General features: G+C 69.8%; 53 protein-coding genes (1 of these 53 only partly in view). 32 read left to right on the top strand and 21 right to left on the bottom strand.

What is annotated here, in order from left to right:
• The 6 genes in view from argC to ACFRAQ_RS33125 are tightly spaced (at most 32 nt apart) and all read left to right on the top strand, a layout consistent with a single transcriptional unit that may run on beyond the window.
• Positions 1 to 249, top strand: the 3' end of a protein-coding gene (gene argC / locus ACFRAQ_RS33150; RefSeq protein ID WP_379106773.1) for an N-acetyl-gamma-glutamyl-phosphate reductase. Its footprint begins 825 nt before the window's first position; the window shows 249 of its 1,074 coding nt (coding positions 826-1,074); the start codon falls outside the window, past its left edge; the stop codon is at positions 247 to 249.
• A gap of 32 nt (positions 250 to 281) precedes the next feature.
• On the top strand, positions 282 to 1,484 hold the full coding sequence (gene argJ / locus ACFRAQ_RS33145) for a bifunctional glutamate N-acetyltransferase/amino-acid acetyltransferase ArgJ (protein ID WP_379106970.1): 1,203 nt from the start codon (positions 282 to 284) through the stop codon (positions 1,482 to 1,484).
• Entirely contained in the window at positions 1,481 to 2,380 is a 900-nt protein-coding gene (argB, locus tag ACFRAQ_RS33140; protein WP_357288456.1) for an acetylglutamate kinase, read from the top strand. The genes argJ and argB overlap by 4 nt, the downstream gene beginning before the upstream one ends.
• Positions 2,377 to 3,570 carry an acetylornithine transaminase gene (locus ACFRAQ_RS33135; RefSeq protein WP_379106771.1) on the top strand — a complete coding sequence of 398 codons (1,194 nt, stop codon included), beginning with the start codon at positions 2,377 to 2,379 and terminating at the stop codon, positions 3,568 to 3,570. Before argB ends, ACFRAQ_RS33135 begins: the two co-directional genes overlap by 4 nt.
• Positions 3,567 to 4,511: an ornithine carbamoyltransferase gene (argF, locus tag ACFRAQ_RS33130; RefSeq protein ID WP_379106769.1), complete on the top strand. Its 945-nt coding sequence runs from the start codon at positions 3,567 to 3,569 to the stop codon at positions 4,509 to 4,511. Before ACFRAQ_RS33135 ends, argF begins: the two co-directional genes overlap by 4 nt.
• The gene (locus ACFRAQ_RS33125; protein ID WP_379106767.1) at positions 4,508 to 5,038 is read left to right on the top strand and encodes an arginine repressor; all 531 of its coding nucleotides are present in this window, start codon (positions 4,508 to 4,510) and stop codon (positions 5,036 to 5,038) included. Before argF ends, ACFRAQ_RS33125 begins: the two co-directional genes overlap by 4 nt.
• 37 nt (positions 5,039 to 5,075) lie before the next feature.
• Here ACFRAQ_RS33125 and ACFRAQ_RS33120 read toward each other — a convergent pair whose 3' ends face one another.
• Entirely contained in the window at positions 5,076 to 5,843 is a 768-nt protein-coding gene (locus ACFRAQ_RS33120; RefSeq protein WP_379106764.1) for a trans-aconitate 2-methyltransferase, read from the bottom strand.
• 248 nt (positions 5,844 to 6,091) lie between these two features.
• On the opposite strand from ACFRAQ_RS33120, the gene ACFRAQ_RS33115 reads away from it, so the two are divergent.
• Genes ACFRAQ_RS33115 through argH form a run of 3 tightly spaced genes read left to right on the top strand, consistent with a single transcriptional unit; the run spans position 6,092 to position 9,687 of the window.
• Positions 6,092 to 7,294: an argininosuccinate synthase gene (locus tag ACFRAQ_RS33115; protein ID WP_357097064.1), complete on the top strand. Its 1,203-nt coding sequence runs from the start codon at positions 6,092 to 6,094 to the stop codon at positions 7,292 to 7,294.
• Positions 7,295 to 7,342: 48 nt separating this feature from the next.
• The gene (locus ACFRAQ_RS33110) at positions 7,343 to 8,269 is read left to right on the top strand and encodes an SAM-dependent methyltransferase (protein ID WP_379106761.1); all 927 of its coding nucleotides are present in this window, start codon (positions 7,343 to 7,345) and stop codon (positions 8,267 to 8,269) included.
• Positions 8,266 to 9,687, top strand: coding sequence for an argininosuccinate lyase (gene argH / locus ACFRAQ_RS33105; RefSeq protein ID WP_379106759.1), 1,422 nt, complete (start codon positions 8,266 to 8,268; stop codon positions 9,685 to 9,687). Before ACFRAQ_RS33110 ends, argH begins: the two co-directional genes overlap by 4 nt.
• A 507-nt stretch (positions 9,688 to 10,194) precedes the next feature.
• Here argH and ACFRAQ_RS33100 read toward each other — a convergent pair.
• The 4 genes from ACFRAQ_RS33100 to ACFRAQ_RS33085 form a co-directional block, all read right to left on the bottom strand.
• The gene (locus ACFRAQ_RS33100; protein WP_379106757.1) at positions 10,195 to 10,665 is read right to left on the bottom strand and encodes a peroxiredoxin family protein; all 471 of its coding nucleotides are present in this window, start codon (positions 10,663 to 10,665) and stop codon (positions 10,195 to 10,197) included.
• Positions 10,666 to 10,744: 79 nt separating this feature from the next.
• Positions 10,745 to 11,293, bottom strand: a complete 549-nt coding sequence (locus ACFRAQ_RS33095) for an RNA polymerase sigma factor (protein WP_379106755.1) — start codon at positions 11,291 to 11,293, stop codon at positions 10,745 to 10,747.
• Between the two features lie 101 nt (positions 11,294 to 11,394).
• Positions 11,395 to 11,853, bottom strand: coding sequence for an iron chaperone (locus ACFRAQ_RS33090; RefSeq protein WP_379106753.1), 459 nt, complete (start codon positions 11,851 to 11,853; stop codon positions 11,395 to 11,397).
• A gap of 56 nt (positions 11,854 to 11,909) precedes the next feature.
• Positions 11,910 to 12,257, bottom strand: coding sequence for a VOC family protein (locus ACFRAQ_RS33085; RefSeq protein ID WP_379106751.1), 348 nt, complete (start codon positions 12,255 to 12,257; stop codon positions 11,910 to 11,912).
• A 156-nt stretch (positions 12,258 to 12,413) separates the two neighbouring features.
• Between ACFRAQ_RS33085 and ACFRAQ_RS33080 the strand changes: the two genes are divergently transcribed.
• The gene (locus tag ACFRAQ_RS33080; protein ID WP_379106749.1) at positions 12,414 to 15,404 is read left to right on the top strand and encodes an ATP-binding protein; all 2,991 of its coding nucleotides are present in this window, start codon (positions 12,414 to 12,416) and stop codon (positions 15,402 to 15,404) included.
• Between the two features lie 101 nt (positions 15,405 to 15,505).
• A complete protein-coding gene (locus tag ACFRAQ_RS33075) occupies positions 15,506 to 15,829 on the top strand; it encodes a DMT family transporter (protein ID WP_379106747.1) in 324 nt (107 codons plus the stop codon).
• A gap of 15 nt (positions 15,830 to 15,844) precedes the next feature.
• Here the strand turns inward: ACFRAQ_RS33075 and ilvA are convergent, their stop codons facing one another.
• Positions 15,845 to 17,068 (bottom strand): threonine ammonia-lyase, encoded by a 1,224-nt coding sequence (gene ilvA / locus ACFRAQ_RS33070; protein ID WP_379106745.1) that lies wholly within the window; start codon positions 17,066 to 17,068, stop codon positions 15,845 to 15,847.
• Between the two features lie 217 nt (positions 17,069 to 17,285).
• On the opposite strand from ilvA, the gene ACFRAQ_RS33065 reads away from it, so the two are divergent.
• The 3 genes from ACFRAQ_RS33065 to ACFRAQ_RS33055 all read left to right on the top strand — a co-directional run bounded on the left by ACFRAQ_RS33065 (position 17,286) and on the right by ACFRAQ_RS33055 (position 20,678).
• Entirely contained in the window at positions 17,286 to 18,776 is a 1,491-nt protein-coding gene (locus tag ACFRAQ_RS33065) for an NCS1 family nucleobase:cation symporter-1 (protein ID WP_379106743.1), read from the top strand.
• 187 nt (positions 18,777 to 18,963) lie between these two features.
• Positions 18,964 to 19,422, top strand: a complete 459-nt coding sequence (locus ACFRAQ_RS33060; RefSeq protein ID WP_357288504.1) for an Rrf2 family transcriptional regulator — start codon at positions 18,964 to 18,966, stop codon at positions 19,420 to 19,422.
• 8 nt (positions 19,423 to 19,430) lie between these two features.
• Positions 19,431 to 20,678, top strand: a complete 1,248-nt coding sequence (locus ACFRAQ_RS33055) for a globin domain-containing protein (protein ID WP_379106741.1) — start codon at positions 19,431 to 19,433, stop codon at positions 20,676 to 20,678.
• A 143-nt stretch (positions 20,679 to 20,821) separates the two neighbouring features.
• On the opposite strand, the gene idi is transcribed toward ACFRAQ_RS33055, so the two are convergent.
• The 4 genes from idi to ACFRAQ_RS33035 all read right to left on the bottom strand — a co-directional run bounded on the left by idi (position 20,822) and on the right by ACFRAQ_RS33035 (position 25,333).
• Positions 20,822 to 21,412, bottom strand: coding sequence for an isopentenyl-diphosphate Delta-isomerase (gene idi, locus ACFRAQ_RS33050; protein ID WP_379106739.1), 591 nt, complete (start codon positions 21,410 to 21,412; stop codon positions 20,822 to 20,824).
• A complete protein-coding gene (locus ACFRAQ_RS33045; RefSeq protein ID WP_379106737.1) occupies positions 21,409 to 22,281 on the bottom strand; it encodes a geranyl diphosphate 2-C-methyltransferase in 873 nt (290 codons plus the stop codon). Before ACFRAQ_RS33045 ends, idi begins: the two co-directional genes overlap by 4 nt.
• Before the next feature lie 106 nt (positions 22,282 to 22,387).
• Positions 22,388 to 23,911, bottom strand: a complete 1,524-nt coding sequence (locus ACFRAQ_RS33040; RefSeq protein ID WP_379106735.1) for a family 2 encapsulin nanocompartment cargo protein terpene cyclase — start codon at positions 23,909 to 23,911, stop codon at positions 22,388 to 22,390.
• Between the two features lie 15 nt (positions 23,912 to 23,926).
• The gene (locus ACFRAQ_RS33035) at positions 23,927 to 25,333 is read right to left on the bottom strand and encodes a family 2B encapsulin nanocompartment shell protein (RefSeq protein WP_357097030.1); all 1,407 of its coding nucleotides are present in this window, start codon (positions 25,331 to 25,333) and stop codon (positions 23,927 to 23,929) included.
• Between the two features lie 345 nt (positions 25,334 to 25,678).
• Between ACFRAQ_RS33035 and ACFRAQ_RS33030 the strand changes: the two genes are divergently transcribed.
• Positions 25,679 to 28,642, top strand: a complete 2,964-nt coding sequence (locus ACFRAQ_RS33030) for an AMP-binding protein (protein WP_379106732.1) — start codon at positions 25,679 to 25,681, stop codon at positions 28,640 to 28,642.
• A 119-nt stretch (positions 28,643 to 28,761) separates the two neighbouring features.
• Here the strand turns inward: ACFRAQ_RS33030 and ACFRAQ_RS33025 are convergent, their stop codons facing one another.
• From ACFRAQ_RS33025 to ACFRAQ_RS33015, 3 genes are all read right to left on the bottom strand, one after another.
• The gene (locus ACFRAQ_RS33025; protein ID WP_379106730.1) at positions 28,762 to 29,181 is read right to left on the bottom strand and encodes a hypothetical protein; all 420 of its coding nucleotides are present in this window, start codon (positions 29,179 to 29,181) and stop codon (positions 28,762 to 28,764) included.
• A 185-nt stretch (positions 29,182 to 29,366) separates the two neighbouring features.
• Entirely contained in the window at positions 29,367 to 30,506 is a 1,140-nt protein-coding gene (gene rffA / locus ACFRAQ_RS33020; protein WP_379106728.1) for a dTDP-4-amino-4,6-dideoxygalactose transaminase, read from the bottom strand.
• Positions 30,503 to 31,534 (bottom strand): glycosyltransferase, encoded by a 1,032-nt coding sequence (locus ACFRAQ_RS33015; RefSeq protein ID WP_379106968.1) that lies wholly within the window; start codon positions 31,532 to 31,534, stop codon positions 30,503 to 30,505. Before ACFRAQ_RS33015 ends, rffA begins: the two co-directional genes overlap by 4 nt.
• Positions 31,535 to 31,968: 434 nt before the next feature.
• On the opposite strand from ACFRAQ_RS33015, the gene ACFRAQ_RS33010 reads away from it, so the two are divergent.
• Genes ACFRAQ_RS33010 through ACFRAQ_RS33000 form a run of 3 tightly spaced genes read left to right on the top strand, consistent with a single transcriptional unit; the run spans position 31,969 to position 34,977 of the window.
• The gene (locus ACFRAQ_RS33010; RefSeq protein WP_379106965.1) at positions 31,969 to 34,203 is read left to right on the top strand and encodes a hypothetical protein; all 2,235 of its coding nucleotides are present in this window, start codon (positions 31,969 to 31,971) and stop codon (positions 34,201 to 34,203) included.
• The gene (locus tag ACFRAQ_RS33005; RefSeq protein ID WP_379106726.1) at positions 34,200 to 34,745 is read left to right on the top strand and encodes a GtrA family protein; all 546 of its coding nucleotides are present in this window, start codon (positions 34,200 to 34,202) and stop codon (positions 34,743 to 34,745) included. The genes ACFRAQ_RS33010 and ACFRAQ_RS33005 overlap by 4 nt, the downstream gene beginning before the upstream one ends.
• A 10-nt stretch (positions 34,746 to 34,755) precedes the next feature.
• Positions 34,756 to 34,977: a Trm112 family protein gene (locus ACFRAQ_RS33000; RefSeq protein ID WP_379106724.1), complete on the top strand. Its 222-nt coding sequence runs from the start codon at positions 34,756 to 34,758 to the stop codon at positions 34,975 to 34,977.
• Positions 34,978 to 34,999: 22 nt separating this feature from the next.
• Here the strand turns inward: ACFRAQ_RS33000 and ACFRAQ_RS32995 are convergent, their stop codons facing one another.
• Genes ACFRAQ_RS32995 through ACFRAQ_RS32985 form a run of 3 tightly spaced genes read right to left on the bottom strand, consistent with a single transcriptional unit; the run spans position 35,000 to position 37,133 of the window.
• On the bottom strand, positions 35,000 to 35,617 hold the full coding sequence (locus ACFRAQ_RS32995; protein ID WP_379106722.1) for a TetR family transcriptional regulator: 618 nt from the start codon (positions 35,615 to 35,617) through the stop codon (positions 35,000 to 35,002).
• Positions 35,614 to 36,402, bottom strand: coding sequence for an ABC transporter permease (locus ACFRAQ_RS32990; RefSeq protein WP_379106720.1), 789 nt, complete (start codon positions 36,400 to 36,402; stop codon positions 35,614 to 35,616). Before ACFRAQ_RS32990 ends, ACFRAQ_RS32995 begins: the two co-directional genes overlap by 4 nt.
• Positions 36,399 to 37,133: an ABC transporter ATP-binding protein gene (locus ACFRAQ_RS32985; protein ID WP_379106718.1), complete on the bottom strand. Its 735-nt coding sequence runs from the start codon at positions 37,131 to 37,133 to the stop codon at positions 36,399 to 36,401. Before ACFRAQ_RS32985 ends, ACFRAQ_RS32990 begins: the two co-directional genes overlap by 4 nt.
• Positions 37,134 to 37,308: 175 nt before the next feature.
• On the opposite strand from ACFRAQ_RS32985, the gene ACFRAQ_RS32980 reads away from it, so the two are divergent.
• A complete protein-coding gene (locus ACFRAQ_RS32980) occupies positions 37,309 to 38,367 on the top strand; it encodes an NAD-dependent epimerase/dehydratase family protein (RefSeq protein WP_379106716.1) in 1,059 nt (352 codons plus the stop codon).
• Positions 38,368 to 38,382: 15 nt separating this feature from the next.
• Here ACFRAQ_RS32980 and ACFRAQ_RS32975 read toward each other — a convergent pair whose 3' ends face one another.
• Positions 38,383 to 39,768 (bottom strand): hypothetical protein, encoded by a 1,386-nt coding sequence (locus tag ACFRAQ_RS32975; RefSeq protein WP_379106714.1) that lies wholly within the window; start codon positions 39,766 to 39,768, stop codon positions 38,383 to 38,385.
• 125 nt (positions 39,769 to 39,893) lie between these two features.
• Between ACFRAQ_RS32975 and ACFRAQ_RS32970 the strand changes: the two genes are divergently transcribed.
• From ACFRAQ_RS32970 to ACFRAQ_RS32955, 4 genes are read left to right on the top strand one after another with little or no spacing between them, the layout of a single operon-like run.
• Positions 39,894 to 40,556, top strand: coding sequence for a glycosyltransferase family 2 protein (locus ACFRAQ_RS32970; RefSeq protein WP_379106712.1), 663 nt, complete (start codon positions 39,894 to 39,896; stop codon positions 40,554 to 40,556).
• Positions 40,553 to 41,266: a DUF2064 domain-containing protein gene (locus tag ACFRAQ_RS32965; RefSeq protein WP_379106710.1), complete on the top strand. Its 714-nt coding sequence runs from the start codon at positions 40,553 to 40,555 to the stop codon at positions 41,264 to 41,266. Before ACFRAQ_RS32970 ends, ACFRAQ_RS32965 begins: the two co-directional genes overlap by 4 nt.
• Before the next feature lie 26 nt (positions 41,267 to 41,292).
• A complete protein-coding gene (locus ACFRAQ_RS32960; RefSeq protein WP_379106707.1) occupies positions 41,293 to 42,492 on the top strand; it encodes a molybdopterin-dependent oxidoreductase in 1,200 nt (399 codons plus the stop codon).
• Complete coding sequence (locus ACFRAQ_RS32955) at positions 42,489 to 42,944, top strand: hypothetical protein (protein WP_379106705.1); 456 nt, start codon at positions 42,489 to 42,491, stop codon at positions 42,942 to 42,944. Before ACFRAQ_RS32960 ends, ACFRAQ_RS32955 begins: the two co-directional genes overlap by 4 nt.
• Here the strand turns inward: ACFRAQ_RS32955 and ACFRAQ_RS32950 are convergent.
• Both ACFRAQ_RS32950 and ACFRAQ_RS32945 read right to left on the bottom strand, forming a co-directional pair.
• Positions 42,868 to 43,902 carry a sensor histidine kinase gene (locus ACFRAQ_RS32950; protein ID WP_379106703.1) on the bottom strand — a complete coding sequence of 345 codons (1,035 nt, stop codon included), beginning with the start codon at positions 43,900 to 43,902 and terminating at the stop codon, positions 42,868 to 42,870. The two genes, ACFRAQ_RS32955 and ACFRAQ_RS32950, sit on opposite strands and share 77 nt — an antisense overlap.
• Positions 43,892 to 44,590 carry a response regulator transcription factor gene (locus ACFRAQ_RS32945; protein ID WP_379106700.1) on the bottom strand — a complete coding sequence of 233 codons (699 nt, stop codon included), beginning with the start codon at positions 44,588 to 44,590 and terminating at the stop codon, positions 43,892 to 43,894. The genes ACFRAQ_RS32950 and ACFRAQ_RS32945 overlap by 11 nt, the downstream gene beginning before the upstream one ends.
• Positions 44,591 to 44,874: 284 nt before the next feature.
• On the opposite strand from ACFRAQ_RS32945, the gene ACFRAQ_RS32940 reads away from it, so the two are divergent.
• Complete coding sequence (locus tag ACFRAQ_RS32940; protein ID WP_379106698.1) at positions 44,875 to 46,083, top strand: low temperature requirement protein A; 1,209 nt, start codon at positions 44,875 to 44,877, stop codon at positions 46,081 to 46,083.
• 23 nt (positions 46,084 to 46,106) lie between these two features.
• Here ACFRAQ_RS32940 and ACFRAQ_RS32935 read toward each other — a convergent pair whose 3' ends face one another.
• Positions 46,107 to 46,826, bottom strand: a complete 720-nt coding sequence (locus ACFRAQ_RS32935) for a DsbA family oxidoreductase (RefSeq protein ID WP_379106696.1) — start codon at positions 46,824 to 46,826, stop codon at positions 46,107 to 46,109.
• Positions 46,827 to 47,002: 176 nt separating this feature from the next.
• Between ACFRAQ_RS32935 and ACFRAQ_RS32930 the strand changes: the two genes are divergently transcribed.
• The 5 genes from ACFRAQ_RS32930 to ACFRAQ_RS32910 all read left to right on the top strand — a co-directional run bounded on the left by ACFRAQ_RS32930 (position 47,003) and on the right by ACFRAQ_RS32910 (position 50,845).
• Entirely contained in the window at positions 47,003 to 48,187 is a 1,185-nt protein-coding gene (locus ACFRAQ_RS32930; protein WP_379106694.1) for an NAD(P)/FAD-dependent oxidoreductase, read from the top strand.
• A gap of 15 nt (positions 48,188 to 48,202) precedes the next feature.
• The gene (locus ACFRAQ_RS32925) at positions 48,203 to 49,114 is read left to right on the top strand and encodes an RNA polymerase sigma-70 factor (protein ID WP_379106692.1); all 912 of its coding nucleotides are present in this window, start codon (positions 48,203 to 48,205) and stop codon (positions 49,112 to 49,114) included.
• A 123-nt stretch (positions 49,115 to 49,237) separates the two neighbouring features.
• Positions 49,238 to 49,507 carry a DUF3761 domain-containing protein gene (locus ACFRAQ_RS32920; protein WP_379106690.1) on the top strand — a complete coding sequence of 90 codons (270 nt, stop codon included), beginning with the start codon at positions 49,238 to 49,240 and terminating at the stop codon, positions 49,505 to 49,507.
• An 80-nt stretch (positions 49,508 to 49,587) separates the two neighbouring features.
• Positions 49,588 to 50,211 (top strand): DNA-3-methyladenine glycosylase, encoded by a 624-nt coding sequence (locus ACFRAQ_RS32915; protein WP_379106688.1) that lies wholly within the window; start codon positions 49,588 to 49,590, stop codon positions 50,209 to 50,211.
• Between the two features lie 88 nt (positions 50,212 to 50,299).
• The gene (locus ACFRAQ_RS32910) at positions 50,300 to 50,845 is read left to right on the top strand and encodes a Clp protease N-terminal domain-containing protein (RefSeq protein WP_379106686.1); all 546 of its coding nucleotides are present in this window, start codon (positions 50,300 to 50,302) and stop codon (positions 50,843 to 50,845) included.
• Between the two features lie 12 nt (positions 50,846 to 50,857).
• On the opposite strand, the gene ACFRAQ_RS32905 is transcribed toward ACFRAQ_RS32910, so the two are convergent.
• On the bottom strand, positions 50,858 to 52,462 hold the full coding sequence (locus tag ACFRAQ_RS32905; RefSeq protein WP_379106963.1) for a 2-isopropylmalate synthase: 1,605 nt from the start codon (positions 52,460 to 52,462) through the stop codon (positions 50,858 to 50,860).
• A gap of 217 nt (positions 52,463 to 52,679) precedes the next feature.
• Here ACFRAQ_RS32905 and ACFRAQ_RS32900 point away from each other — a divergent pair, with 217 nt between their 5' ends.
• The 3 genes from ACFRAQ_RS32900 to tyrS all read left to right on the top strand — a co-directional run bounded on the left by ACFRAQ_RS32900 (position 52,680) and on the right by tyrS (position 55,337).
• On the top strand, positions 52,680 to 53,351 hold the full coding sequence (locus ACFRAQ_RS32900; RefSeq protein WP_379106684.1) for a FadR/GntR family transcriptional regulator: 672 nt from the start codon (positions 52,680 to 52,682) through the stop codon (positions 53,349 to 53,351).
• Between the two features lie 115 nt (positions 53,352 to 53,466).
• Complete coding sequence (locus ACFRAQ_RS32895) at positions 53,467 to 53,889, top strand: DoxX family protein (protein WP_379106682.1); 423 nt, start codon at positions 53,467 to 53,469, stop codon at positions 53,887 to 53,889.
• 164 nt (positions 53,890 to 54,053) lie between these two features.
• Positions 54,054 to 55,337: a tyrosine--tRNA ligase gene (gene tyrS / locus ACFRAQ_RS32890; RefSeq protein ID WP_379106680.1), complete on the top strand. Its 1,284-nt coding sequence runs from the start codon at positions 54,054 to 54,056 to the stop codon at positions 55,335 to 55,337.
• Positions 55,338 to 55,884 lie beyond the last annotated feature (547 nt).

The following is a 55,884-nucleotide window of genomic DNA, read 5'->3' as shown; positions in this document are numbered from 1 at the left end:
AAGGCGTACGCCGACGAGCCTTTCGTGCATCTGCTGCCCGAAGGCGTGCTCCCGCAGACCGGTTCGGTGCTCGGCTCCAATGCCGTCACCCTCCAGGTCACCGTGGACACCGACGCCGGACTGCTGGTGGTCATCGGCGCGATCGACAACCTGACCAAGGGCACCGCCGGGGCCGCGGTGCAATCGATGAACCTGGCCCTCGGAATCGACGAGACCGCAGGACTTTCCACCGTAGGAGTGGCACCGTGAGCAACGACATCGTCAGCAACGACAGCGCGGCTGTGGGGAACGGCAAGCTGGTGCGGTCCCAGGGCGTCACCGCGCCGCTGGGCTTCCGGGCGGCCGGTATCACGGCGGGCATCAAGCAGAGCGGCAAGCCCGACCTGGCGCTGGTGTTCAACGAGGGCCCCGATTACGCGGCCGCGGGCGTGTTCACCCGCAACAAGGTCAAGGCCGCACCGGTGCTGTGGTCGCAGCAGGTGCTGACCGGCGGCCACCTGCGCGCCGTCATCCTGAACTCCGGCGGCGCCAACGCCTGCACCGGCCCCGGGGGCTTCCAGGACACCCACGCCACCGCCGAGGAACTCGCGAAGGCGTTGAGCAACTGGGGAACCGAGACCGGCGCCGGCGAGATCGCCGTCTGCTCCACCGGTCTGATCGGTGACCGGCTGCCCATGGACAAGCTGATCCCCGCCGTCACCGAGATCGTGCACGAGATGGGCGGCGGCCTGTCCGGCGGCGCCGAGGCCGCGCGCGCCATCATGACCACCGACACGGTGCCGAAGGAGACCGCCTTCCACCACCGGGACAAGTGGAACGTCGGTGGTATGGCCAAGGGCGCGGGCATGCTCGCCCCGTCGCTGGCCACGATGCTGGTGGTGCTCACCACCGACGCGGCCGCCACCCCGGCCCAGCTGGACGAGGCGCTGCGCAACGCCACCCGCTACACCTTCGACCGCCTCGACGTGGACGGCTCCTGCTCCACCAACGACACCGTGCTGCTGCTGGCCAACGGCGCGTCCGGGGTCACCCCGAGCCAGGCCGACCTGAACGCGGCCGTGCTCGCGGTCTGCGACGACCTCGCCGAGCAGCTCATGTCCGACGCCGAGGGCGTCACCAAGCGCGTGCACATCACCGTGAAGGGTGCGGTCACCGAGGAAGAGGCGCTGATCGGCGCGCGGGCCCTGGCTCGCGACAGCCTGGTCAAGACCGCCTTCTTCGGCTCCGACCCGAACTGGGGCCGGGTGCTGGCCTCGATCGGCATCGCGCCCATCGAACTGGATCCGAACCGGGTCTCGGTGTCGTTCAACGGATCCCCGGTGTGCATCGACGGCGCGGGCGCGCCCGGCGCGCGCGAGGTGGACCTGTCCGGCCCCGACATCCAGGTGCTGGTGGAACTGAACCTCGGCGACGGCGAGGCCACGATCCGCACCACCGACCTGTCGCACGGTTACGTCGAAGAGAACTCGGCCTACAGCTCATGAGCGATGTGGTGAAACAGCTTTCGGCCCTCGACAAGGCGCACGTCCTCGCCGACGCGCTGCCGTGGCTGCAGAAGTTCCGCGACAAGATCGTGGTCGTGAAGTACGGCGGCAACGCCATGATCGACGACGACCTCAAGCGCGCCTTCGCCGCCGACATGGCGTTCCTGCGCACGGTCGGCGTGCACCCGGTGGTGGTGCACGGCGGCGGCCCGCAGATCAGCGCCATGCTGAAGAAGCTCGGCATGACGGGCGAATTCCGCGGCGGCTTCCGGGTCACCACGCCCGAGGTCATGGACGTGGTCCGGATGGTGCTGTTCGGACAGGTGGGCCGGGAACTGGTGGGGCTCATCAACGCCCACGGCCCGTACGCGGTCGGCATCTCCGGTGAGGACGCGCACCTGTTCACCGCCACCCGCCGCACCGTGCAGGTCGACGGCGAGGCCACCGATATCGGACTGGTCGGCGACGTCACGTCCGTGGAACCCTCGGCCGTGCTGGATCTGATCGCGGCGGGCCGGATTCCGGTGGTGTCCACCATCGCCCCCGACGCCGACGGCGTGGTGCACAACATCAACGCCGACACCGCCGCGGCCGCGCTCGCCGAGGGCATCGGCGCGGAGAAGCTCGTCATCCTCACCGATGTCGAGGGCCTGTACACGAATTGGCCCGACCGGTCCTCGCTGACCAGCCGCATCGACACCGACGAACTGGCCAAACTGCTGCCGTCGCTGGACGAGGGCATGGTGCCCAAAATGGAAGCCTGCCTGCGCGCCGTCGAGGGCGGCGTCCCGACCGCGCACGTGATCGACGGGCGTGTCGCGCACTCGGTCCTGCTGGAACTGTTCACCGGGGAGGGCATCGGCACGATGGTCACCCCCGCACAGGAGATCTCATGAGTACAGCCGACATTCAGCAGCGGTGGCAGACCGCCCTGATGAACAACTACGGCACCCCGAAGGTCGCGCTGGTGCGCGGCGCGGGCGCGGTGGTGTACGACGCCGACGGCAAGCGCTACCTCGATTTCCTGGGCGGCATCGCGGTCAACAGCCTCGGCCACGCGCACCCGGCCATCCTGTCGGCCGTCACCCAGCAGCTGGGCACCCTCGGCCACGTGTCGAATCTCTATGCGTCCGAACCGGTCATCGAACTCGCCGAGCGGTTGCTTGCGCACTTCGGCGACGGCCACGGCAAGGCGTTCTTCTGCAACTCGGGCACCGAGGCCAACGAGGCCGCGTTCAAGATGGCGCGACTGACCGGACGCACCAAGATCGTCGCCTGCGAGGAGGCGTTCCACGGCCGCACCATGGGCGCGCTCGCGCTCACCGGCCAGCCGTCCAAGCGGGAGCCGTTCGAGCCCATGCCCGCCGGCGTCGTGCATGTGCCCTACGGTGACGCGCTCGCGCTGGCCGCCGCCGTCGACCAGGACACCGCCGCGGTGTTCATCGAACCCATCATGGGTGAGAGCGGCGTCGTCGTGCCCCCGGCCGACTACCTGGCCAAGGCCCGCGCCATCACCAAGGACCAAGGCGCGCTACTGATCCTGGACGAGGTGCAGACCGGCATCGGCCGCACCGGCGCGTTCTACGCCCACCAGGCCGCGGGCATCGTGCCCGACGTCATCACCCTGGCCAAGGGTCTCGGCGGCGGCCTGCCGATCGGCGCGGTGCTGGCCCAGGGCCCGGCCGCGGATCTGCTGCAGCCGGGCATGCACGGCACCACCTTCGGCGGCAACCCGGTGTGCGCGGCGGCCGCGCTGGCCGTGTTGCGGACCATCGACGAAGAGGGTTTGCTCTCGCACGTGGAGAAGGTCGGCAAGATCCTCGTCGACGGCATCGAGCACCTCGGGCACCCGCTGGTCGATCATGTGCGCGGCGCGGGCCTGCTCATCGGCATCCAGCTGACCGACGACGTCTCCGCCGAGGTCGATCTCGCCGCCCGCGAGGCCGGATACCTGCTGAATCCCGCCAAGCCCAATGTGATCCGGCTCGCCCCGCCCCTGGTGCTCACCGAGACCCAGGCCGAGAACTTCCTGTCCGACCTGCCCGGCATCCTCGATGCCGCCCAGGCCCAGAAGGAGTCCAAGTGACCATCCGGCATTTCCTGCGCGACGACGACGTCACCCCCGCCGAACAGGCCGAGATCCTCGCCCTGGCCGCGGAATTGAAGGCCGCGCCGCTGGCCCGCAAGCCCCTGGAAGGCCCGCGCGGCGTCGCGGTCATGTTCGAGAAGAACTCCACCCGCACCCGCTTCTCCTTCGAGATGGGCATCGCCCAGCTCGGCGGCCACGCCGTCGTGGTGGACGGCCGCGACACCCAGTTGGGCCGCGAGGAGACCTTGGCCGACACCGGCCGCGTGCTCTCCCGCTACGTCGACGCCATCGTGTGGCGCACCTTCGAACAGGCCCGTCTGGACGAGATGGCCGGAGCCGCAACGGTTCCCGTCGTCAACGCGCTGTCCAACGAGTTCCATCCGTGCCAGGTGCTGGCCGACCTGCAGACCCTGCGCGAGCGCAAGGGCGACGATCTGACCGGCCGCAACCTCACCTTCCTGGGCGACGGCGCGAACAATATGGCGCACTCGCTCATGCTGGGCGGCGTCACCGCGGGCATGAACGTCACCATCGCCGCCCCCGAGGGTTTCGAACCCTTCGGCTGGATCGTCGACGCCGCCCAGAAGCGGGCCGCCGAGACCGGCGCGACCATCACCCTCACCCACGACCCGCTCGCCGCCGTCGACGGCGCCGACGCCCTGGTCGCCGACACCTGGACCTCCATGGGCCAGGAGAACGACGGCCGCGACCGCGTCGCCCCGTTCCGTCCGTTCCAGGTCAACGCCGAGCTGCTGGCCCGCGCGGCCGCGGACGTGACGGTCCTGCACTGTCTTCCGGCCCACCGCGGCGAGGAGATCACCGACGAGGTCCTCGACGGCCCGCACAGCGCGGTCTGGGACGAGGCCGAGAACCGCCTGCACGCCCAGAAGGCCCTGCTGGTCTGGCTGCTGGAACGATTCGCGCGAGGCGACAGGTGAGCAGCGGCGAACGACGCACGGCCGCACCGGCTTCGGGTAGGTCCGGTGCGGCCATCGCACGCACGCGCGCGGGCCGGCAGGCCCGCATCGTCGCCATCCTGGCCCAGCACGAGGTCCGCAGCCAGTCCGAACTGGCCGCCCTGCTCTCCGGCGAGGGCATCGACACCACCCAGGCCACCCTCTCCCGCGACCTCGACGAGCTGGGCGCGGTGAAGCTGCGCGCCGCCGACGGCGGCGCAGGCGTGTACGTGGTCCCCGAGGACGGCAGCCCCGTCCGCGGCGTCACCGGCGGCACCGAACGGCTCTCGAAACTCCTCGGCGACCTACTGGTCTCCACCGATGCCAGCGGCAATATCGCTGTCCTCCGCACCCCACCGGGCGCGGCCCACTTCCTGGCGAGTGCGCTGGATCGTGCCGCCCTCCCGGAGGTCGTCGGCACCATCGCCGGCGACGACACCATCGCCGTCATCGCCCGCGAACCCATGACCGGCGCCGAACTGGCCGCCAAGATCGAACAGCTGGCCTGAGCGTTCACCCAGCCCAGCGTTCACCCGGCCCGAGTGTTCACTCGGCCTTGTGCGCCACCGCGAAGACGCGGCGGAACGGCAGCCACGTCGTGCCGTCGGGGTGGCGGGGATAGGCCTCGCGCAGGATCGGGGCGAGGTCGCCGCGGAACCGCTCCCACTCGTGGTCGTCGAGGGTGTCGCGGACCGGGCGCAGGGCGGTGCCCGTAATCCAGTGCAGGACCGGGTCTTCGCCGGTCAGGGGCTGGAGGTAGGTGGTTTCCCAGGCGTCGACCGCGCATCCGGCGGCGGCCAGGACGGAGGCGTATCCGGCGGGGTCGGGGACGGCCTGGTGGTCGAGAATGCCCGCGGCCGAAAGACGCTCGCGCCAGCGCGGTGACGATGCGACGTCGCGGATCGCGACATGCGAAGGGGCGTCGAAGTTTCCGGGGACCTGGAGGGCCAGCCACGCGCCGCCGGGGAGCGCGTCGATCCATGTCGGCAGCAGGGCAAGGTGATCGGGGACCCATTGCAGGACCGCGTTGGTGACCACCACGTCGGTGTCGGGGGCGGGGTGCCAGTCGCGGACGTCGGCGACGGTGGCGTCGATGCCGTGTTCGCGTGCGGCGGAGACCATTTCGGGGGAGGAGTCGAAGGCTTCGATGGTGGCGTCGGGCCAGCGCTCGGTGAGGGTCGCGGTGAGATTGCCGGGGCCGCAGCCCACGTCGGCCACGCGCCGGGGCCGGTCGGCGCGCACACGGTTGACCAGATCGAAGAACGGTCGCGCGCGCAGATCGTCGAAGGCGAGGTAGGTCTCCGGGTCCCACATGGGGTCCTCCGATCGTCGAATTTCCCAAACCGTACGTACGTACTGTATTCCTGTTCCGGTGTCGAGGCAAGGCTCTCGAGGGTGATGGGCGCGGCGATCGGCGCAGGCGGGGACCCCGGTTATGAATGGGATTGCATCGTCATGCATAATCATTTGCAGGACGACGGAGCGCACCACGGGACCGGGAAGGGACCGCGGGCAGCGCACCGGTCGAGGGCCTAAACGGACTACTGAGGAGCACACGGACTATGACCAAGCGCGTCGTACTCGCCTACTCCGGCGGACTGGACACATCGGTCGCCATCAGCTGGATCGGTAAGGAGACCGGCGCCGAGGTCGTCGCCGTCGCCATCGATCTCGGCCAGGGTGGCGAGGACATGAACGACGTGCGCCAGCGCGCGCTGGACTGCGGCGCGGTCGAGTCCATCGTCGTGGACGCCCGCGACGAGTTCGCCAACGAGTACTGCCTGCCCACCGTGCAGGCCAACGCCCTCTACATGGGCCGCTACCCGCTGGTCTCGGCCATCTCCCGGCCGCTGATCGTCAAGCACCTCGTCGAGGCCGCCGAGTACCACGGCGCCGACACCGTCTCGCACGGCTGCACCGGCAAGGGCAACGACCAGGTCCGCTTCGAGGTCGGCATCGGCGCGCTCGCCCCCGACCTGAAGGTCATCGCCCCGGTCCGCGACTACGCCTGGACCCGCGAGAAAGCCATCGAGTTCGCCGGCGAGAACAAGCTCCCGATCAACGTGAGCAAGAAGTCGCCGTTCTCCATCGACCAGAACCTGTGGGGCCGCGCGGTCGAGACCGGCTTCCTCGAGGACCTGTGGAACGCCCCGACCAAGGACGTCTACGACTACACCGTGGATCCGACCGTCAACTTCGAGGCGCCCGACGAGCTCATCATCACCTTCGACAAGGGTGTCCCGGTCGCCATCGACGGCCGCCCGGTCACCATGCTCGAGGCCATCACCGAGCTGAACCAGCGCGCCGGCCGTCAGGGCGTGGGCCGTCTGGACATGGTCGAGGACCGTCTCGTCGGCATCAAGAGCCGTGAGATCTACGAGGCCCCCGGCGCCATCGCGCTGATCGCGGCCCACCAGGAGATGGAAGCCGTCACCATCGAGCGCGAGCTGGGCCGCTACAAGCGCCAGGTCGAGCAGCGCTGGGGCGAGCTGGTGTACGACGGCCTGTGGTACTCCCCGCTCAAGCGCGCCCTCGACGCGTTCGTGCAGGACACCCAGCAGCACGTCTCCGGTGAGATCCGCATGGTGCTGCACGGCGGCAGCGTGGTCGTCAACGGCCGTCGCTCCGACGAGTCGCTCTACGACTTCAACCTGGCCACCTACGACGAGGGCGACACCTTCGACCAGTCGCTGGCCAAGGGCTTCGTCCAGATCCACGGCCTGTCCTCCAAGGTCGCGGCCCGACGGGATCTCAACAGCAAGTAGTAGCGTCGATCCGGGCAGTGCACGCACCCGGCCGAAGGAGACGCGCCCATGCGAACCGATGACGACAGTTGGGACATCACGGAGAGCGTGGGCGCGACCGCCCTCGGCGTCGCGGCCCTGCGCGCCCACGAGAGCGGACGCGAGGACGCGCTGTTCCAGGATCCGTACGCCGCGAAACTGGTGAGCGCCGTCGGCTCCGACGGCTGGAACAACCTCATGGCCGGGATGCGCAACCTCGGCGACAGTGAGCAGGGTGGCGCGGACACCGACCTGAGCAACTGGTCGATGGGCAGTGTCCTGATCGCTCGCACGATCTACTTCGACGAGTACTTCGCCGCCGTCCAGCGTGCCGGGATCCGGCAGATCGTGATCCTGGCCGCCGGGCTCGACGCCCGCGCCTACCGGCTCGAATGGCCCGAGGGCACCCGCATCTTCGAACTGGATCAGCCGAAGGTGCTGGCGTTCAAGGCCCGAGCCCTCGCCGACGACGAACCCGCCGCCGACCGCCGCGAAGTGGCGATCGACCTGCGGCAGGACTGGCCGAAAGCCCTGCTGGACAAGGGTTTCGAACCCGGCGAGCCGACCGCCTGGCTGGCGGAGGGGCTGCTGCGGTACCTGCCCGGCCACGCCCAGGACAAACTGCTCCAGCAGGTGGCCGAACTCAGCGCGCCCGGCAGCCGGGTGGCGTTGAACCTCGGCACCGACAAGGACATGGCCGACCAGTTCCGGGAACGCCGCGCCAAGGTGATGGCCGACGCCGGCGTGAAGATCGACCTGGAAAACCTGTTCTACCCGTGGGAGGACCGCAAGGACCCCCGCACCTGGTTCGCCATGCACCAGTGGCTGGTGACCGAGGGCGACCCGGTCACCCTGCTCGAGGACCGCGGCCGTACCGTCCCGGAGACGGCCAAGGCCGGTATGGGCCACCACATTCTGATGACCGCACTCCGACCCCGAGGAGACGACACGCTATGAGCCAGGGCGGCAGCACCAATGAAGGCGCGCTGTGGGGTGGACGCTTCGCGTCCGGTCCCGCCGCGGCGATGGCGGCGCTGAGCAAGTCGACCCACTTCGACTGGGCGCTCGCGCCGTACGACATCCGCGCCTCCCAGGCGCACGCGCGCGTGCTGCACAAGGCCGGGCTGCTCTCGGCGCCGGATCTGGAGGGCATGCTGGCCGGGCTGGATCAGCTGGCGGCCGATGTGGCCTCGGGCGCGTTCGGGCCGCTGGAATCGGATGAGGACGTGCACGGCGCGCTCGAGCGCGGCCTGATCGACCGGGTCGGCACCGAGCTCGGCGGGCGGTTGCGCGCGGGCCGCTCCCGCAACGACCAGGTGGCCACGCTGTTCCGCATGTGGCTGCGGGACGCGGTGCGGCACATCGCCGCCGGCGTGCTCGACGTGGTCGACGCCATCGTCGCGCAGGCCGCCGCGCACCCCGACGCGGTCATGCCCGGCAAGACCCACCTGCAGGCCGCCCAGCCGGTGCTGCTGGCCCATCACCTGCTCGCGCACGCGCATCCGCTGCTGCGCGACATCGACCGGATCCGCGATTTCGACAAGCGGGCCGCGGTGTCGCCCTACGGTTCCGGCGCGCTGGCCGGCTCCTCGCTGGGCCTGGACCCGGAAGCCATCGCCGCCGAACTGAACTTCGACTCCTCGGCCGCGAACTCCATCGACGCCACCTCCTCGCGCGACTTCGCCGCCGAGGCCGCGTTCGTGCTGTCCATGATCGCGGTCGACCTGAGCCGCATGGCCGAAGAGGTGATCATCTGGAGCACACCGGAATTCGGCTACATCACCCTGGCCGACGCCTGGTCCACGGGCTCGTCGATCATGCCGCAGAAGAAGAACCCGGACGTCTCGGAGCTGACCCGCGGCAAGGCCGGTCGCCTCATCGGCAATCTGACCGGTTTGCTGGCCACCCTGAAGGCGCAGCCGCTGGCCTACAACCGTGACCTGCAGGAAGACAAGGAACCGGTCTTCGACTCGGTCGCCCAGCTGGAGCTGCTGCTGCCCGCCATCGCGGGCCTGGTCTCCACCCTGACCTTCCACACCGACCACATGGCCGAGCTGGCCCCGGCGGGCTTCACCCTCGCCACCGACATCGCCGAATGGCTGGTCCGCCAGGGCGTTCCGTTCCGCGTCGCGCACGAGGCCGCGGGCGGCTGCGTCCGCGCCGCGGAGGCGCGCGGCGTCGGACTGGACGAGCTGACCGACGCGGAGTTCGCGGCCGTCGACCCGGCGCTCACCCCCGCCGTGCGTGAGGTGCTGACGGTGCAGGGCTCCATCGCCTCCCGCAACGCGCGCGGCGGCACCGCCGGAACCCAGGTCGCCAAGCAGCTCGAAGAGGTGCGCGGCACGGCCGCCACCCAGCGCGCCTGGCTGGGCTGACTCACCGTCGACAACGGCCCGTGCGGGTTCCTGCTCCGGAACCCCCACGGGCCGTTCGTCATCCGCGACGGTAATTCATGTGTTTCGCGGCGGGCACGGACGCGCGACCGGAGTCGTGCACCTTGCCGTCGCGATTGTTTTGTTTCCGCGCGCCTTTGCCGCGCCGTTCGGCCCGCGAGAGCCGAGGCTCCTCGGGAGCGTCGACAGGGATGTCGGGCGACGCGGGGACAGCGGGCGACGCCGGACTTGCAAGCGACGCGGGAATTGCCGGCGCCGCGGGAGTTGCATGCGACGCGGGAGTTGCAGGCAGCGAGAAGTGCTCGGGCACAAGTCCTCCTAGAAATATGCGTGACCGACTAACCGGATCGGATGCCGGTCGGAATCGGGAAAGCCACGGGCGGTCGAGACGACAGACCGCCGGGCGTCAGACGCGAATCGCGCTCAGGAGAACAGGAACAGCCACATGCCGAGCACTGTAACCACAGGCCCGCACCCACCGCATCCCATTTAATTCCGCGTGTCCCGCAGGGCGAGGACGGCCGCGGTGATGCCCTTCCGGTCGTAGCTGCTGACCGGCATGGTCGCGCCGTGGGCGTGGCGGACGGTGCCGTCGGCGTCGACGAGCACCGTCCCCGACTGCTGCATCGAACCGAACATCCGGCGGGTCAGGCCGACCGACTCGTGCGGGTCGCCGGTCGAGCCGGTCAGGACGGCGAACGGTATGGCGTGCTTGGTCTTCCAGGCCAGAGCGGCGTCGCGATCCTCGGGGACCACGATCACCACCCGGATGTTCTCGTCGTCGAAGAAGTCGCGCCGCGCGATCAGATCACGGACGTGCCGGTTGCAGATCGGGCACGAGGTCGAGCGCATGAAATACAGCAGGGTGCCGCGCGCGTCGCGGCTGTCCGACAGCCGCCAGGGCTGTCCGGCGGTATCGATCAGATCCAGGTTCGGCGCGGAGTGTTCGGTGGTGAGCATGGCGGGGCGTCCCTTCGCATGGGGTGGTACGACATGGCCGGATGGCGTGAGATGACCGGTGGCGCGACCGGTCCGGTGGTCAGCGACGGTCGTCGAGACCTTGGCGAACCGCGGCGCGGGCGCGGTGCAGCTGCGATTTCATTGCCGCGGTGCTCAATCCGAGCGCGTCGGCGGTCGCGCGGCCGGGATAGCCCAGTACATCGCGCATGATCAGCACCCGGCGCTGCACCTCGGGCAGGGCCGTGATCGCCTCGGCCAGCTGGTCGGCGTCCAGCCGCCGCAGCACCTCGTCCTCGGCGGAGCGGACGACATCGCCGGTCTCGGTCCGCGGCGCGTGGTCCAGGACTCGGCGCGCCCGGCGCAGGCACTCGTTGCGGACGATGCGGAACATCCACGACGCCAGCGCGGTGGTCGCGCGCAGCGTGCCGATCTTGCGGTACAGGATGATCAGCGCTTCCTGCGTGGCGTCCTCGGCATCGGTGTCGGAGGCGCACAGATGCTGCGCGAATCTGCGCACATGCGGATGCGCGCCGTACACGACGGCGGCGATCGCCTCGCGGTCACCGTTCTGGGCCGCCGTCACCAGCTGCTCACCGGCCCAGCCGCGTTCCACGCCCTGCTCTCTCACTTCGATTCGTACAGTCACCACCATAAGAGCGTCCCCGGCCGGAAAAGGATTCGAATCCGGCCGGGGAAAGTTCGCCCGTGGGTGTTTCCGAGCTCCGGGGACTAGCTCAGGGCCTGCCGCACGAGTTCGGTGATGCGGGCCTCGGTGGCGGGCGTCATGCTCCGCAGCGCGTAGTTGACCGGCCACATCTCGCCGTCGTCCAGGTTGGCGGCGTCGTTGAAGCCCAGGATGGCGTAGCGGTACTTGAACTTGGCGGCGGGCTGGAAGAAGAACACGATCTTGCCGTCGCGGGTGTAGGACGGCATGCCGTACCAGGTCTTCGCGCCGAGTTCGGGGGCGATGGACTTGACCAGGGCGTGCAGGCGTTCGGCGATCGCGCGGTCGGCGTCGTCCATCTCGGCGATCTTGGCCAGTACGTCCTGCTCGCCGTCGGCCTTGGCGGAGCGGGAGTTGCGGCGGCGGGCGGCGGTCTTCAGTTCCTCGGCGTGGGCTTTCATGGCGGCGCGCTCGTCGGCGCTGAAACCGACGGTGGTCTTCTGGGCGGGGTTCTCGGTGGCCATGGCTGGATTCCTTTGCGGGAGTGGGGGAGAAGAGGATCGGGCGAGGGGGAGGGTGGTCAGCGGTCCTGGATGAGGCCCAGGACATTGCCGTCGGGGTCGGTCACGGTGGCGACCAGGCGGCCGCCGCCGACCTCGCGGGCGGCCTGCTGCACCGCCGCGCCGGCAGCGGTGAGCGCCGTGATCTTGGCCTCGATGTCGGCGACGTGCCAGTAGGAGACGGGGGATTCCGGGCTCTGCGGGCTGCCCGCCGGGACCAGGCCGATGTGCTGGCCCTCGACCTCGAAGCCCACGTAGTAGGGGGAGTCGGTCTGCGGCTCGAGGCCCAGCAGAGCGGCGTACACGGTCTTGGCGGCGGCCAGGTCGGCGACGGGGTGCAGCACGGTCTTGATGCCCTGGGTGGTCATTGTTTCTCCTGGTGAGAGGGTGTTCGTTCGGTGTGCTTCCAGCTTCGCCGCCGGGACCCCTCGGTCACATCCGTGGCGACCACGGAATCCACCACGGAGAGCGACACCGAGCCCGTCCGTACCGCCGCGGCCGATCCCATACGGCAGACTGGGTTCATGGCTGTGACGTTGGAAATCTCCACCCGCGAAGCCGAGGTGCTGGCCCTGGTGGGCGAGCACCTCAGCAATGCCGAGATCGGTGCGCGACTGTTCATCTCGGTGCGCACGGTGGAGAGCCACGTCTCCTCGCTGCTGCGCAAACTCGACGTGCCCGACCGCCGGGCCCTTGCCCAGCACGCGGCCGCCACTCGCACCGCGAGCCCGCAGGCCGCGCCCGTGCTCCCGAAACCGTTGACCTCGTTCATCGGACGCACCAGCGAACGCGCCGAACTCGCCGAACTGCTGCGGACACAACGTCAGGTGACCGCGGTCGGACCGGGTGGCGTCGGCAAGACCCGGCTGGCTCTCGCCGTCGCCGCCGAGGTGGCCGCCGATTTCGCCGACGGCGTGTGGTTCGTCGACCTGGTGCCGCTCGCCAGCCCCGACACCTGCGTGGTCGCCGGCACCGTCGCCATGGCCCTCGGCATCGGCGAACAGCCCGGCCGCCCCTTCGACCGCGCCGTGCTGGCCGCGCTCGCCGACCGCAATGCCCTACTGGTCCTGGACAATTGCGAACACGTCCGCGACGGCGTGGCCCCCTTCATCGAAGAGCTGCTGGCCACCTGCCCCGGCATGCGCGTGCTCGCCACCAGCCGCGCCCGCCTGCTGGTGCCGTTCGAACACGCCTACACCGTGCCGCCGATGTCGCTTGCCGGAGACGGCGATTCGGACGCCGTCGCCCTGTTCATGGATCGCGCGGCCGCCGGCGGCTGGCCGCCCAACCACGCGCTGCGCGACCAGGTCGCCGCGTTCTGCGGGCGCCTCGACGGCGTGGCCCTGGCCATCGAACTGGCCGCCGCCCGCTGGACCTCCCTCGGATTGGACGGCCTCACCGCCGGTTTGGACGACCAGCTACGCATGCTGTCGGGCGGCGCCCGCGCCGACGACCGGCATCGCTCGGTCCGCGCCGCCCTCGACTGGAGCCACGCCCTGCTCGAACCCGAGGACCGCACCCTGCTGCGCCGGATCTCGGTGTTCATGGCAGCCTTCCCCGTCGAGGCGGCCGCCGCGGCCGCGGACGTCGACAAGGGCACGGTCGCGGCCGGATTGGCGCGGCTCGCCGAGCAGAGCCTGCTCGTCGTCACCGACACCCCGACCGGCACCCGGTTCCGCGCCCTGGAGACCATCCGCCAGTACGGCCTCGAACAGCTCGACACCGCCGGTGAGATCGACGACGCCCGCGCCGCCCACCTGCGCTGGTGCGCGGCGGAGGCCACCGAGCTCGGGTCCGTCCGCGACGGCTGGCGGCCCCGATTCGATATCGCCGCGGACGATTTCCGCGCCGCCCTCGGCTGGGCCTTCGAACGCCCGGATCAGCGGGCCGACGCGTTCGAACTGGCCCGCGGCTTCGCCCGCCTGCTGTTCGCCCGCCACCACACCGGCGAATCCCAATGGCGCCACGAACAAGCCGCCTACCTCTGCGACGATCCCGCCGTCGCCGCCGACCTGCTCCGCCAGTCGGCCGCCGCGGCGGGCTGCGGCGGCAACGGCGACGACATGTACCGCCTGCACCGCTCCGCCGCCGAATTCGCCCAGCGCGCCGGTGATCCCGCCGCCGCGGCCATCGACCTGGCCACGGCCGCATCCTGCGCCTATCGCTTCTGGGGCAAGTTCGAGCACCTCCCTGACCGGCGTGACGCGGAAACGCTCATCACCGCGGCACGAGCGCTGATCGACCCGGCCTCGCCCGCCGAGAACGACGATGCGCCGACCGCTGTCGCCGCCTCGGATATCGCTGTGGCCGAAGGCATCCCGGTGGGAGATGCCGACGCGTCGGCGGGTCCCTCCTGTGCCGCGCGGACGACAGTCGCGCTGTCGGCGCGAGGCCCGCGAGCCGGCTCTGTTCGCGCGGGTGCCGGTGGCGCGGTGCGGGCCGAGGCTGCCCGGGCGGCGGTCGAATTGGCCGAGACCATCGTCTTCGCCAATCCGTTCACCGCGCCACAGGGCGGTTCGGACATCGCTGCGCCGGAAGCGCTGTCGCGGGCGGAACGCGCCGTCGAGCTCGCGCACGGCACCCGGGATCCGTTCGCCGAATCGGCCGCCCTCGACGCGCTCGCCGCCGCACAGAGTCGCGCCGGGGATCTGCGGGCCGCCGCGGCGACCGCCCGGCGGCGCATCCGGCTGCTGTCCACCACGCCGGACAACCCGGTCGGCACCCACGAACTGGTCGACGCGCTCGGCCAAGCCACCGAATTCGGGCTCGGGGCAGGCGATCTCGCCGGGGCCCGGAGGTGGGGGCGGCAACTGGCCGAGCACCCGATGCTGGCCGAGGTCGGCCACACCGCCACCAGCCGCCTCCTGGTCGCGGACGCCCTGGCCGGCAACGTCGACGACGTCCTCACCCACGGGGCGCGCTTCCTCGAAGCCTGGCATCGCGAGGACCGGCCCGCCCGCTCGGCCCTCGGCGCGGCGGTGGCCGGGGTCCGCATGATCCACGGCCTGCGCGACGACTTCGACGCCGAACGCGAATGGACCGGCGTCCTCCAGCAACTCGGCACCCCGGCCGCCGACGCCGACGGTTACCAGGCGGTCTTCGACGCCCTCCTGATGCTCCACCACGGCCAGCCCGAGGATGCCCTGGAACGCACGGAACTCACCGTCACCGAGGCGGCCGAGCGCGTGCCGGGCGCCTGGCTGCCCTGGTACCTCGCCCTGCACGCCGAGGCGGCGGCGATCGCCGGGAATCCCGAGACCTCAGGTGAATTCGACCAGGCTCGGACCGCGGTCGCCGGAAACCCGGTGGCCGCGGCCATCGTCGACCGCGCCGAGGCCCTGGTGGCGAAGGACCGCGACCGGCTGCTGTCCACCGCAACCACTTTCGATGCCGCGGGCTGCCGCTATCAGGCGGCGCGAACCAGGATTCTCGCCGGTGGCGCGGAGGCGGCCGACGGGGTCGCCGTGCTCACGACGCTGGGGGTCGCCCCGATGACCGCGCTGGTGCACCTCTAGCGGGTCAGCAGTGCGGGGTCGCCGCCTCCGACAGCGAGGTGATCCTGCACTGCCTTCCTCGCCGCCTGCCCGAGCGTCGTTCGGGCAGTTATCCTTCGGCTATGACCTTGGTGTTTCTGGCGTTGGCGATCGCGTGTGAGGTGACGGCGACGGTGTCGCTGAAGATCTCCGACGGGTTCAGCAAGGTGGTGCCGTCGGTGATCGTGGGGATCGGGTATGGGGCGGCGTTCTACTTTCTTTCGCAGGCGTTGAAGCGGGGGATGGCCATCGGGGTGGCGTATGGGATCTGGTCGGCGGTGGGGGTGGTGGCGGTGGCGACCATCGGGGCGCTGTTCTTGGACGAGCGGATCACGGCGGTGCAGATCGGGGGGATCGTGTTGGTCATCGCGGGGGTGCTGGCATTGGAACTCGGTGGGGCGCACTGAGGTTCGGCGACTACCTCAGTCCTGAACCCGGACCTCGTAGCCCGCGTCGGCGAGGGTGGTGAGGACCTCGTCGCGGTGGGCGGGGCCGCGGGTCTCCAGGGTGAGGAGGACCTCGACCTCGTCGATGCCGAGCCAGGCGCCGGTGCGGGAGTGGGCGACGTCGAGGACGCTCGCGCCGGTGCGGCTCAGCTCGGACAGCAGACGCGACAGGCTGCCGGGGCGGTCGGAGATGGTGATGCGGGCCGCCAGGTAGCGGCCCGCGGCGCTGAGGCCGTGGCCGATGACGCGGGTCAGCAGCAGGGGGTCGATATTGCCGCCCGAGAGGATGGCGCAGACCGGGCCCTCGAGGGCGAGTTCGTCTGCGGTGCAGGCCATCAGAGCGGCGACACCGGCCGCGCCCGCGGGCTCGACGATCAGCTTGGCCCGTTCCATGCACAGCAGCAGGGCCCTGGACAGGGCGTCCTCGTCGACGGTGACGATGGTGGGCGCGGAGTCGAGGACGTGCTCGAAGGGAACCTCGCCGGGCAGGCCGACCGCGATGCCGTCGGCCATGGTGGACATCTGTTCCAGGGCAATCGGTTTCCCCGCGGCCAGAGAGGCCGGCCAGGCGGCCGCCTCGGCGGCCTGAACCCCGATCACCCGGACCTCCGGACGCAGTCGTTGCAGGGCCGCCGCCACACCGGCCAGGAGGCCGCCGCCACCGGTGGGGACCAGTACGGTGCCGACATCCGGGAGCTGGTCGAGGATTTCGAGCCCCACCGTCGCCTGCCCGGCCACGATATCGAGATGATCGAACGGGTGCACCAGCGTCGCCCCGGTGCGATCGGCGAATTCCTTTGCCGCGAAAAGGCATTGGTCGACGGTGTCGCCCACCTGGTACACGGTCGCGCCGTACGCACGGGTGGCCACCAGCTTCGGCAGGGCCGCGCCGACCGGCATGAACACCGTGGACTCGAGGCCCAGCGAGGTCGCCGCCCAGGCCACCCCCTGCGCGTGATTGCCCGCGCTGGCCGCCACCACACCGCGCTCCCGCTCGGCGGGCGACAGATTCGCGATCCGGTTGTAGGCGCCGCGCGGCTTGAACGAGCCGGTGCGCTGCAGGTTCTCGCACTTCAGCCACACCGGGTGCCCGACCCGCTCCGCCAGCACCCGCGAACCGACCACGGGCGTCCGGCGGATCACCGGTTCGAGCAGGGTCGCCGCCGCCTCGATCCGCGCCATGAGCTCCATGCGCGCCATGTTGCCAGGAATTCACCTCACCCGCGGGGTGGCGCGACGCGGTGGACAATGGCGAATTCCGCACCCTGCGCCCGAGAAATGTGAAGCACGTGTGAACGGGCTGGTCGGAAAAGATATACGGATCACGCAATGACCCGGAAACCGAAAAGCAATCCATGGGGAACGGCTCGTTCCTACCTTGAGCACACTCATCGGCTTTCGGATCGGATGCAACCCCATGACCGACATCGTCACTCCCGCATCGGCGGGTGCGGAATCAGCGGCGCCGCCGCCCGCTCCAGACTACGACCTCAGGCTCACCAATGACGATCTCGCCCCCCTGAAGAAACAGACCTGGGGCTCGTACCACATCTTCGCCTTCTGGATGTCGGATGTGCACAGCGTCGGCGGATACGTCACCGCCGGTAGCCTTTTCGCGCTCGGCCTGGCGGGTTGGCAGGTGCTGGTCGCCCTGCTCATCGGCATCACGATCGTATATTTCCTGTGCAACCTCGTGGCCGCGCCCAGCCAGCGCGCGGGCGTCCCGTACCCGGTCGTGTGCCGCAGCGCCTTCGGGGTGAAGGGCGCCAATATCCCGGCCATCATTCGCGGCCTGATCGCGGTGGCCTGGTACGGGATTCAGACCTACCTGGCCTCGGCCGCGCTGATCGTGGTGGCGGTCAAGCTCTTTCCGAGCCTGGCCCCCTACGCCAAGTCCGGCGACTACGGCTTCCTCGGCCTGTCGCTGCTCGGCTGGGGCGCCTACCTGGTGCTGTGGATCGTGCAGGCCGCGGTGTTCTGGCAGGGCATGGAGTCCATCCGCAAGTTCATCGACTTCTGCGGTCCCGCCGTGTATGTCGTCATGTTCTTCCTGTGCGGCTATCTGATCTACAAGGCCGGCTGGGGCGCGATCGACCTGCAGCTGGGCGCGGTGAAGTACCACGGCTGGGACGCCCTGCCGGTGCTGCTGGGCGCGATCGCGCTGGTGGTGTCCTACTTCTGCGGGCCCATGCTGAACTTCGGCGACTTCTCCCGCTACAGCAAGTCCATGGCGGCGGTGAAACGCGGCAACCTGCTCGGGCTGCCGGTCAACTTCCTGGCCTTCTCACTGCTCGTGGTGATCACCGCCTCGCTGACCATCCCGGTGTACGGCGAGCTCATCACCGATCCGGTCGAGACCGTCTCGCGCATCGACTCCACCTTCGCGATCGTGCTCGGCGCGCTGACCTTCACCATCGCCACGGTCGGTATCAATATCGTCGCGAACTTCATCTCGCCCGCCTTCGACTTCTCGCACGTGAGCCCGCAGAAGATCTCCTGGCGGATGGGCGGCATGATCGCGGCGGTCGGGTCGGTGCTGATCACGCCGTGGAACCTGTACAACAACCCCGACGTCATCCACTACACCCTGGAAGTGCTGGGCGCGTTCATCGGGCCGCTGTTCGGCGTGCTCATCGCCGACTACTACCTGGTGCGCCAGAAGACCATCGTGGTCGACGAGCTGTTCACCATGGCCGAGACCGGGAAGTACTGGTACCGCAAGGGATTCAACCCGGTCGCGGTGATCGCCACCGTGATCGGCGCCATCGCGGCGGTGTTCCCGGTGCTGGCCAAGAACGTGTACGGCATGCACACCGCGGCCCAGTACAGCTGGTTCATCGGCTGCGGGTTGGCGCTGGTCATCTACTACGGGCTGGCCACGCGCACGAAGTTGATGGTCGCGGCCTGAGGGAAACGCTTCTCCCTCACCGAAATCCCTGGCAGCGGCGCCGGTCGCTGCCAGGGATTTGCTGTATTGGTCATAAAGAGTGGTGTATTGGTGTGGCGCAGGTTACATAATCCGCACGGATTCACGTATTAAAGCGCACACCAAGATAATCTGCTTTTCGGAATCGGAATTAGCTACGGTGGATCTCATGCAGCTCTCCCGGTTCACCGATCTCGGCCTGCGGTCGCTCATGCGGCTGGCGGTCAGTAGTGGGGCCGAGGAACGCGTCACCGTCAAACTCATTGCGCGACAGGTGAACGCCTCCGAGAACTACGTTGCCAAGGCCGTCTCCAAACTCGCTGAACTCGGTTACGTCGAGTCGCAGCGGGGGCGCACCGGCGGGATCTTCCTGACCGAGGCCGGCCGAACCACCACCATCGGCACCATTGTCCGTCACCTCGAAGGCGACGACGAAGTCATCGACTGCGTCGGTGACAATCCGTGCCCGCTCGCGAATGCCTGCCGATTGCGGGGTGTCCTCCGGGCCGCGCAGAACGCATTCTATGCCGAGCTCGATCGGTACCTGCTGTCCGATCTGGTGGATCAGCGCACCGTGGAGTTGCTGCATATGCCGGTATTCCCGGCAGTCGCACTCATCGATACCTAGGAGACCTCATGAGGCTCGCGCCGGATTCCACACTGCACAACGCCGTCGACCTGGAACCCGAGCATGCCGAGGTGATCCGCGCGACCCTGCCGCTGGTGGCCGCGCACATCGACCGGATCACCGCGCTGTTCTACACCAAGATGTTCGCCGCCCATCCAGAACTGCTGCGCGACCGCTTCAATCGCGGCAATCAGCACGACGGCGCGCAGCAGAAGGCTCTCGCCGCCTCCATCGCCACCTTCGCCACCCACCTCGTGGACCCGAATCTGCCGCATCCACGGGAACTGCTGGCCCGCATCGGCCACAAGCACGCTTCGCTCGGCGTCACCGAACCCGAGTACGGCATCGTGCACGAGCACCTGTTCGCCGCCATCGTCGACGTGCTGGGCGCGGACGTGGTGACCGCTCAGATCGCCGCGGCCTGGGATCGCGTGTACTGGCTGATGGCGCGGACCCTCATCGATTTCGAACGCGAGCTCTACGACGCGGCCGGGGTCGAGCCCGGCGACGTGTTCCGCGCAACCCGCGTGGTGCAGCGCATCGACGACCCCTCGGGTGTGGCCACCTTCGTGGTCGAGTCCGCCGACCCGGCGGCCCCGCTGCCCGGATTCGCACCGGGACAGTACATCTCGGTCGGTGCACGGCTGGCCGACGGTGCGCGTCAGCTGCGCCAGTACAGCCTGGTCAACCGCGGGGGCGACGGCCGGCTCGCGTTCACGGTGCGCAAGGTGCTCGCCGAGGCGGGCACGCCCGCCGGCGAGGTCTCGACCTGGCTGCACGACACCGTCGTGGTGGGCGATGCCCTCGAGATCACGCTGCCCTTCGGCGATCTCACGATCGACACCGAGGCCACCACGCCGGTCGTGCTGATCTCCGCGGGCATCGGCGTGACTCCGATGGCCGGAATTCTGGAATACCTGGCGGCCGAAGCTCCTACCCGCCGAACCGTCATCCTGCACGCCGACCGCTCCACCACCGCGCACCCGCTGCGCGAGACGGTCGCCGATCTGGCTACCCGGCTGGCGGACGTGTATCTCCGCGCCTGGTACGAGGCGGACGGCCACGGCCTGCTCGACGTGACCCGGATCGATCTCCCTCAGGACGCGGACTACTACCTGTGTGGCGGCACCGGCTTCCTGCACTACGTCCGCGCCCAGCTCGAATCCATCGGAATCCCTTCCGACCGAGTGCATTTCGAGCTCTTCGCGCCCAACGACTGGCTGCTGGACGCGGAGCGCGAGCCCGCCCTCGCCTGATATCCACCGGCCCGGGCGCTGCTCGGGTCGCATCGCACCGTGGTGGTGCGGCCCGGCGGCGGGATGCCGCCGGGCGCCAGGCGGCGGGATGTCGCCGGGCGGCGCCGACGGTCGGCGGTGGCGCTGACGGTCGGCGGTGGCGGTCAGCCGCGTGCGGCGATGACCTTCAGTACTCCGCTCAGCCAGGGTGTGTAGCGGGCGGGCTCGTTCGCCACATCCTCGGCCAGGGCGTCCGGCCGGATCCACGCGGTATCGGCCACCTCGTCCGGATTCGGGTGCGGGACGGCCTCGTCCAGCCGCCCGATCACGACGTGGTCGTACTCGAATTCGACGCGGCCGGTGTTCGGATCGGTGGCCTGGTAGGTGAACGCGCCCACCTCGGACAGTTCCGCGGTGACACCGAGCTCCTCGTGCAGCCGCTTGGCCGCCGCCTCCAGCACCGGCTGCCCGGGTTCGGGATGCCCGCAGCAGGTATTGGTCCACAGCAGCGGGAAGCGGGTCTTCACCGCGGCCCGCTGCTGCAACAGCACCCGCCCACCGGCGTCGAACAGCAGCACCGAGAACGCTCGGTGCAGCTGTCCGGGCGCGGTGTGCGCCGCCGCCACCGACAGTGCTCCGCGCGCGTCGCCCTGCTCGTCGACGAGTTCGACGAGCAGGGTCTCACGGTCGGCCACCGGGGTGGCGTCGGATGCCGCCACCGGGGTGGTGCCGGATGCGTCAAGGGTGCCGGTCACCTGCCCACCTTATCGGCGACGATCATCAGGTACTGGAAGCTGCCCTCCTTGTACGAGGTCAGGAAGGGTTTTTCGACTCCGGTCGCGAGCTCGGAGTGGGTGCGCAGCTCCCAGTACGGGATGGTGTCCGGGGTGAGGTCCCTGACCGCGACCGGGACCAGGTTGTTGGCCGCCAGCGCCTTGAAGTACTGGCTGCGCGGGTGGATGTTGCAGCCGTAGTGGGCGTCGATCCAGCTCACCGAGGAGGACCGGGCGCCGAACACGTCATTGGAGCAGCCGGTGATGCAGACGTAGCGCCCGCCCGGTTCGAGCAGCCGGGAGAACTCGGCGAACAACTCGAACAGGTCCACGTACATGGTGGTCTCGTTGGTCCAGATGCCGCGCTTGGAGCCGGACTCGAACCCGGTGTCGAGCATGTTCTTGAAGTGGAACCCGACCTTGTCCGAGACGCCGCGCTCGCGGGCCTGGTCATTGGCGAAGCCCACCTGGTACTCGGAGATGGTGACGCCGTCCATCCGGCAGCCGAAACGCTGGTTGGCCATGAAGCTGGTGCCGCCGCGGCCGGATCCGCCGTCCATCAGCGCGTCGCCGGGGCGGACGTCGCCGAGCTGGTCGAGCAGTAAGTCGGCCTGGGCCGTCTCGAGCCGGTGCAGTTCCTTGACCAGGCGTTCCTGACGGGTCTCCTCCGGACCCTCGAGGACCGACAGATCGGGTTCGCCGATGCCGTAGTGGTGGTGATAGAGCCCGTCCACCTCGCCGAGTTTGGTGTTGACCCGGTCGTCGTTGGGGTTGTTGTTCCAGTACGACGCGACCGATTTCTGATACTCGGTCTTCAGCACGGCGTCGGTCTGGGGGTGGAGCGCGGTCATGGCAGGTCATCCTCTCGAATGGGTGATATGACACTGGAAGTACTGCGCGAACGAACACATCGGGATGCGGGACGGGAAGACCGGATCACTCGGAATGTGGAGCGGCTCAGGGGTTGTCGTTGTAGCGGCGGCTGTCCGCGTGCCAGGCGCGGTTGCCGCCCATCCAGGACCACAACCCGGTCAGGAAGCGGCGCAGTTCCGGGGATCCGGTGGCGGCGAGCGCGCCCGCCTCGGCCTCGAAGCGGTGCACCAGTTCGTCGTGGACCTCGGCGGTGCGCCGCACGGCCTCGCGCCGGGAACAGTTCTCCTCGGCGGCCAGCACGGTCGGGAGGTTGAATTCCCGTCCGCCCGAGAGGTCCTCGCGGGCCATCGAGTAGAGGTCGTTGACCATCTGGCTGGCCAGCGCGGCGGTGGTGACCACCCGCCGGACCCGCGGATCGGAGTACTCCGCGGCGGGTAGCTCGTAGCCGCCGACCGCGTCCAGCGGGGCCATACAGGGCAGGAAGCTGTGCGGTTGCCGGTTCAGCAGGTATTCCCACACCGGCGGCATCCGGCCGGCCGTCCGCCAGCCCGCCTCGGCGCCGAGCGCGATGAACCAGCCCGCGATCTCGGTGCGCAACCGGGCCACCTGGGCCGGGGTCGCGAACCGCGACAGGTGCTCGAAGGAGGTGCGGAAGGCGCGCAGGATGGGATCGGCGCGCATCGCCTCCTCCACCTTGACCTGGTAGCGGGGTGGCAGGTGCACCGGATCCATGGCGGCGGCGGCCAATTCGAGCCGGGGGCCCAGCTCGGCCTCCGCGCTGGACCTGGTGCCGTCCGGCGCGATGTCGCTGGCGTCCTCCTCACAGTAGTAGTCGTCGACCGACCACTCCGAGACCGCGCATTTGGCGGCGGCCAGCAATCGGTCCGCATCGTCGCAGTCCGGATGCGCGAGCATGATCAACCGGCCGAAGTCGGCCTTGCGGAGATCGTCGAGCCGGCCCTCGTAGAGCCCGATCTCCTCGGCCCACGCGATGATTCCGACATTCACCGCCGCCGCGAGCGCGGGGTTGTCCCGGACCGGCGGCGGACAGTAGAGCGTGGGAATCATCGACCCGCGCGGCCGGCCCCGATGGGTGGAGGCAGTCCCGATACCGGTCGGTCCGTGCGAGAACGGGCGGGGGTCAACCGAACTCGGAACCGCACCGGAGACCGGGGTGACCGGTACGGCGGGCGGAGTGGCCGGGGGTGCGGGAATCCGCCCGGAACCCAGGGACCGGGGGATGGGACCCCGCGGCCGGGCCGGGGAGATCGGCGGCCGCGGCGTCGGCACCGCGCCGCCGGCAGGCGACGGCGGACGCGATGCCTGTCCCGCGAGCTCCGTGATCACCCCGGGGGTGGGTAGGTTCACGCGGAGACTCGGGGCCCCGAGGCCTGAGGGGCCGAGCAGCCGTCGGGGGGAGAGCTCCTCGGGCGCGCCGAGGCGGGGATCGGCGAGGCCGAGGGATCGATCACCCTGGGCCGCCGCGGCTTCGGCGGCGGCGAACAGGGTCTCGGGTGCGGTGGTGTCGAGATTGGTCAGCAGAGCGGCGACGGCCGCCGCCACCTCATGGGTGGCAGGCGGGGCCGCGGCGCGGGAGAGCACCGACATGGGTGGACACCTCGCTCAGTCGGACTGACGGGCGACCAGCACATTGTCGAGAATGCCGAGCGCGTCGGGGACCAGGACGGCGGCCGAGTAGTAGCAGCTGACCAGGTAGGAGATGATCGACTGATCGTCGATGCCCTTGAATCGCACGTTCAGGCTGGGCTCGTACTCGTCCGGGATTCCGGTCTGGTGCAAGCCGATCACGCCCTGATCCTTCTCGCCGGTCCGCATGGCGAGGATGGACGTGGTCTGGGTGTCGGAGACCGGGATCTTGCCGCACGGGAAGATCGGCACCCCGCGCCAGGCCGGCACGCGATGGCCGTCGACCTCCACCGGGTCCGGATACAGTCCGCGCTTGGAACATTCGCGGCCGAACGCGGCGATCGCCTTGGGGTGGGCCAGGAACAGCTTGGTGCTGCGGCGCATGGACAGCAGGTCGTCCATATCGTCCGGGGTGGGCGCACCGGATTCGGTGTAGATGCGCTGCTTGAGGTCACAGTTGTTGAGCAGACCGAAGTCCGGGTTGTTGACCAGGTCGTATTCGCGGCGCTCGTAGAGGGCTTCGATGGTCAGGCGCAACTGCTGTTCGATCTGATCCATCGGATCGTTGAACAGGTCGGCGACGCGGGTGTGCACGCGCAGCACCGACTGACCCAGGCTCAGCTCGTACTGGCGGGGCTGGTCGTCGTAGTCGACGTAGGTGCCCTCGAGCATCGGCTCCCCGGAATGGCCGGAGGAGATGAGGATCTCGGCCTCGCCGTACTTGTTCTGCGGCAGCGCGGGCGCGGTGGCCACCGCGGAAAGATGTTCCGCCAGTGCGGGAATGTTCTCGGTGAGCTGCTCCACGGTGGAGCGGGCCAGCACCAGCATGGTGGTCGGGGTGACCGTCTTGATGGTGACCGGCCAGATGGCGTCGCCGCTGGTGAGGGTCTCGTCGCCGAAGAAGTCGCCGCCGCCGAGCATGCCGAGCTTGGTGGTCTCGCCGTACTCGCCGGCGCCGATCTTGGAGAGTTTGCCGTGCACGATAAGCAGCACCTGGTCCATGGGGTTGCCGAATTCGGCGACCACGGTGCCGGCGGGCAGGTCCCGCTGCTCGAAGCGCCCGGCCACGGCGGCCAGCACCTCTTCGTCGTCGAAGCCGCGCAGCTGCGGCAGCTCCTGCAGCTCGAGCGGGATGACCCGGGCGTGCGGGCCGTTGATGATGTACTCCACCTCGCCGTTGCCGACGGTGTGGGTGAGGCGGCGGTTGACCCGGTAGACACCACCCTTCACCTGGGTCCACGGCAGGGAGCGGGTCAGCCAGCGGGAGCTGATGCCCTGCATCTGCGGTTCGGATTTGGTGGTGTGGGCCAGCTGGCTGGCCGCCGCGGTGCTGAGGGACTTGCGTTGGCCGTTTGTGAGCTCGATGGGCAATTCGATGGTCATGCTGCGGTCCTCACCTAGAAGGGCCACCGCGGTCAGAGGGCGGTGGAGTCCACGGCAGAGCAGCAGGCCCGGACGGGGCCTGCGGAAATGAGACAAGTGAGTGAATTGACAAGCGCGACACTGCGTTCCAGCGATACCGATGGTAGAGCTCCGTCCGGTGCGGCGGACCCAAAAGGCAAAACATGATGCCTGGAATGTTGCTGTATCCCGTAAACCCCGAACGCCCGGTTTGGTTAGCCACGAATAGCTCGCATGGTGCTGGTCACAGCGCCAGCGCAGTAGGCTGGGGGTATGGCAAGCTCATCGGGACGCGTCGGGGCGGGTGACGCTGGTCAAGGCCAGGAAATGTCTGGGAGAGAAGCCGTGAAATTCAATACGAGGTCCGTCGTGGGTCCGATCGAGCGACTGGTCGCGACCGCGCAGAACGGGCTGGAGGTGATCCGGTTCGGGGGGCTGGTTCACGACATCGAATCGTCACCGTACGAAGTGGTGGAGCGGAAGCGGATGTACCGCCTGCGGCACTACTTCCCCGATGACACCGGGGCCGAGCGCCCCGTGGTGGTGCTGGTGCCGCCCATCATGGTGACCGCCGAGATCTGGGACGTGAATGCCGCCGATGGGGCGGTCGGCATTCTGCACCAGGGCGGAATCGATTGCTGGGTGGTCGATTTCGGCTCGCCCGCCACCGAGGAGGGCGGCTGGGACCGCGACCTCGCCGACCACGTGCTGGCGGTCTCGAGCGCCATCGACACCGTCACCGAGATCACCGGGCGAGCCGTCCATCTCATGGGCTACTCGCAGGGCGGCATGTTCGCGTATCAGACCGCGGCCTACCGCTACGGCAAGGGCATCGAGTCCATCGTGACCTTCGGCAGCCCGGTCGACGCCGTGGCCGGCATGCCGTTCGGTCTGCCGCACGGGCTGGCCGCCGACGCCGCGGATTTCCTCACCGACCACGTGCTGAACCGGCTGCCCATCACCGATTCCATGGTGCGCCTGGGCTTCCAGGCTCTGGACCCGGTCAAGACGGTGCGCTCCCGGCTGGACTTCCTGCGCCAGCTGCACAATCGTGAGGCGCTGCTGCCCAAGGAGCGCCAGCGCCGCTTCCTCGAGGTCGACGGCTGGCTCGGCTATCCGGGCCCGGCGCTCACCGACCTGCTGCAGCAGTTCGTCAAGCACAATCGAATGATGCTGGGCGGCTTCGTGATCCGCGACCAGCTCATCTCGCTGGCCGAGATCAAGTGCCCGATCCTGGCTTTCGTCGGCGAGGTCGACGACATCGGCCAGCCCGCCGCCGTGCGCGGCATCGTGCGTGCCGCCCCGAACGCCGAGGTGTACGAAACCAGCATCGTGGCCGGGCATTTCGGACTGGTGTCGGGATCCACCGCCACCAAGCAGACCTGGCCCGTGGTCCGCGACTGGGTCAACCACGTCAGCGGCCGCGGCGAGTTGCCCGAGCAGGTCGAGCGGATGAGCACCGAGGTGGCCCGCGGCGGCCCGCGCACCGGGCTGACCCGGGTGGTGCACGCCCTGGGCACCCTGGCCGAGGCCGGGACCAGCGTCGGCAAGACCATCGAGGGCGTGGCCGGGCAGACCCTGCGCGGCACCGTCGAGCTCACCAGCGAGGCCGCCCGCGCGCTGCCCCGGCTGACCCGGCTGGGCATGATCCAGCCGCACACCCGGATCTCGCTGGGCCGCCTGCTCGCCGAGCAGGCCCGCCGCGCGCCCGGCCGGGACCTGTTCCTGTTCGACGACCGCGTGCACACCCAGGAGGCGGTCAACCAGCGCATCGACAATGTGGTGCGCGGACTGATCTCGGTCGGCGTGCGCCCCGCGACCCGGGTCGGCGTGGTCATGGAGACCCGGCCCAGCGCCCTGGCCGCCATCGCCGCCCTCTCGCGCCTGGGCGCGGTGGCGGTGCTGCTCGCGCCGGGCAGCGAACTGTCCAAGATCGCCGAGCTGACCGGAACCAAGCTGCTCATCGCCGATCCGGAGAACCTGGCCAGCGCCGCGGCCACCGGGCATCGCGTGCTGGTGCTGGGCGGCGGCGATGCCCGCGACCTGGACGTCCCGCTCGGCGCCGACGTGGTCGACATGGAACAGATCGACCCCGACAAGGTGGAGCTGCCCGCCTGGTACCGCCCGAATCCGGGCCTGGCCCGGGAGCTGGCCTTCATCCTGGTCACCGGCACCGGCGACAAGTTCGACGTCAAGTACGTGACGAACCACCGCTGGGCGCTGTCGGCCTTCGGCACCGCCTCGGCCGCCGACCTGGGCCGGCACGACACCGTGTACTGCCTTGCGCCGCTGCACCATTCGTCCGGATTGCTGGTGAGTCTGGGCGGCGCGGTCGCCGGCGGCAGCCGCATCGCGCTGGCCCGTTCGCTCGAGCCCCCCCGGTTCGCGGAGGAGGTGCACCGCTACGGCGTCACCGTGGTCACCTACACCTGGACCATGCTGCGCGACATCCTCGACACCGACACCTTCGTCGCCGGGCACCCGCACCCGATCCGCCTGTTCATCGGCTCGGGCATGCCCGCGGGCCTGTGGCGGCGCACCGAGGAACGCTTCACCCCCGCCAAGGTGGTCGAGTTCTACGCCTCCATCGAGGGTGACGTGGTGCTGGCCAACGTGGCCGGCGCGAAGATCGGTTCCAAGGGCCGACCGGTCCCGGGCACCGCGAAGGTGGAGCTCATCGCCTACGACCCGCTGACCGACGAGATCCTGACCGAGGACAGCGGTTTCGCGCGGCGCTGCGCCGACAACGAGGTGGGCCTGCTGATCGGCACGGTGACCGACACCGTCGACCTGTCCGCGGGAGGGTTGCGCGGGGTATTCACTCCCGGCGACGCCTGGATGCCGACCGAGAACCTCTTCCGCCGCGACAGCGACGGCGACTATTGGCTGATGGACCGCCGCGACACGGTGATCCCCACGCCGCGCGGTCCGGTCTACACCCAGCCGATCGTGGACGTCCTCAACGACATCACCGCGGTCGACATGGAGGTGGCCTTCGCCCTCCCGGCGCGCGACCGCGTGCTGGCGGTGGCCGCGGTCAGCGTCCGCCAGGGATTCGGTCTGGCCCCCAAGGACGTCACCGAGGCGGTCCGGGCCCTGGCCCCGGAGCAGCGGCCCGACATCGTCTACGTGGTCGACGACATTCCGCGCAGCTCCACCTTCCGGCCCTCCACCCGCGCGGTCCAGGCCGCGGGCCGGGCCGAGCCCGACGACCGGACCTGGTGGTACAACCGCACCACCGACGCCTACGAGGTGCTCACCCCCGAACTGGCGTCGCGTCTGTTCGCCTGATCGACCCCTGAGAAGCGCCCCGGCATCCGTGCCGGGGCGCTTTTTTCGTGCAGTCTGCCCGCTCGAACGGCGAACGCCCCCGGAGGAAGTCTCCGGGGGCGTCGAGCCGATGTGGCGGATTACTGAGCGCTCAGGCTGCTCTGTGAGGTGCAGGAGGCGCTGCCGGTGCCGAGCAGCTTCGACACGATGCTCTGCTCGGAGACGGTGACGTCGGTCGACTGGCTGCTGATCAGCTCCTGCTTGGCGGTGATGGTGTGCTTGCCCGCGGTCTTCGGGGTCCAGTTGATGGTGGCCTGGTTCGCGGCCAGGACCACGCTGGACTTGCCGAACTCGACGCCGTTGTCGAGGAAGGTGACGGTGAACAGGCTGCCGCCGATCGTCGTGTTCGCGGTGACCAGGTACGAGCACCCGACCACCGGGTTCTGGCTCGCGACGATCACATTGTTGATGAGCGCGTTGGCGTTGGGTGCCGCCAGCACCGCGACAGCGGCCATGGCGCCGAACGCGCCCACACCGTAACCAGCTCGCATCTTGCCCATGTGTCTACCTCTCAATCCTGTCGGCCAGACGCGCCGACTGGATGTGAAAGGTATCCGCTCCACACTCCCTGTGAGCGATTTCGAGAAAAATTCTCTCAGAAAATTTTCAGCTCACAGTTGGTCATATGCCCAGGTTGGGACCGTGACTCGCGGTACCAGGTATGCGTTCCGGGCGTCCCGCAGGGCTAGACGGCGAAGCTCGTGACGCCCTCGACGACCCGGGTCAGCTGAGCCTCGGTCAGGCCCGGCCACAGCGGCAGCCGGACCAGGGTGGCGGAGAACTCGGCGCTGCGCGCACACGGATTCGGCGTGCGGCCCAGCTTCAAACCGGCGGGGGAGGAGTCCAGGGGCACGTAGTGGAACGGGGCCACGATGCCCAGACCCGACAGATGCGCGATGAGCGCGTCCCGGCGCTCCTCGGTCGGGACCCGCAGGTAGTACAGGTGCGCCGTGTGCTCCCGGTCCGACGGCACCGACATCAGCCGAATATCGTTGCGGGCGGCCCACTCCGGCAGCGTCGCCGCGTAGTGGTCCCACACCCGGTGCCGGTTGCGCTGGATGGTGTCGAACTCCGCCAGCTGCGCGTCCAGCACCGCCGCGTTCAATTCACTGGGCAGATACGAGGATCCGATGTCCTGCCACGAGTACTTGTCCACCGCGCCGCGCAGGAACCGCGCCCGGTCGGTGCCCTTCTCGCGAATGATCTCCGCACGCGCCATGAGGATCTCATCGGTGAGCAGCACCGCACCGCCCTCACCGCAGTGCACGTTCTTGGTGTCGTGGAACGACAGCGCGCCCACCGTGCCGATGCTGCCGAGCGGACGGCCGCGGTAGGAGCCGCCCAGGCCGTGCGCGTTGTCCTCGATGATGGCGAAACCGTGCGCGTCCGCCAGCCGTTGCAGCCCTTCCATATCCGCGGCCACACCGCCGTAGTGGATGACCACCACGGCCTTGGTGCGCGGGGTGACCGCGGCGGCCACCGACTCCGGGTCCAGGCTGCCGGTCGCGAGATCGATGTCGGCGAACACCACGGTGGAGCCGCGCAATGCCATCGAGGTGGCGGTCGAGGTGAACGCGAAGCTCGGGACGATCACCTCGTCCTCGGGCCCGAGTTCCAGCAGCAGCCCTGCCATTTCGAGCGCGTGCGTGCAGGAGGTGGTCAGCAGCGCGTGCGGCGCGCCGGTGATGTCGCGCAGCTTCGCGGTCGCCGCGGCGGTGAACGGACCGTCGCCGTGGCTGTGATCCGACGTCAGCACGGCTTCCACATTCGGCAGCTCGCGCGCGGCGCGGAACGGGCGGCTGAAGATGATGCGGTCACTGCTCACGCGCGGGGATCCCCCTCGATACCGTCGAAACGAGTTGCGGTGTGGCGGATTCCGGCGCCCACGCCCTGCTCCGGGCGCGGCGTCGGCGAATCCACCGTCAGATACAGGGGCTTACCGACCAGCACATGCAGTGCCACCCCGAGGTATTCGGCGATCAGGCCCAGAGAGAACAGCACCGCGCCCGAGCACAGCAGCAGCACCGTCATCAGCGACGCCCAGCCCTCCGGATCCCGGCCGCTGTTGGTGAGCGCGTGGTAGACCACCCAGCCCGCCATGCCGAGCCCGCCCAGCGCGAGCGTCACGCCCAGCATGCTGACCAGGCGCAGGCCGCGGGTTCCGCTGCACAGCACCATCTTCCAGAACAGCGAGAACAGCCGGCGATAGTTGTAGCCGGACTCGTCGCGGCCCTCGGCGCGCAGCTGCACCGGCACCTGAGCCACGTCACCCACCACCCAGGTGAGCGCCACGTCCAGGTACACGCCGTTGGAGGCCACCCGGGCCAGCTGCCGCGCGATGTCGCCGCGGATCAGCCGGTAGCTCTCGAAGCGGGTCGAGTCGGGGAAGGCGAACAGGGTCGCCAGCACCAGCTTCGCCCCGCGCGAGGTGATGTTGCGCAGGAAGCCGTGTGGGCGGGTGTTGACCGGCTTGGAGTAGACCAGATCGGCGCGCTCGGTGAGGGCGGCGTCGAGGAACTCGGCGATGAACGCCGGATCGTGCTGACCGTCCTCGTCCATGGTGACCGTCCAGTCGCCCTGGGCGGCGGCCATGCCCGCGATGGTGGCGGCGTCCTGACCGTAGTTACGGCTCAGCCACACCACCCGCACCTGCGGGTAGGTCTCGGCGAGCTCGCGCAGCACCACGTCGGAGCGGTCGGGGCCGTGATCGTGCACCAGCACGATCTCCTCGACCCGGAAGCTCGCGCCGCGCGGCGTGGTCACCGGCTCGCCGAGCTTGTCCAGTTCACTGACCAGCGAGGCGATGGTGTCCTCACCGCGGTACACGGGCACCACGACGGAGACCGCGTGCACCCGCTCCGGGCGCTCGCCGGAGGTCACGCTGGGGTCGCTCGCGTAGGTGCGGGCGGACGGAATCGGCATCAGCTGAATGTACTTTCGATGACGGAGTGCGCCGGAACTCCACACCGGAAACCGGAGCCCGAGCCGTCGTGAACTCTAACACGCTGCTCGGCGCGGCATTCGGCGCGAAGTGTTGACATCGGCCCATCATTCCCCATCCCCGCCGGACGCGACGGATCGGCGTAAGCGGGATGGACGACCCCCGGGATTCGCCGCCGTCAGCGCACCGGCGTCAGTGCCATCGACGCACCGGCGTAAGTGCCATCGACAGCACCGCCCTGTAGGGTCTGGAACTCGTGGTGGACAGCTCAGTTTCCCAGGCGGTCGGGGCCGCCGAATCCGGGCCGGACGAAGACGACGCGGCGCGCCGCGCGACCCGGCGCGAGGTGTATCGCTGGGGCGGGGTGACCGCCCTCGGCGTGATCCTCGGTTACCTGGCCGTGGTGCTGGCCAATCCCCGCCACTTCTTCACCGACGACACCGAATCCCAGTACACCGGACTGTGGGTGTTCTTCGGCCGCGCCTTCCGCGAAGGCCACTTCCCGCTGCTGCAGCCGCAGCAGTGGATGACCGGCAACTACACCAATGAGGAAGCGGGACTGTTCAACCCGCCGCAGCTGCTGATCGACCTGATCGCGCCCTCGGTGCCGAACCTGGCCCTGTACGCCACCATCGTGAAGGCGATCTACGCGATCATCACCGGGCTCGGCGTGTACCGCGTCTGCCTGGCGTACGGCGCGCGCCCGCAGTGGGCCGCGGTCGCCGGCGTGGCCATGCCGTTCACCGGCTTCTTCCTGTTCTTCGACGAGGCCAGCTGGTTCACCGCCATGGCGGGCACCGCGTGGATGATCCATGCCTGGGCGTCCTCGGAGCGCTACCTGCGCGGTGAGGGCGGTCCGATCCCGGTCTTCGTCTACCTGTACCTGGCCATCTCGGTGCAGTACGTGTTCCCCGCGGTCGAGGCCGTGCTCATGCTCATCGCGGTGGCCGTCGGCTTCCTGGTGGTCCGCGGCCCGCGCACCTGGCCGCAGTGGCGCGCCGCGTTCGGGCCGCTGCTGCGCCTGGCCGCCGCCGCGGGCTGCGCGGGCCTGGCGGGCCTGCTGACCTTCCTGCCGTCGATGCTGTCGGCGCAGGTGAGCTGGCGCGGCAATTCGCAGATCAATAACGACCAGTTCCTGACCGTGCCGTGGTCGGAGTCGCTGAACGCCAGCCTGCCCACCACCATGCCCGCGTTCAACTCCTGGTGGGGTTATGTGCAGCCGCTGCCCATGACCTACATCGCCTGGTTCCTGATCCCGGCGCTGGCCTTCGTGGATTGGAAGGCGGCGCAGAAACACTGGAAGCAGTTCGTCGCCATCGCCCTGTTCGCGTTGATGGCGCTGATGTGGACCGCCGGGCCCGGCACCGTCGGCCCGCTGCGCTGGCCCGCCCGCGTGCTGCCCATGCTGGCGCTCGGGCTGCTGGTGCTGGTGTGCGTGCTGCTGGGCCGCTTCGCCACGCTGAAGGATCGCAACAACCGGATCATCGCTGCGCTGGTGCTGGTCCTCGCCCTGTGGGTGCGCACCTTCTCCGCCGACCCGCATCAGGTGCTGTGGCATCTGGGCTCGGCGGCGGTCGTGATCGCGCTCGGATTCGGCGCGGTGTGGCTGGGCCGCACCCGCGGCGCGTCCGGGGCCACCGCGCTGGTGATCGCCGCCATGGTGCCCATCGCCTGGTTCCAGGTGTGGTGGGTGCAGCCCACCCCGATGTCGTGGAACCTGCCCGCGAATCGCACCGAGGCCATGGCCGCGTTCCCGAAGTTCTCCGGCGGCACCACCATTCAGCTCTCCGAACGCGGCCTGCTGCAACCCGCCGACAAGAGCCTCGACGGGGCCTACGGATCGCTGGTGTGGGGCAACTACGCCAAGGACCTGGAAAAGGACTACGTCAACGGGTACACCCCGAACGGGCACTTCTACTTCGGCGAGATGCTCTGCATGCGCTGGGATTCCAGCGTCTGCCCCGACGCCTACCACCGCCTGTTCAGCCCCGAGCCGACCACCGGCCGAATCATGGCCGACCTCATGCTCATCGACCGGGTGGTGCTGCAGAAGGCCATGCTCCCCGACGCCGGTGACCAGCCCGCCCCCGAGGGCTGGCATTTCGTGGACGTTCCCGGCCACGAGAAGTACATCTGGGTGCTCGAACGCGACAACGGCCCGATCTCCACGGTCAACGGCCGCGTCGGCGACGCCCACGACGTCACCGCCACCTCGATCGAGGACACCGACACCACCAGCCGGGTGCGGGTGTCCTCGGAGACCGGCGGCCGCGTCACCTTCGCCCGCCTGGGCTGGCCCGGCTACCGGGTCACCCTCGACGGCAAGACCATCCCGTTCCACACCGTGTCGAAAGTGTTCGTCGCCGTGGACATTCCGGCCGGCACCGACAACGCCGAACTGGAACTGAGCTGGCGGCCGCCGGGCTGGAAGATCGGAATCGCCGGCGCCGGCGCCGGACTCGTCGGCCTGGGCCTGCTGCAGTGGCTCTACGTCCGTTCCCGCCGCCGTGGCGCGGACGCGCCCGCCGCCGAACAGCTCGACGACGAGCAGGATCGCGAACTGGTGGGTTCGTCGAAGTGACCGACGCGCAGCACCGGCCGGCCGACAACACGGCGGTCACCGCCGGCCACTCGCCCGGCCCTGATGCGAGCGCGCCCGGGCACGGCAAGAACGCGCCGGCCGGTCCGCTGCTGCGCCTGGTTCGCCGCCAGGAGGTGGCCTTCGCGCTGGTCGGCGGGTTCAACACGCTGATGGGCATGGTGCTCACCATCGTCTGGCTGACCGTGCTCGGCGACACGGTGTCCAAGGATGTGGCCGCGGCCCTGTCGGTGGCGCTGGCCTACGCGGTCGGCATGGTGATCGCCTTCGCCCTGCACCGCACCCTGGTGTTCCGGGTGCGCGGCCACGTGCTGCGCGACTTCGTGGCCTTCGTCGGCGTGAACGCCGTCGGCATGGTGCTGAACATGGTGCTGCTGCAGCTGGCCGTCTCGCTGGCGCACGCCCCGGCCGAACCGGCCGCGGTCGTGGTCATGGGCCTGGTCGCGGTGGCCAGCTTCTTCGGCCACCGCCACATCAGCTTCCGCCGCCCCGCCGATTCCGTCGCCGCGACGCCCGACCGGTAGGTTGTCGGACATGTCGGAGGAAATCCTGGACCCCACCCTGCTGACCCTGTTGGCCTGCCCGCAGGACAAGGGCCCCCTGCAGCTGGTCCACACCGCCACCGGTGACACCGTGCTCTACAACCCGCGCCTGCGCCGCGCCTACCCGGTCGACAACGGCATCCCGGTCCTGCTCGTGGACGAGGCCCGCGATGTCTCCGACGACGAGCACATTCTGTTCCTGGGCCAGGACTGATCACGGCCCGGGCTGAGTTCGCTCAGCCCGCGGTGAGCCCGTCGAGGTCCCCGGTGAAGTAGCGCTGCAGCGTGGGACCGATGGCGCCGGCCAGCTGGTCGATCGGCATCGAGGCGATCGGTTCCAGCCGCAGGATCTTGCGGGTCACCAGCAGCCCCGCGAGCTGCGAGGCCGCCAGGACCGCGCGTTGCGCGCCGGTGCCGGGCGGCGAATCCACGCGCGGGCGAATCTCTTTCAGCACCACCTCCAGCAGGAAGGTGCGCGCCAGCGTGGGATCGTCGCTGGCGAGCATGCTGCGGAAGGCGGCGACGGCGGGCATGCCGACGGGGGAGTCCCAGATGCCGACCACCGTGCGGATGATGTGCTCGCCCAGCTGTTCCAGGGGGACCAGGGCGAATCCGGCCAGGATCTCCTGCGGGTCGATCGGCAATTGCAGTGCCGCCGCGAACAATTGGTGCTTGGTGCCGAAGTAGTGGTGCACCAGCGCCGGATCCACGGCGGCCGCGGTCGCGATCGACCGGATGGAGGCCTTGTCGAAGCCGACCTCGGCGAACCGCACCCGGGCGGCGTCGAGAATCGCCTCCCGGGTGCCGGAGTTGCCGGGACGGCGGCCGCTGCGCGTGCCGGAGCCACCCGTCACGCGGTCCGCCGACGTAGGGTCGCGGCCGCCAAAACCAACGCCACCGCAGCGAACACGGCCACGATCAGAATGTCGCGCCACATCTGGCCCGTCGCTCCGGTATGCGTCGACACCTGCTCGAGCGCGTCGACGGCGTAGCTGAGCGGCAGCACATTGCTGATCGCCTCCAGCCAGTTCGGCAGCTGACCACGCGGCACCAGCAGCCCGCACAGAAAGAATTGCGGCAGCACGATCACCGGCATGAACTGCACGGCCTGGAACTCGGTGCGGGCGAATGCGCTCGCCAGCAGGCCCAGCGCGACGCCGAGCACCGCGTCGATGACCGCGATCAGCACCACCAGCGCGGGACTGCCCGCCGCGTTCAGGCCCAGCAGCCAGAACGCCACCAGGCACGCCACCCCCGCCTGCGCGGCCGCCGCGATGGAGAACGCGGTGCCGTACCCGGCGAGCAGATCCAGCTTGGACAGCGGGGTGGTCATCAGCCGTTCGAGGGTGCCCGAGACCCGTTCGCGCTGCATGGCGATGGCGGTGATCAGGAACATGACCACGAACGGCAGGATGCCGAGCATGGTGATGCCGATCCGATCGAACAGCCGGGGCGCGCCGGGCATCATCGGATAGTTCTTGTACACGAAGTACAGCAGCGTCATGAGCAGCGCGGGCACCAGCACGATCATGGCGACGGTGCGGTGGTCGGCGCGCAACTGCCGCAGGATGCGCACCGTGGTGGCGGTGTAGCAGCGCAACGGGCGCGGGCCCGCCGGGCGCGAAAGGGTCGCGGTCACAGCTCTTCTCCCATCCGGATCAGCTTGAGGAAGGCGTTCTCCAGACTGGATTCGCCGGTGTCGGAACGCAATTCGGCGGGGGTGAGCTGGGCCAGCAGGCGGCCTTCGCGCATGAGCAGCAGCCGATCGCAGTGTTCGGCCTCGTCCATGACGTGACTGGACACCAGCAGCGTCCGGCCCTGTTTGGCGAGCGCGTCGAACTGCTCCCACAGATCGGCGCGCAGCACCGGGTCCAGGCCGACGGTCGGCTCGTCGAGCACCAGCAGCTCCGGGTCGGCCACCAGCGCGCAGGCCAGGGACACCCGGGTGCGCTGCCCGCCCGACAGCTCGCTGCCGTGATGGCCGGAGTGACTGCTCAAACCGACCGCGGCCAGGGCGGTGTCGACGTCGGCGCGCGAGGCCCCGTAGAGCGCGCCGAAGTAGGCCACATTGTCGGCGACGGTGAGGTCGTCGTAGATGCTGGGCGCCTGGGTCACGTACCCGACCCGCCGCCGCAGCGCGCGCGATCCGGCCTCGTCGCCGAGCACCCGCACGGTGCCGGATTCGATGATCTGCGTGCCGACGATGCTGCGCATGAGCGTCGTCTTGCCGCACCCCGACGGTCCGAGTAGTCCGGTGATGCTGCCCTTCGGCACGGTCAGGGAGATGTTCTGCAGCACCTGATGCCCGCCGCGGCGCACCTCCAGGTGCTCGATGGCGATGGCGTCGGTGGTTGTCGCTGGTGCCGTCACGGTCACCCTCAATTCATCGAGTGTTGAATTCACTACGTGATGAATTGTGCGCCGGTCGGCGACGCGTGGCAAGACCCCCGGTGCCGGCCCGCCGCGATCTGACCAAATCGTGACGAACCCGGCGACCTCGGCCGGTCCGGGCGCATTCCGGCGGCACTGCGGCCAGAATCGCCGCATGCGTGTACTCCTGACCGGCGCAGCCGGGTTCATCGGCTCGCACATCCACCGCGCGGCGCTCGCCGCCGGCCACGAGGTCGTCGCGGTCGACCTCATGCTCGCCGCCGCCCACGGCCGCGACGCCGCCCCGCCGCCCGGCATCATCCCGGCCGACGTCCGCGACCCGGATGCCCTGGCCGAGCTGCTGACCGGCGTCGGTGCGGTCTGCCACCAGGCGGCCGTGGTCGGCGCGGGGGTGAGCGCGCAGGACGCGCCCGCCTTCGCCAGCCACAACGACCTCGGCACCGCGGTCCTGCTCGCCGCCATGGACCGGGCCCGCTGCCGCCATCTGGTGCTGGCCTCGTCCATGGTGGTCTACGGCGAGGGCCGCTACGTCGACTCCGCGGGCGACCCGGTCGACCCGGCCCCGCGCACCCGCGCCGACCTCGACGCCGGGCGCTTCGACCACCGCGGCCCCGACGGCCGCCCGCTGTCCTGGGCGCCGATCGACGAGGACGCGCCGCTGCGGCCGCGCAGCCTCTACGCCGCCTCCAAGGTCGCGCAGGAGCATTACGCGACCGCCTGGGCCGCGGCCACCGGCGGCACCGTCACCGCGCTGCGCTACCACAATGTCTACGGCCCCGACATGCCCAGGGACACACCGTATTCCGGTGTCGCCGCCATCTTCCGGTCGGCGCTCGAGGCGGGCGAGGCCCCGCGCGTCTTCGAGGACGGCACCCAGGCCCGCGATTTCGTGCACGTCCGCGATATCGCCGCCGCCAATGTGGCCGCCCTCGAACAGCCGCTGACGGCGTTCACCCCGCTCAATATCGCCTCGGGCATTCCCATCACGATCGGCGACGTGGCGGCCACCCTGGCCACCGCGTGCGGGGGCAAACAGCCGGTGGTGACCGGCGAATACCGCTCCGGCGACGTCCGCCACATCGTGGCCGGACCCGAACGGGCCCGGCGCGCACTGGGTTTCACCGCCGCCGTCACCCCGACCGCGGGACTGGCCGAATTCTCGTCCGCGCCGTTGCGCGCCGCCTGCGGGGAGGGGACGCCCACCTGGCGGTGAATCCGCTCGCCGCGGTCACCAGTTCGTCAGGATCAGATGATTGACGATCAGCGCCCCCGCCGCCTGCACCACGAGCCAGAACCGGGCACTGTGGCGGGGGAGCAGTGCGGTCGCCGCCAGCGCCCACACGTCGAAGGGCAGCCAGATCCGTTCCGTCTCGGCCTTGCTCAACCCGCTGATGTCGGCGATCAGGATCGCGGTGAGCCCGGCTCCCGCCATCAGCGCGGCGGGATCGACGTGAGTACGCCAGCGCGACAACCATTCCCGTGGCGGGCGTACCGGCGGGATCTCCAGCTCGGCCAGGACCCGGCAGCCGGCCGCGGCGGTGGCCAGACCCACCGCGCACACCGTCGCGGCCAGATTGCCCCACACCCAGTACCCGTACGGCCGCTCGTGCGCGATGCCCTGGTAGTACCGCTGCACCACCAGGTGATAGCCGGTGTACCACCAGAACCCGGCCGCCGCGAAGGCCGCCACCACGGCCAGCGCACCCGCGAGCACCGGCAGCGCGGGCCGCGGCGACCGCGCCAGCAGCACCGCCGCGGCCGGAATCGCCATCAGCACAAGGCCGTAACTCAGGAACACGGTGAAACCGAACAGCACGCCCGACCCCAGCGCGGCCGCGATCCAGCCCCGCTCGAGCCGGGTGGCGAGCGCCAGCAGCGCCACCGCCCACGCCGCCACGCCTGCGAACAAGCCGTCGGCGGAGACCGCGATCCAGATCGCCGCCGGCATCAGGGCCAGGAACGGCGTCGCCGCGCGCGCCCGATGCTCGGCGCCCAAGGCCCGCAAGGTGAACGGCACCGCGGCCGCCGCGCTCGTCCCCACCACCAGGCACACCAGGCCCGCCCACGCCCCGCCGCCCAGCCCGATCCGGTCCAGCAGCACGAACACCAGCAGCGCCCCCGGCGGATGCCCGGACACGTGTGTGGTCCACGAGTCGGGCTGGAAATCCAGGATGCGGCCGGAGAATCCGCGCACCATGGCCCCGATGTCGTGCACCCCGCCGACCTCGTGCAGGTACTCGTCGCGGGTGGTGAGCCGCCCCGCGAAGCCCCGCTGCCAGCCGTCGACCATGGCCAGCGCGAACGCCCACGCCGCCGCCGTCGCCCAGGTGACCAGCAGCAGCCGCCCGAACGACAGCCGCCGCGCCAGGTCCGGGCCGAACCGCACCACCGCCGCCGCGATCGCCACCGCCGGGACCGTGCCCCAGCCCAGATGCGGGAGCCAGCCGCCGAAGAGCGGTGCGGCCCCGGCGTACAACGTGTCCCGCCAGGGTTTGCCCTCGATTCGCGGAATCAGGAAGGCGGCCAGGACGAGAACGAAGGCCGCGAGTGCGCCGTAGCCGTCGACGCGAGTGGAGACGTAGCGCGCGACCCTCGTCGCGGAAGCGTTCGCCATGCCGGAAACCATAGGCCCCGAAACCCGCCGGAACTGTCCGGATCGCCATTCTTGCTGCTCCCGTCATACTTTCGTCATGCGTGTCCCGGCGGTCGAATGCCCCGTTTGGGCTTACCGTCGAGGCCATGACCGAGTTGGACTCCGAGCCCGGGGTCACGGTGGTGATCCCCTGCCGGGACGAGGCGGAAGCCCTGCCCGGCGTACTGTCGGCAATTCCCATCGGGTACCGGGTGATCGTGGTGGACAACGGCTCCACCGACGGCACCGCGGCGGTGGCCCGCGCGGCGGGCGCGACCGTGGTGACCGAATCGATGCCCGGATACGGCAGCGCCGTCCACGCCGGCGTCGATGCCGCCCGCACCGAACTGGTCGCCGTCCTCGACGGCGACGGCTCCCTCGACCCCGGCGAACTACCTCGGCTGGTGGCCGAATTCCGCCCCGACGTCGACATGGTGGTGGGCCGCCGCCGCGCCGTCCCCGGCGCGCTGCCGGTGCACGCGCGAATCGGCAACTGGGCCTTCGCTTTCCGGCTGCGCCGCCGGTACGGCCTACCGGTGCACGATATCGCCGCCATGCGCGTCACCCGCCGCGACCGATTGCAGGCGCTCGGCCACCTGCACGCCCGGTCCGGATATCCACTGGCGTTGCTCACCGGCGCGGCCCGTGCGGGCTGGCTGGTGCTGGAGCGCGACATCACCTATCGGCCGCGGACTCACGGCGAGTCCAAGGTCTCCGGTTCCTGGCGCGGCACCCTGCGGGCCGCCCGTGACTTCTGGAGTGTGCGATGACCACCGAGATAGACCACGCCTCGCTCGACGACACCGTTCCCGCCGCCCTGCTCATCATGGCCAAATCGCCCATCCCGGGCTTCGCTAAAACCCGCCTCACCCCGCAGTTCTCGCCGGTCGACGCCGCCTACCTGGCGGCCTGCGCCCTGCTCGACACCCTGGACGCGGTGCGCGAGAGCGGTATCCGCCACCCCGTCGTCGCCTGGACCGGTGACCTGGACCGGGCCGAGCGCTCGGTCGAACTGAACGCCGCCCTGCGCGAGGTGACCGTGATCCCGCAGCGCGGCGACAGCTTCGGCGAGCGCCTCGCCCACGCCCACGTCGACGCCGCCGAGTTCGGCGTCCCGGTGCTGCAGATCGGCATGGACACCCCGCAGGCCGACCCGGTCCTGCTCGCCCGCTCGGCCGCCCGCCTGGTCGCCACCGGCGACACCGTCCTCGGACCGGCCACCGACGGCGGCTGGTGGGCGCTGGGCCTGTCCGGGCCGCGCGCCGCGCGCCTGCTCGCCGACATCCCCATGTCGACCGACCGGACCGGCGAGCTCACCGCGACGGCGCTGCGGCACAGCGGATTACGGGTGCACGCGCTGCCCACGCTCACCGACGTCGACACCTACGCCGACGCCGTCTCGGTGGCGGCGGTGTCCCGGGGCCGCTTCGCCCGCGCCGTCACCGAGCTGGTGACCACGAAAATGCCTGTTCCACTCTGATATTCAGTTCTCGAAAGGAGCCCGCGGTGTCGCCGAGCCAGCCCACCGAAACCGCGGCCGCCGGTCCCGACCCGATCGATCGGCCCGAACTACTACTGCCGGAAAGTCTCTCCCGCCGGTGGAGTCCGGGCCGCTCGACGGCCGTGGCCGCGCGCACCGGCCTGGCACTCGGAGCCGGAATCACCATCCTGTTCGTGACGGGGCTGATCAGCCACCTGATCCAGCATCCGCCCGACTGGTTCTGGTGGCCCGCCCACCCGGTGTGGCTGTATCGGCTCACCCAGGGCACCCACGTCACGGTCGGGGTCATGATGATCCCGCTGTTGCTGGTGAAGCTGTGGTCGGTGTATCCGCGCTTCTTCATCAAACCGTCGCTGCGGCGCGGACCGGCGGAGGCGCTGGAGCGGTTGTCGGTGGCGGTGCTGATCGGCGCGGTGCTGTTCCAGATCGTGACGGGTCTGTTCAATACCGCGCAGTACTACCCGTGGAAGTTCTTCTTCACCACCACGCATCACGCCATGGCCTACGTCGCATTCGGGGCCGTCGCCGTACATCTGGCGGTCAAGCTTCCCGTCGTGCGCCAGGCGCTGTCGAAACCTGTCGACGATGTGTTCGATGAGCAAGTGCGCCGAGGCATTTCGCGCAGGACGGTGTTGGCGGCGGCCGGGCTGGGCGCGGCGGCGGCGGGCATCGCGGTGGCCGGGCAGTCGATTCCGTTCCTGCGCTGGGCGTCGCTGCTGGCCCCGCGCAGTGGCGAAGGACCGCAGGGAATTCCGATCAACAGAACGGCAGCGGCCGCGGCTGTCACCGAGACGGCCCGCTCGCCGCGGTATGTCCTGACCGTCAGAGTCGGTGGCGGGGAAAGCGACTTCTCCCGCGCCGACCTCGAAGCCCTGCCGCAATACGACAGCGCGCTACCCATCGCCTGCGTCGAGGGCTGGAGCGCCCAGGGCCGCTGGTCCGGCGTACGCCTGCGCGACCTGCTGGCCCGGGCCGGTGAATACGGCGGCGGCGATGTGCGCTTCGTGTCGCTGGAGACCACCGGCATCTACGGTTCCTCCGTGCTGCCGCACACCCACGTCGTGGATGCCGCCACCCTGATCGCGCTGCGTCTCAACGGCGAGGATCTGGCCCTCGACCACGGTTACCCCTGCCGTCTCATCGCCCCGAACCGGCCCGGCGTACTGCAGACCAAATGGCTGAAGACCATCGAGGAAATCGCGTGACGACCATTCGAATCCTGCTGGGCGCGTCCGGAATCGGCTGTGCCGCCTACGGGGTGGACCTGCTGCTGGCGATGAGCACCACCGACCTGCGCTCGATCGCGCTGTGGTTCGTCGGCGCGATCCTGGCCGAGAACCTGATCTTCGGCCCGGTCGCCGCCCTCGCGGGCACCCTCGGCCACTCCGTGCTCCCCGCCCGCTGGTGGCCCGTCTTCACCGTCGGCGCGTTCGTCAGCCTCGCCCTGATCCTGCTCGCCGTCCCGGTCCTCGGCCGCGAGGGCGCGGTCCCCGGCAACGACACCGTGCTGGACCGGAATTACACCGTCGGCCTGCTGATCTCGCTGACCGTGGTCTGGGCGGTGGCCGCCGCCTGCCTGCTCACCGCCGCCCGGCGGACTCCAGCAGCGGCAGCCGGATCTCGAATCGCGCCCCCTCCGGACGGTTCCGCGCCGTGATGTCGCCGTGGTGCGCGGCCACCAGCCCGGCCGCGATGGCCAGCCCCATCCCGCTGCTGCTGCCCAATTCGGCCGCGCCGGGGGAGCGGGCCGAACTGCCGCGATAGGCGACCTCGAAGATGCGCGGCAGATCGGTCTCGGAAATGCCCGGCCCGGTGTCGTCGACCCGCGCCCACGCCTGCCCGTCCGTCGCGCCGGCCGACATGTCGATGCGCCCGCCGGGCGGGGTGTGCGCGATGGCATTGGCCACCAGATTGGTCAGCACCCGGCCCAGCGCCCGCTCACTGCCCGCCACCAGCAGCTTGTCGGCGGGCTGGGTGGCGGACAAGGTGATTCCGGCGCGCGCGGCGGTCGGCTGGTTGGTCGCCAGCACCTCGTCGATCACCTCGCGCAGGTCCACCGGCTCCAGATGCAGTCGCAGCGCCCCCGCGTTGATCTTCGACATTTCGAACAGGTCGTCCACCATGGCCGAGAGCCGATTCGTCTCGCGCACGATCTGATCCGCGTACCGGCGCACCTCCTCCGGCCGCGTCACCACCCCGTCCTCGAGCGCCTCACCCATGGCGCGGATCCCCGCCAGCGGCGTCCGCAGATCGTGGCTGACCCACGCCACCAGCTCGCGCCGCGACCGTTCGGCGGCGCGCTCCTGCTCCAGCATCTCGCGCTCCCACACCGTGGCGCGGGCCTGCTCGCGGCCCAGCAGGATCGCCGCGGGCACCGTCACCGCGGTGACCACCGCCAGCACCACGGCGGTGCGCTCGAATTCGGCGCCGAACATCAGACCGCTCACCGCGACGACGCCGCACAGGGTGGCCAGCGTCGGAATCAGCACCAGCACGGCCATACTCGTGGTCATGGCGCGACCGCGGGTGTAGCGCAGCAGCAGCGCGCCGATCACCACCACCGGCAACGTGCCCGCCAGCGCGTACCCGATCAGGCCGGGCGTGTCAGTCGGCATCGCTCGCCTCCGCGCCGAGATCGGCTCGGCCCCAAGCGTATCCGCGACCCCACACCGTCTCGATGCGATGCGCGGAACCCAGCTTGGCCCGCAACCGCTTGACGTGCACGGTGACCGTCGACAGATCCCCGAAACTCCAGCCCCACACCTCGGCCAGCAGCTCCTGGCGGCTGAACACCCGCCGCTGATGCGCGAGCAGGAAAGCCAGCAGATCGAATTCGCGGGCGGTCAGCTCGACCGGCGACCCGCCCGCCGTCACCGTCTGCGCCGCCCGATCCAGCTCCACCCCGTCGCCGCGCAACACCTCCTCGGCCACCGGCTGCGGATGCGTCCGCCGCAGCACCGACGCCACCCGCAACGCCAGCTCCCGGGGACTGAACGGCTTGGTCACGTAATCATCGGCCCCCGCCTGCAATCCGATCACCCGGTCGTCCTCCTCCCCGAGCGCCGTCAACAGAATGATCGGCAGCTCCGGCCGCGCCCCCGCCCGCACCGCCCGCGTCAACTCGATCCCGTCCGGCCCCGGCATCATCACATCCAGCACCGCCAGATCGACATCGTCGCGCGCCAACGCCGCCGCGGTCGCCGCCCCGTCCGCGGTCTCCACCACCTCGAGCCCATCGCGCTCCAGATACCGCCGTACCACCTCCCGCACCACGGGATCGTCGTCCGCCACCAGAATCCGCATCGCCTCACAACTCCCGATCGACCTGCCACCCCGACTCCACCCTAGGTGGCCGACCCGGCACAACCACCTGGTCGAGGCCATGTCACCCCGCACGTCATGGTTTCGTCACCCGTGCAGCCCGCCCCGCGTCGGTGAGCGGACCGCGGCGAGTTCACGTTCGGATCGATCTGCGCGCGACAAGCTCCACCGCGCGGATGGCCTGGTCTGTCGCAATCGGGCCCGCGGCGGTCGGGTGTGGCGCGGCAAATGCGGCGGGGGCGGCGGGGCGGCTCTACGATCTGCACGTGACCAGCGAAATGTCCGGTTCGGCGCGCGAGCTCGAGGCCGAAGGGGGACAGGTCCGGGCCTCGACCCTGGAACTGTTCTTCGACCTCGTGTTCGTCTTCACCATCACCCAGCTCACCCACGCCTTCACCCATCACCCGGGCTGGGCCGAACTCGGGCACGTGGCACTGATGTTCGCCCTGATCTGGTGGATGTACAGCGGGTACGTGTTCCTCACCAACGAGGTCGCGCCGAACAGCTCCTCCCGGCGCACCTTCCTGCTGCTGGGCATGTTCGGGTTCTTCGTCATCGCCATCGCCGTCCCGAGCGCGTTCGGCGGCTCCGGGCTGGCGTTCGGGCTCGGATACCTGTTGGTGAACACGGTGCACAGCTTCATGTTCGCGACCTCGGGCGGTGCGGGAGCCAGCTCGGCGATGTGGCGGCTGGCGCCGCTCAACGGCCTGTGCGCGCTGCTGGTGCTGGCGGGCGGCATCACCCACGGCGGCCTGCGTACCGTGCTCTGGTCGGCCGCCGTCGTGATCCAGGTGGTGTCGCCGTATCTGATCCGCGCCGAGGGATTCGCGGTGCGCCCCAGCCACTTCTGCGAACGCCACGGCCTGGTCGTGATCATCGCGCTCGGCGAATCCGTCATCGCCATCGGCGCGAACCTGACCGGCATGGACCTCACCGTCGGCCTCGTCGCGACGGCGGGCCTCGGCCTCACCCTCGGCTATGTGCTGTGGTGGGCCTACTTCGGCTTCGACGACGAACGCGGCGAACACGCCCTGCGCGCGCTGCCCGGCCCCGCCCGCATCCGCCCGGCCGTCTACGCCTACGGCTATTCGCTGTTCGTGCTGATCCTCGGCATCATCCTGACCGCCGCGGGCATCTCGATGACCATCGCGCACGGCAACGAACCCGCGAGCATCGCAGCGGCCCTGGCCCTTTCGGGCGGCGTCGCGGTCTTCTTCGTCGGCCAGGCCCTGTTCCGGCTGGCGCTGCGCATTCCGCGGGCCTGGCTGCGGTTGGTCGGGGCGGTCGCGGTGCTGGCCACCACGCCGCTGGGCATCGTCTGGGTGGCGTGGGGTCAGCTGGTGCTGCTGATGGTCGTCGCCTACGGCTTCGTCATCGCCGACGACGTCCTGCGCCTCCGCTCCGGCGAACGCAGCGCCTACATTCCGACGGTGGACGCGGTCGGTTTCCGGATGCACCGCGGCAGCGGGCGCTGACGCTCACCGCCGCGGCGGCCGGCTCAATCCCGCTGCGGCACAGCGCAACCGTCGGGCCCGCAGGCCTCACCGTCCGCGACCATGGCCAGCTCGGGCGCCTGATCGCTCCAGGCCTGCTCCAGCGCCTGCGCGAACACTTCCGGCGGCTGCGCGCCCGACACCCCGTACTTGCGATCCAGCACGAAGAACGGCACCCCGCGGGCCCCGAGCCGTGCCGCCTCGGCCTCGTCGGCGCGCACCGCGTCCGCGTAGGCCTCGGGATCGGCGAGCACCGCCCGCACCGCCGCCTCGTCGAATCCGGCCGAGGCCGCCACCTCGACCAGCCGCTCGGTGTCACCGAACAGCGCCCGCTCCTCGGCGAAGTTGGCCGCGTACAAGGCGTCGAGCATCTGCTCCTGACGGCCCAGCTCCAGCGCGAAGTGCAGCAGCCGGTGCATATCGAAGCTGTTGCCGAAATCGCGGCCGGAGGTGACGTAGGTCAGCCCGGCCGCCTCGGCCTGCGCCCCGAGACCGCGCTCGTTGGCGGCGGCCTGCGCCTCGCTGATCCCGTACTTTTCCGCGATGTGCGGGACCACCGCGTCGCTGTGATCCTTGGGCAGCGTCGGGTCCAGCTCGAAGGACCGGTGCACCACCGTCACGGCGTCCTTGTGCGGGAAGGCGTCGAGCGCCTCCTCGAATCGCCGCTTGCCCAGGTAGCAGAACGGGCAGTTGATATCGGTCCAGATCTCGACCTGTACGGCCATCGCACCTCACTCCGACGCTGTTGTCGCAGGCCGGGGGCCCGGCCATCCCCTGTCCCAACCGGTCGGCTGACCCGAATGTTCCGTGGTGACCCACATCACATCGCCTGACTGTCACGTTCTCGGGGGCTGTCCTGTCCCATAGCCGACCCAGCAGGAACGACCCCACGGAGCCGATCATGAACGCCACCACCACAACCCACGAGATCGTCATCCTCGGCGCGGGCTACACCGGCATGATGGCCGCCGCCCGCCTCGCCCGCCGCACCCGCAAGCTCGAGGTCCGCATCACCCTGGTGAACCCCTCGGACCGCTTCACCGAGCGCCTGCGCATGCACCAGATCGCCGCCGGACAGGAACTGGCCGACCACCGCATCCCCGACGTGCTGGCCGGATCGGGCGTGGCCTTCCACCGCGCCGCCGCCGTCGCCCTCGACCCCGCCGCCCGCGTCGTCACCCTCGACGACGGCGAAGAACTGCGCTACGACACCCTGATCTACGCGCTGGGCAGCAGCACCGACACCGCGACCGTCCCCGGCGCCGACCACCACGCCTGGACCCTCAACGACCCGCGCCGCGCCCGCCGCTTCTCGCAGCGCCTCACCGAGATCGCCGCGACCGCCGGCACCGTCACCGTGGTCGGCGGCGGCCTGACCGGCATCGAGGCCGCCACCGAGATCGCCGAGGCCCACCCCGGCCTGACCGTCACCCTGGTCAGCGCCGCCGAGCCCGGAAACATGATGGGCGACAAGGCCCGCGCCCACCTGAACCGCGCCCTCGACCGTCTCGGCATCGTCCGCCACACCGACGTCCAGGTCGCCAAGGTGCTGCCCGACGCCGTCCGCCTGACCACCGGCGAACTCCTCGCCTCGGACCTGACGCTGTGGACCGCGGGTGTGCGCGTGTCGCCGCTGGCCGAGGAGGCCGGAATCGCCGTCGACGGCCGCGGCCTGATCCTCACCGACACCACCCTGCGCTCGGTCTCGCACCCGGACATCCTGCCCATCGGCGACGCCGCCGCGATCCGCATGCCCTTCGGCGTCCTGCACGGCACCTGCCAGAGCGGCATCCCCACCGGCGCGTACACCGCCGACGCCGTCGCCCGCCGCCTGCGCGGAAAGACCGTGAAGCCCTTCCGTTTCGGCTACCTGCACCAGCCGGTCAGCCTGGGCCGCCACGACGCCGTCATCCAGTTCACCAACGCCGACGACACCCCGCGCCGCTGGTACCTGAAGGGCCGCGCCGCCGTCGCCTACAAGGAGATGGTCAGCGCCAGCCCGGTGCCCAGCTACAAGCTGAGCAAGCACATGACCGTCAGCGCGCAGCTCAGCAATGGTGGCCGTGCGACCCGCGGCCTGGCATGAGGTAGGTATGTGTCCATGCAGGACGATCCGATCGACCCCTTCGTCGCCCACCGCCGGCTGCTGTTCGGCACCGCGTACCAGATGCTCGGCACCGTGACCGACGCCGAGGACGTCCTGCAGGACGCGTGGATCAAATGGCATGAGGTGGACCGGGATTCGGTCACCCACCCCAAGGCCTACCTGGTCCGTACCGTCACCAACCTGGCCCTCAACCGCCTCACCTCCGCCCGCGCCACCCGCGAGACCTACGTCGGCCCGTGGCTGCCCGAACCCCTGCTCACGAACACCGCCGACGCCGCCGAGGAGACCGACATGGCCGACACGGTCTCCACCGCCATGCTCGTCGTCCTCGAAACCCTCAGCCCCGTCGAACGCGCGGTCTTCGTGCTGCGCGAGGTGTTCGGCTACTCGCACGCCGAGATCGCGGGCTTCCTGGACCGCCCCGAGGCCACCGTCCGGCAGATCTCCCACCGCGCCCGCTCCCACGTCCATTCGCGCCGGCCGCGTTTCGACACCGACCTCGCCACCCGCACGGACATCACCGACAAGTTCCTCGCCGCCGCCCACGGCGGCGACGTCAACGCCCTCATGGAACTGCTCGCCCCCGACGTCACCCTCTGGAACGACGGCGGCGGCAAGGTCACCGCCGCCCGCCGCCCCCTGTACGGCCCCGACCACGTGGCCCGCTGGCTGCTCGGCGCGATGGCGAAACCGGTCAGCGCCGGCATCCACCTCGAATCCGCCTACATCAATGGCGAACTCGGTGTGGTCGGCGTGATCGGCGACTACCGGGTGGGCGCGCTGACCTTCGATATCCGTGACGGCCGCATCGAGAACATCCGCTTCCAGGTCAACCCCGACAAACTGGCCGGAATCCAGCGACCGGTCGGCACCGGCGAATCGGCCGCCGGATCGGTAGGCGAATAAAGTACCCGGCCGCACCGCCGTGCGGGTCCCGTACTATTCGGCGCTCGTCGGGGGCAACCGCCCCCGTGTCGAAAACGCTCATGTGCAAGGGATCTCGTAGTGAACGGTTGGACAACGCGCCGCGTGACGCGCCACATTCTGCCCTGGGCCGCCGCGGCCTTCCTCAGCGCGGGCGCCGCGCTCGCCGGACCGGCGGTCGCCGCGCCGGTCCTCCACGCCGCCTGCACCGCAAGCGAATACGAGAACTCCGACGGCGCCTGCGTGCACCGTCCGGAACAGTCGGCCACCGCACCCGACGGGGCCACCGCCCGCTGCAAGGACGGCACCTACAGCTTCAGCCAGCACCGCCGCGGCACCTGCTCGGGTCACCACGGCGTCGCCGAATGGCTGTAGCCACGCGGCACTGACCCGGGCCACTCGCTCGGTCGTCCCGGCACCGCGCCCGGGACGACCGTGCGGAAGAATGATCCGCCGTGAGTGCCGAAGAGCTTGCCGTCGAACCGCTGCGTGCGGCGCGGCGACTGCTCGGCGGGGTCCTGCGATCCGGTCCGGTGGCCCTGCGCATCGTGGAGGTCGAGGCCTACGGCGGGGATCCCGCCGGGCCCTGGCACGATCCGGCGGCGCACTCGGGGCGGGGCCGGACTCCGCGCAACGCGGTCATGTTCGGGCCGCCCGGGGTGCTGTACGTCTATTTCAGTTACGGCATGCACACCTGCGTCAATGTGGTCAGCGGGCCCGACGGCACCGCCAGCGCGGTGCTCATCCGGGCGGGCGAGATCATCGACGGGCACGACGTCGCACGCGGCCGCCGCCCCGCCGCCAAGACCGACGCCGATCTGGCCCGCGGGCCCGGCAATGTCGGCAGCGCACTGGGAATCGGGCTGGACGACTACGGAACTCACCTGTTCGATCCGGACGCGCCGATCCGGCTGGAACTCGGACCCGAAGTCACCGATTCCGCCGCCGTCTCGGTGGGACCCCGGGTCGGGGTCAGCCTGGCCGCCGACCGCCCGTGGCGACTGTGGCTGCCGGACTCCCCGGCGGTGTCGGCCTACCGGCGCAGTCCGCGTGCGCCCAAACTGGACCGATCCGCCTAGACCGCGCTTCCGGGCCGAGCCCGTATCGGTGGGCGGCCCGGAGGACTACGGTGGATTGATCGACAGCTCACCCCTAGGTGGAAGCCCCATGTTCGAACGGTTCACCGATGCGTCCCGCCGCGCCATCGTGCTCGCCCAGGAGGAAGCCCGGGCACTCGGGCACGACTGGATCGGCACCGAGCACCTGCTGCTCGGCGTCATCGCCGGCGACGACCCGATCGCCGCCCGCGTGCTCGGCGACCTCGGCCTCGACGTCTCCAGCGTGCGCGAACGCATCCGGCAGGCGGTCGGCGAACACGAGCAGAAACCGCTCAGCGGGCACGTGCCCTTCACCCCGCGCTCCAAGAAGGTCCTCGAAGGATCACTGCGCGAGGCGATGCGGCTGCGGCACAACTACATCGGGCCCGAGCACATCCTGCTCGCCCTGATCGAGGAGGGCGACGGCATCGCCCCGCAGATCCTGATCAGCCTCGGCGCCGAACCCGCCGACATCCGCTCCCGCGTGTCCCGCGTCGCCGACGGGCCCCTCGCCGGTCCTGCCCAGGCCCCCGAATCCGATCTGCGCCGGCGCATCGCGGATCTGGAGGCCCGGGTCACCGAACTGGAGCGATTACTGGGCGCCCAGGCCGGATGAGGACCGCGCCGTCTAGATGAGCACCGCGCTGCGCGACCCGGCCGCGGCCACCAGGGCCGCGATCGTCGCGCGCGCCGCCGTCTCCCCGGAACCGAACGCCCAGGCCGGGCCGTCGGCGGTCCGGTACTCCAGGTAGGTGGCGGCCGGAGCCGACCCCGCCCGGTCCACGGTCTGATGGGTCATGGACAGCACCTCGACCGAATAGCCGTGGCGGCCCAGCAGTTCCACCGCCTCCTCGACTGTCGCGTCGGCGGGGACACCGGGCGTCGTCGCGACGATCGCGCCCGTGTAGGCGGCCTCGAACAGCTCCCACAGCGTCCGCGCCGACACCTCCGTCCCGGTCCGATCGGTGTGGCGCTGGACGTGGCGCGCGAAATCGATCTGCAGGCGGCGCGGCAACTCCAGCCCGTACCCCGACTCCAGCAGATACGCGATCCCGCCCTTGCCGGACTGCGAATTCACCCGGATCACCGCATCGTAGGAACGGCCCACATCCGCCGGATCGATCGGCAGATACGGTACCTCCCAGGCGATTTCACGCTCAGGCGCACCCAGTCGCGCCGCCCGCTCCCGATGTTCGGCGAAGCCCTTCCGGATCGCGTCCTGATGGGTGCCCGAATAGGCGGTGTACACCAGATCCCCGGCGTACGGATGCCGGTCGTGGACCGGCAGCCCGGTGCAGTACTCGACGGTCCGGCGCACCTCGTCGATATCGGAGAAGTCGATCATCGGATTCACGCCCTGCGCGTGCAGATTCAACGCCAGCGTTGCCAGATCCACATTGCCGGTGCGCTCGCCGTTGCCGAACACGCACCCCTCCACCCGCTGCGCCCCGGCCAGTACCGCCAACTCCGCGCACGCGATGCCGGTACCGCGATCGTTGTGCGGATGCACCGACAGGATCACCGCCTCGCGCCGCGCCAGATACCGGTGCATGTACTCGATCTGGTCGGCGTACACATTCGGCGTCGCGACCTCGACGGTCGCGGGCAGGTTCAACGTGACCGGCCGCTCGGGCGTGGCGTCCCACAGCGTGGTCATGCGGTCGCAGACGTCGAGCACGAAGTCCGGCTCGGTCAGCATGAATACCTCGGGGGAGAACTGGAACCGGACATTCGACATCTCCCCGGCCAGTTCCAGGACGTCGCGCCCACCGGCGGTGATCAGCTCGGCCAGTTCGTCACAGGTCTTGCCCAGCACCACGTTCCGCCAGGTCGGCGCGGTGGCGGTGTACAGGTGGATCACCACGTCATTGGGGATGCCGCGCACCGATTCGACGGTCCGCTCGATCAGATCGCGGCGCGCGGGGGTGAAGACGACGATGGTGACGTCGTCGGGAGCCAGCCGCTCGCTGCCGATCAGCCGCACGAAATCGAAGTCGGTCTGCGAGGCGCTGGGATACCCGACCTCGATCTCCTTGTAGCCCATGGCCACCAGCAGTTCGAAGAACCGGCGCTTGCGGACGGGATCCATCGGCTCGGCCAGGGCCTGATTGCCGTCGCGCAGATCCACCGGCACCCACAGCGGGGCTTCGGTGATCCGGTTGGACGGCCAGTCGCGTTCGGTCAACGGAACCGAAACACGCTGGTACACATCGCGATACCGATGCGACGGCATGGCGGAGGGCTGCTGACGATTCCAGATCGGGGGAGTGCGCACGGGGCAATCGCTTTCGCGTCGGAGGAGGTGACCGGCGCAGCACCGCGAGCCCGCTGACGGGGTGCCGGTCGATCAGACCCCGTCGCGGCAGCGAAGGAGAAGCAGGGCACCGGTCAGCATGTGGACTAGACTAGAGGGAAACAACTCCTCAGACAAGTAGAGAGGACGGCGACACGTGGCGCAGGTCCAGAGGCATCCACTTGCCGCGCAAGCCGCCGAGGTGCTGCTCACCCGGATTCGTGCGGGGGAGTGGCAGCTGGGCCACAAACTGCCCGGCGAGACCACCCTCGCCGCCCAGCTCGGCGTCGGCCGCTCCACCCTGCGCGAGGCCATCCGCGAACTCGCCGGGCGCGGCGTGCTCGAAAGCCGCCAGGGGGCGGGCGTTTTCGTCACCGCCCTGGACACCCCCGAGGACTGGGACACCGTGCTGCGCCGCAGCGACATCGTCACCGTCATCGAGGCCCGCATCGCCATCGAGGCCGAGGGCGCCGCCCTGGCCGCCCGCCGGCGCACCCCCGCCGACCTGCGCGCCATGCTGCGCGCCCTGGCCGCCCGCGCCGAAAGCGGCGACACCGTCGAAGGACTGGTCGACGCCGACACCGCCTTTCACCGCACCGTGGTGGCCGCCGCCCACAACGACATCCTGCTCGAGCTGTTCAACGCCTTCGTCCCGCGCTCGCGCCACGCCATGATCGACATGCTGCGCATCCGCCCCATGCGCACGCCCGAGCGCGATCACGACGCGCACGAACACCTCTACGACGCGATCCGCGCCCGCGACCCCGAGGCGGCCGCCACCGCCAGCCGGGTGCACCTCAGCGCCCTCAAAGCAGCCTTCGACACCTAGCCTGACCTGCGCGGAAAAGAAACTTTCGGGACCGCGATGATTTTTCGCGACGGCTCCCGTCCTATCCAGCAAGCGGTTCGAAACCGAACCGACAAGCCCCGGAAGGACATTCGACATGACCACCATCGCCGCCACTCCGACCATCACCGTCGCCGCCCCGACCAAGCTCCGCAACCGCGTGCTGTGGACCCTGCAGATCGTCCTCGGCCTGTTCTTCATCATCGCCTCCGGCCTGCCGAAGTTCGTGGGCCAGGCCGACGCCGTGCGCATCTACAACGAGATCGGCTGGGGCGACTGGTTCCGCTACCTCACCGGCCTGGTCGAGGTCTCCGGCGGCCTGGGCCTGATGATCCCCCGCCTGTCCGGTCCGGCCGCCGCGGGCCTGTCCATCACCATGGTGTGCGCCGCCGCCACCCAGGCCTTCCTGCTCGGCGCGCCGGGCCTGGCCATCTTCCCGCTGGTCCTGGTCGGCGTCTTCGCCTGGATCGCCTACGAGCGCCGCGCCTCCTTCGCCACCTTCACCGACCTGGTGAAGTGACCGGACTACCGCAGGCCCCCGGCCCGTCGCCCCGGCGACGGGCCTGTGGGCGTCTCCGGTAGTTCCACCCGCCGACGCGGCGGATCGGTCCGGGCTTGTACCGATCCGCGGCGGCGGCTCAACCCTCTGCAACCGCCATATTCACGTGCGGAAAGATAGAGGTCGTGAGCGGCGACATCATTGATGAACTGACCTGGCGCGGACTGATCGCGCAGTCCACCGATCTGGACGCCCTGCGCGCGGCCACGGCCAAGGGCCCGATCACCCTCTACGCCGGGTTCGATCCGACGGCGGCCAGCCTGCACGCCGGCCACCTGGTCCCGCTGCTGGCGCTCAAGCGCTTCCAGCGCGCGGGCCACCGCCCGGTGGTGCTGGCCGGCGGTGCGACCGGTCTGATCGGCGATCCCCGCGACGTCGGCGAGCGCACCATGAACTCCACCGACACCGTGGCCGAGTGGGCGGGCCGCATCCGCGCCCAGCTGGAACGCTTCGTCGATCTGGACGGCGGCGACAACGCGGCGATCATCGCCAACAACATGGACTGGACCGGACCGCTCAGCACGGTCTCGTTCCTGCGCGATATCGGCAAGCACTTCTCGGTGAACGTCATGCTGGCCCGTGACACGGTCAAGCGCCGCCTGGAGTCGGACGGCATGTCCTACACCGAGTTCAGCTACATGCTGTTGCAGGCCAACGACTTCCTGCAGCTGCGCCGCGAGTACGGCTGCACGCTGCAGGTCGGCGGGTCCGATCAGTGGGGCAACATCATCGCGGGCGTCGAGCTCAACCGCCGCGTCGACGGCGAGCACGTGCACGCGCTCACCGTCCCGCTGGTCACCTCGGCCGACGGCAAGAAGTTCGGCAAGTCCACCGGTGGCGGCAGCCTGTGGCTGGACCCGGAGATGACCAGCCCGTACGCCTGGTACCAGTACTTCGTGAACACCGCCGACGCCGACGTGGTCCGCTACTTGCGCTGGTTCACCTTCCTGTCCCGCGAGGAGCTCGACGAACTGGAGAAGGCCACCGCCGAGCGGCCCTTCGCCCGCGAAGCGCAGAAGCGCCTGGCCGCGGAGATGACCACGCTGGTGCACGGCGAGGAGAACACCCACGCGGTGCAGCTCGCCAGCCAGGCCCTGTTCGGTCGCGGCGACCTGCGCGAACTGAACGAGTCCACACTGTCGGCGGCGCTCGCCGAATCCGCGGTGGACGGCAAGCTCGCCGAGGCCACTCCCACCTCGACCATCGTCGATCTGCTGGTCGACTCCGGTCTGTGCGAGGGCCGCAGCGCGGCCCGGCGCGCGGTCAACGAGGGTGGCGCGTCGGTCAACAACGAGAAGGTCGCCGACCCCGAGTGGATCCCCGCCGAGGCCGACTACCTGCACGGACGCTGGCTGGTGCTGCGGCGCGGCAAGAAGAACTTCGCCGGCGTGCGCCGCGCGGGCGCCTGACGCGATCCGCGATAGGCGAACAAGATCGAAATGACCTGAGTCACAAGCCGGTGGCTCAGGCCCCCGATTCGCCCGATCCGCAGCTCGTTCACCTGCGCAAACGCCCCGGTGACCAGCGGATTTGACCTGGCGTTATCCGCCGCGTAACTTAGTCCAGGTCAGAGCGACACGGACACCGACCGGGACCGAAAAGCCCAGCTCAGAGGCTGGAAATCGGAAACGGAAACGAGGTTGGACGAGGAGCGCCGGACGTGAACACCTTCCAGTCAGAAAACCAGTTCTTGACATCTGTCGGGTTCTGTGACTAGGCTGGAAAAGTTGCCTCGATGGGGAATCTGATCAACTTCAGGTTCGAAGTCGTGTGCGTGTGTTCTTTGAGAACTCAATAGTGTGTCGATGAATGTCAGTGCCAAATTTTGAAATTTGGTTCCGGCCTCACACCCCCCGTGTGTTGGGGTCGGACATTTAAGTCGGTCAATTTTCCGGCCGACTGTTTTGCTAGGTTTTCGGACTCTGGTTCGAGATACTTCTGATTCGCTGCTTCGGC

The sequence above is a fragment of the Nocardia sp. NPDC056611 genome (genome assembly GCF_042792755.1).
Lineage (GTDB): Bacteria > Actinomycetota > Actinomycetes > Mycobacteriales > Mycobacteriaceae > Nocardia.
Note: the sequence above shows the minus strand (reverse complement) of the source record. Positions and strands in the feature narration are given on the sequence as shown.

Excerpts from the sequence above, each read along its gene's own strand:
- argH (WP_379106759.1), top strand. The coding sequence starts at position 8,266 with ATGAGCCAGGGCGGCAGCACCAATGAAGGCGCGCTGTGGGGTGGACGC.
- ACFRAQ_RS32935 (WP_379106696.1), bottom strand. The coding sequence starts at position 46,826 with ATGGCCGTACAGGTCGAGATCTGGACCGATATCAACTGCCCGTTCTGC.
- ACFRAQ_RS32910 (WP_379106686.1), top strand. The coding sequence starts at position 50,300 with ATGTTCGAACGGTTCACCGATGCGTCCCGCCGCGCCATCGTGCTCGCC.
- ilvA (WP_379106745.1), bottom strand. The coding sequence starts at position 17,068 with ATGGCGCGCATGGAGCTCATGGCGCGGATCGAGGCGGCGGCGACCCTG.
- ACFRAQ_RS32945 (WP_379106700.1), bottom strand. The coding sequence starts at position 44,590 with ATGCGGATTCTGGTGGCGGACGACGATCCCGTGGTGCGGGAGGTGGTA.
- ACFRAQ_RS33115 (WP_357097064.1), top strand. The coding sequence starts at position 6,092 with ATGACCAAGCGCGTCGTACTCGCCTACTCCGGCGGACTGGACACATCG.
- ACFRAQ_RS32905 (WP_379106963.1), bottom strand. The coding sequence starts at position 52,462 with ATGCCGTCGCATCGGTATCGCGATGTGTACCAGCGTGTTTCGGTTCCG.
- ACFRAQ_RS33065 (WP_379106743.1), top strand. The coding sequence starts at position 17,286 with ATGACCGACATCGTCACTCCCGCATCGGCGGGTGCGGAATCAGCGGCG.
- ACFRAQ_RS32930 (WP_379106694.1), top strand. The coding sequence starts at position 47,003 with ATGAACGCCACCACCACAACCCACGAGATCGTCATCCTCGGCGCGGGC.
- ACFRAQ_RS33055 (WP_379106741.1), top strand. The coding sequence starts at position 19,431 with ATGAGGCTCGCGCCGGATTCCACACTGCACAACGCCGTCGACCTGGAA.
- ACFRAQ_RS33110 (WP_379106761.1), top strand. The coding sequence starts at position 7,343 with ATGCGAACCGATGACGACAGTTGGGACATCACGGAGAGCGTGGGCGCG.
- ACFRAQ_RS32965 (WP_379106710.1), top strand. The coding sequence starts at position 40,553 with ATGACCACCGAGATAGACCACGCCTCGCTCGACGACACCGTTCCCGCC.
- ACFRAQ_RS33090 (WP_379106753.1), bottom strand. The coding sequence starts at position 11,853 with ATGGCCACCGAGAACCCCGCCCAGAAGACCACCGTCGGTTTCAGCGCC.
- ACFRAQ_RS33060 (WP_357288504.1), top strand. The coding sequence starts at position 18,964 with ATGCAGCTCTCCCGGTTCACCGATCTCGGCCTGCGGTCGCTCATGCGG.
- ACFRAQ_RS33035 (WP_357097030.1), bottom strand. The coding sequence starts at position 25,333 with ATGACCATCGAATTGCCCATCGAGCTCACAAACGGCCAACGCAAGTCC.
- ACFRAQ_RS32980 (WP_379106716.1), top strand. The coding sequence starts at position 37,309 with ATGCGTGTACTCCTGACCGGCGCAGCCGGGTTCATCGGCTCGCACATC.
- ACFRAQ_RS33080 (WP_379106749.1), top strand. The coding sequence starts at position 12,414 with ATGGCTGTGACGTTGGAAATCTCCACCCGCGAAGCCGAGGTGCTGGCC.
- ACFRAQ_RS33030 (WP_379106732.1), top strand. The coding sequence starts at position 25,679 with ATGTCTGGGAGAGAAGCCGTGAAATTCAATACGAGGTCCGTCGTGGGT.
- ACFRAQ_RS32895 (WP_379106682.1), top strand. The coding sequence starts at position 53,467 with ATGACCACCATCGCCGCCACTCCGACCATCACCGTCGCCGCCCCGACC.
- ACFRAQ_RS33045 (WP_379106737.1), bottom strand. The coding sequence starts at position 22,281 with ATGACCGCGCTCCACCCCCAGACCGACGCCGTGCTGAAGACCGAGTAT.
- ACFRAQ_RS33025 (WP_379106730.1), bottom strand. The coding sequence starts at position 29,181 with ATGGGCAAGATGCGAGCTGGTTACGGTGTGGGCGCGTTCGGCGCCATG.
- ACFRAQ_RS32970 (WP_379106712.1), top strand. The coding sequence starts at position 39,894 with ATGACCGAGTTGGACTCCGAGCCCGGGGTCACGGTGGTGATCCCCTGC.
- ACFRAQ_RS33000 (WP_379106724.1), top strand. The coding sequence starts at position 34,756 with ATGTCGGAGGAAATCCTGGACCCCACCCTGCTGACCCTGTTGGCCTGC.
- ACFRAQ_RS32950 (WP_379106703.1), bottom strand. The coding sequence starts at position 43,902 with ATGCCGACTGACACGCCCGGCCTGATCGGGTACGCGCTGGCGGGCACG.
- ACFRAQ_RS33040 (WP_379106735.1), bottom strand. The coding sequence starts at position 23,911 with ATGTCGGTGCTCTCCCGCGCCGCGGCCCCGCCTGCCACCCATGAGGTG.
- ACFRAQ_RS33075 (WP_379106747.1), top strand. The coding sequence starts at position 15,506 with ATGACCTTGGTGTTTCTGGCGTTGGCGATCGCGTGTGAGGTGACGGCG.
- ACFRAQ_RS33135 (WP_379106771.1), top strand. The coding sequence starts at position 2,377 with ATGAGTACAGCCGACATTCAGCAGCGGTGGCAGACCGCCCTGATGAAC.
- argB (WP_357288456.1), top strand. The coding sequence starts at position 1,481 with ATGAGCGATGTGGTGAAACAGCTTTCGGCCCTCGACAAGGCGCACGTC.
- ACFRAQ_RS32925 (WP_379106692.1), top strand. The coding sequence starts at position 48,203 with ATGCAGGACGATCCGATCGACCCCTTCGTCGCCCACCGCCGGCTGCTG.
- ACFRAQ_RS33100 (WP_379106757.1), bottom strand. The coding sequence starts at position 10,665 with ATGCTCACCACCGAACACTCCGCGCCGAACCTGGATCTGATCGATACC.
- ACFRAQ_RS32975 (WP_379106714.1), bottom strand. The coding sequence starts at position 39,768 with ATGGCGAACGCTTCCGCGACGAGGGTCGCGCGCTACGTCTCCACTCGC.
- ACFRAQ_RS33120 (WP_379106764.1), bottom strand. The coding sequence starts at position 5,843 with ATGTGGGACCCGGAGACCTACCTCGCCTTCGACGATCTGCGCGCGCGA.
- ACFRAQ_RS33085 (WP_379106751.1), bottom strand. The coding sequence starts at position 12,257 with ATGACCACCCAGGGCATCAAGACCGTGCTGCACCCCGTCGCCGACCTG.